We start from the raw sequence: 55296 nt of genomic DNA on the forward strand, positions 1-55296 counted from the left end.
CCCGAAAAGGCGCCCGAGCCGCCGGCCGCACCGGCCCCGGCCGCCGCCGAGGTCGCGCCCCCGCCGGCACCGCCGTCGGCCGAACCGCCGAAGCCGGCGGTCCCGATGCCCCTGCAGCTGGTGCCGCCGCATCCCTTGGCGGGCACGCCCCCGGTGGAAACGACCACCGCGGCGGCGGACCAGCCCACGCCGCCTGCGCCGGCGACTTCAGGCGTGGGGGCCCCTACGCCCCCGGACGCGGCGGTGGCCACGCCTGCGGCCGTCCCGCCGACGCCGCGGGCGGACGCCCGGACCAGCCGGATCCAGACGGCGCTGGCCCGGCGGGGCTTTTACGCCGGGGCGCCCAGCGGCCGCATGGACAGCCGGACCAAGGACGCCATCCGCGCCTTCCAGACCACGCTCGGCGACCGGCCGACCGGCGTCCTGACGCAGATCGAAATCGCCAAACTCCTGAATATCGGGCAGTAATTCGATGACGCTTCGCCTCAAATTCAATCTGGTGATGCTGGCGGCGTTCCTCGCCGGCCTGGGGCTGGCGGCGATCTTCGTCAACGTCGTCAGCGAGCGCGAGGCGCGGCGGGCGGTCCTGGCCGAGGCGGCGGCCATCATGGGCGCCGCCAACGCCACCATCCACTACACCGACACCCAGGTGTCGCCGCTGCTGAACGGCCAGGTGAAGACCCAATTCCTGCCGCAGAGCATCCCGTTCTTCGCGGCCCAGCAGACCTTCGACCAGATGGCCAAGGACTTCCCGGACTACGCCTTCCGCCAGCCGACCACCAACCCCACCAACCCGGCCGACCGGCCGGTGTCGTGGGAGGCCGACATCATCAAGGCGCTGGCGGCCCAGCCGGAGCTGGACCATCTGGTGACGGAGCGGAAGACCGACACCGGGACCGTGCTGTCCTATTCACAGCCGATCCGGGTGACCAGCGAGAGCTGCCTTGCCTGCCATTCGACGCCCGAGGCCGCGCCGGCCTCGATGGTCGACATCTACGGCCGCGACAACGGCTTCGGCTGGAAGATCGGCAACACGGTCGGGGCCCAGGTGGTGTCGGTTCCCGAGCGAGTCCCCCTGTCACAGGCGCGGTCCAGCCTCTATGTGATCATGGGTGGGTTGACGATCGTGTTCGCCGTGATGCTGGCCATGCTCAACCTGATGCTGCATTTCTTCATCATCGTGCCGGTCCGACGCATCTCCAAACTCGCCGACGAGGTCAGCCTGGGCAACATGGACGTTCCGGAATTCCAGGTCTCCTCCGCCGACGAGATCGGCTCCCTCGCGGTATCGTTCAACCGTATGCGCCGCAGCCTGGTCACGGCGATGGGAATGCTGGGTGACTGACGAGGCCTCCGGGCCGGCCCTTCCCGAGGCCATCGGACGATTCCACATCGAAGGCCTGCTCGGCCGCGGCGCGATGGGCGTGGTCTACAAGGCGCATGACCCGCACATCGATCGCCCGGTCGCGATCAAGCTGGTGCGGGCCGACCTGCTGGAGGGCGAGGACCGCGAGGAGTACCTGCGGCGGTTCCGCAACGAGGCCAAGATCGCGGGCCGCTGCATCCACGCGAACATCGTCGGCATCTACGATTTCGCGGTGCATGAGGGCAACCCGTTCCTGGTCATGGAGTATGTCGAGGGGGTCAGCCTCAACCAGGCGTTCCGCCGCGGCACCAAGGCCGGCATCGCCGAGGTCGTGCGCATCTCGCTGCAGGTGCTCGACGCCCTGGCCTATGCCCATGGCTTCGGCATCATCCACCGCGACATCAAGCCGGCGAACATCCTGCTCACCGCCAACGCCCGGCTGAAGGTCACGGATTTCGGCATCTCGCGGCTCACCAGCACCGATTCCACGCTCGGCGCCATGATGGTCGGCACCCCGAGCTACATGTCGCCCGAGCAGTGCCGCGGCGGCGACATCGACCAGCGCTGCGACCTGTTCTCCCTGGGCTGCGTGATGTACGAGCTGCTGGCCGGTGAGCGCGCCTTCAGCAGCGTCAACTACACCGACGTCATCTACAAGCTGATCAACGCGCCGCATCCGCCGCTGCAGGACAAGCGCCCCGACCTGCCCGCGGAGCTGGTGCGGATCGTGGACCGCGCTTTGGCCAAGCGGCCCGAGGATCGCTTCCCCGGCGCGGAGGAGATGGCGGCGGCGCTGCGCGCGCTGTCCGACGCCGGCACCGGCGCCAGCCCGGCATCCCGCCCCCCGGACGCGACGGCGGACGACCACGCCACCATCGTCGTGCCGTCCGCCGGGGCGCCGCGGCCGCGGGCGTCCGACTCCCCGCCCTCGACGATCGGCGATTTCGACGGCCTGGACGAAGCGTCCCTGTCGACGATCGAGCGCAGCCTGGCGCGCCACATCGGCCCGATGGCGCGCTTCCATCTGCGCCGGGCCATGCAGGACGCCCACTCTCCGGATGAACTCCTCCGCCTGCTCGGCGACCTGGTCCCGCAGCCGGAGCTTCGCGAGCGCTTCGTCGAGGAGGCGCTCCAGGTGATCGCGGCGCGGCCCGACCGGAGCCTGCGCGCGCCGGTGCCGGAGATCGCGGAGCCGGGATCCCTGGCGACGACGGGATCTTTGGCCACCGGGTCCCTGGCCATGGGCTCCCTGGTCCCGGGCCAGCCGCGGCCCGGGGTGGCGGCGGTGGAGGCCGTGACCCGCGCCCTGGCCCATTCCATGGGGCCGGTCGCCCGCCACCTGGTGAAGCGCGCGCTGGCGCGCGCCGCGACGCTCGACGAACTGCGGGAGCGGTGCCTGGAGCTGATCGACAACGCCGATGAGCGTGCCCGCTTCCAGAAGCTTCTCGCGGACATGCCCCATCCCGGAACCCTCGCGGTCTCCGTCCGCGACCTGTCGCGCGATTAAACCGGTTTCATCCGTAACATTTCCCCGCCGTCCTGAAATCAAGCGGTAGGCGGGGTCGGCCATCTTCCGGTTCGCATGGGAATCCGAGGGGCGCCGAATGTCATCGAGTGGTCGGAACGAGCCGTTGTTGCTGCTCACGTCGCCCCTGGGCGACGACACGCTGCCGGTCCAGCAGGGGACTCTGCACGCCATTGCCCTGGAGGCGGTGGAAGAGCTCAGCTGCCCGTTCGAACTGACCCTGACCGTCGTCTCCAGCGAGCGCAGCATCGACCCGCAGGAGCTGCTCTACCAGCCGGTGGGACTGACCATCCGCAGGCCGCCCCGGGGGGAGCAGTCGTCAGGCGGCGGCACGGAAAGCGCGGCGACGCAGCGGAACGAGGACCGGTTCTTCAACGGCCTGGTCCGCAGGATGGAATCCATCGGGCTGCCGCGGCGGGACCGCTGGACCTACCGGCTCGAGGTCGTGCCACGGCTGTGGTTCCTCAGCCAGGTCGAGGACAGCCGCATCTTCCAGAACATGAACGCGCAGGAGATCCTGGAGAAGATCTTCAACGAGCACGGCGTCCAGCCGGTCGATTTCCGCATCTACCGCAACAAGCCGGTGCGCGAATACACCACGCAGTACAACGAGACCGATCTGGCCTTCGCGCAGCGGCTGCTGCAGGAGACCGGCTGGTTCTATTTCTTCGAGCACACCAAGACCACGCACACTCTGGTGATCACCGACGGCAACGAGGCGTTCCAGCCGGTGTCGGTGCCGCCGCACTGGGTGATCCACGCCGGCAACAATGTCGACGTGTTCGACCAGTGGGAGGAATCGCATGCGACCGCCCATGGCGAGGTCTGGCTGCAGGACTATGATCCGACCAAGCCGACCACCCCGGTGGAGGGGCGGGAGGACACCACCCTGCCGACCGCAGGCGCCGCCCAGCGCGAGGTCTACAACTGGCCGGCGCTAACCACGGAGAACCAGATCGCGGCCGACCGGGCGAAGTTCCGCATCCAGCATGCCGAGGTCCGGTCGGCCCTGTGCCACGGCCATGGCAGCGACTACGAATTCTCCCCGGGGCGCCGCTTCACCCTGGCACGGGACCCGTTCACCCAGGCCGAGGGCATCGAATACGCCGTGCAGGCCGTCCGCCACCAGGCCGCCGACGACACCTGGATCGCCGGCGCCGAGAAGGGGCGCTACGAGAACAGCTTCACCTGCTTCCTGCAGAAGACGCCGTGGCGCGAGGACGCCCGCAACACCCGGCCGGTGATGGCCGGCATCTTTCCCGCCATCGTCCTGGGCGAAGGCGGTGAGGAGATCCACGCCGACCCGCTGGGGCGGGTCAAGGTCCGCCTGATGTTCGACCACCGCAAGGACACGGTGGCCGGCATGGCGGTGTGGGTCCGGGTGATCCAGCCCTGGGCGGGCAACACCTGGGGCTGGCAGCACCTGCCGCGCGTGGGGACCGAGGCGGCGGTCGCGTTCATGAGCGGCGATCCGGACAATCCGGTGATCGTGGGCGGGGTCTACAACGAGGTGATGCAGCCGGTGTTCCCGGTCCCGTCCGAACAGACCAAGAGCGGCATGCGCAGCCGCTCGACCCTGCAGGGCGGCACCCAGGACTATTCCGAATTCTCGATCGACGACAAGAAGGGCCAGGAGTTGGTCCTGCTGCACGCCCAGAAGGATCACAAGATCGAGGTCGAGCACAACCAGGACGCCACGATCGGAAACGATCGCACGGTGACCACCCACCGCAACGACAGCCTGACCAGCGAGACCGGCGCCATCACCATCACCGCCGCCGAGTCGATCACCCTCCGCGTCGGGACCAGCATCATCGAGATGACGCCGGAGTCGATCCTGATCACCGCCACGGAGGTCTCGGTCATCAGCAAGGCCGCCATGACCATCAACGCCGGGGCGGCCATGGAGATCGGTGCAGGGGCGGCCATCGAGGTTGCGGCCGGCGCGGCGATGAACTTCTCGGTCGGTGCGGCGTTCATCGTCGAGGCGGCCGTCAACGTCACCCTGCTGACGCCGATATTCTTTGCCATGCCTCCGATCCCGCCGGTGGCCTGACGCCAAGCACGCCGAGGAAAGGGAACGGATGCAAACACCAGGGGCGGGACGATGCATCGGCACCGGTCCCGCCCTTGATGCTTCGTATGGCCAACCGCCCCGCGCCAACCCCACCTTGCGGATCGCAGGGTGGGGCCGCGGGGTCAGAGAGTTAGAGAACGAAGTCGCTGGCGGTCAGGGTGTGGTCGGACAGGACGGTGATGGCGAAGTCGGCGACCTTGTCGCCATTGGTGTCGCCGAAGACGCCCTGATAGCCGTTCGGCAACTGGAGGATCCGGAGCTCGCCGGCCGTGCCGGTGAAAGCGCCGGTGCCGAGGGTGAAGGCGCCGTCGCCGGCCCCCGCGCCATTGGCATCGATCGGCGACAGGTCGATCTTGTCGCCGGTGGAGAAGTCCTCGATCACGTCGCGGCCGGATCCCGCCACGGTGCTGTCGCTGACGGCGTTGTAGACGAAGGTGTCGTTGCCGGCGCCGCCCTGGAAGGTGTCGGCCCCGCCGCTGCCGGTGAGGACGTCGTCCCCGCCCCGGCCCCACAGCCGGTTCGCACTGTCGTCCCCGGTCAGGACGTCGTTGAAGGCCGAGCCGCTGACCTGTTCGATGCCGGCCAGGGTGTCGCCGGCGGCATCGCCGCCGGACACGGCGCCGGTCGCCAGGTTGACGTTGACCGCCGCGGAGCTGCTGGAATAGGCCGCGACATCGATGCCGTCGCCGCCGTCGAGATGGTCGGCGCCGACGCCGCCGGTCAGGACGTCGTTGAAGTTGTTGCCGTTCAGGGTGTCGTCGCCGGCGCCGCCATAGACGACGTCGTTGCCGTCGCCGCCGTTGACCGTGTCGTTGTCGTCGCCGCCGTCGATGGAGTCGTTGCCGGTGCCGCCGGTGATGGTGTCGGTGCCGGCGGCACCGACGAGACGGTCGTCGCCGTCGCCGCCGTCGATGATGTCGTTGCCGGCCTCACCATTCAGGGCATCGTTGCCGCCATTCCCGTTGAGCGTGTCGTCGCCGAGTTCGCCGCCCAGGACGTTGGCGTTGTTGTCGCCGGTCAGGACGTCGTTGTGGCTCGACCCGTACAGGTTCTCGATGTTGGCCAGCGTGTCGCCGGCGGCGTCGCCGCCGGTGTTGACGTTGGTCAGCAGGTCGACATTCACGCCGGCCGCCGAGCCCTGGTAGTTGGCGACGTCCGATCCGGCGCCGCCATCGATGGCATCGGCCCCGGCCCCGCCGCGAAGCGTGTCGTTGCCGTCGAGGCCGAGGATGATGTTGTCCGATGCGTCCCCGAACAGGTGGTCGACGAACGCCGTGCCGGTCAGATTCTCGATGCCGGTCAGCGTGTCGCCCTGGGCGTCGCCGCCGGTGCCGGTGCCGGCGATCAGGTCGACGGTCACGCCGGCGCCCGAGCCGGAATAGTCGGCCGTATCGACGCCGCCATTGCCGGTGATGACGTCGGCCCCAGCGCCGCCGATGAGGGTGTCGTTGCCGGCCGAGCCGATGAGGGTGTCGTCGCCGGCCGACCCGATCACGCGCTCGATGCCGGTCAGGGTGTCGCCCTGGGCGTCGCCGCCGCTGCCGGTGCCTGTGGTCAGGTTGACGGTGACCGGCGCGGCGGAGCCGGAATAATCCGCGGTGTCGTTGGTGCCGGCGCCGCCCTGCAGCGAATCGGCCCCGCCGCCGCCGATCAGGGTGTCGTCCCCGGCGCCGCCGAGGAGGATGTCATTGCCGCCCTGGCCATTCAGCGTGTCGTCGCCGCCCTGGCCGTTCATGGTGTTGGCGGCCGCGCTGCCGGTGAGGCTGTCGCCACCGGTGTTGGAGCCGATCAGGTTCACGATGCCGACCAGCCAGTCGCCCTGGGCGTCGCCGCCGAAGCCCTGGGAGGCGCCGGTCAACTGGATGTTGAGGCCGAGGATCGGGAGGGTGAGGCTGAGCAGCACCGAAAGGTCGATGGTCACGCCGTCGACGGAGGTGGTGTAGTCCGCCGCGTCGATGCCCGACAGGGTGATGATGCCGGCGGCGTTCAGCAGGCCGCCGATGATGACGTCCGCCCCAGCGCCGCCCCGGATCACGTCATCGCCGGACCAGCCGATCGCGATGTCGTCGCCGCCCAGCGCATCGATGAAGTCGTTGCCGATGCCCTGGATGGGGCCGATGATAAGATCCGGAAGGATTTCCGCACCATTGGTGCCGGTAAACGTGGCCACGATCGAAACCTCATTAAATGTGAGACGAGCTGAATGCACTTATGGTGCATTACAATTGAAATAGATCAACCAAAAATTACCCGGATGGGGGTCTTTACAAACCTTCCATTTTGGGTATGGCCGGCTCTGGTCGCCCCGCCAAGGCGTCGGCGCCCCATACTCGCTCGGCAAATGATGTAAGGCAGGAATGCCGCGAAGCGCCGGCAAAGGAACGGATGCAAACGAAAAGGGCCGGAAGATGCGTCGGCACCGTCCAGCCCTCGAAGCCTTGTCTCGCAAGGGAGAACCGCAGCGCTCCGCGGTTCGAATCTTGGTAGCTGGGGAGGGATTTGAACCCCCGACCAAGGGATTATGATTCCCCTGCTCTACCACTGAGCTACCCAGCCATCGGGGCCGAGCGTATACGCGGCCGGCGCCGCTGCTGTCAAGCCGTGGGGCGCCTCCGTCGGCCTCCTTTCTTGCACCCTCGACGGACGGTCACGCTGCCGCCACAGTGTCGCGCTTCCTGGAGGCCCGGCCTGCTTGCGGTGCCGGCGCCGCTTCCGCTACCAAGGCTGCATGACCGCGATGCGCTTCTCCCTCGCCCGATCCGCTGCGGCCTTGGCCTCGGCGCTGGCCGTTTCCGCAGCCCTGGCCGCCGCCCCGGCCTTCGCCCAGACCTCCGCCTCGCCGCTGCAGGCCGCGCCCGCGCCGCTGCCGGCCGATTTCCGGATCGCGCCCAAGGCCGAGAGCTTCACCCTGGACAACGGGCTGCAGGTCATCGTCATCCCGTCCGGCTCCGCCCCGGTGGTGACGCAGATGGTGTGGTACCGCGTCGGCGCGGCGGACGAGGCGCCGGGCCAGTCCGGCATCGCCCATTTCCTCGAACACCTGATGTTCCACGGCACCACGTCCAAACCCCGCGGCTATTCGCAGGAGCTGGCGGCGCTGGGCGGGGTCGAGAACGCCTTCACCACCGCCGACTACACCGCCTACTTCCAGTCGGTGGCCAAGCAGAACCTGCCCTGGGTGATGCGCTACGAGGCCGACCGGATGCAGAACCTCGTGCTTGAGGAGAAGCGGGTCAATGCCGAGCGCGACGTGGTGCTGGAAGAGCGGCGGATGCGGATCGAGAACGAGCCGTCGTCCCGGCTGGCCGAGGCGATGAACGCCATCCTCTACCTCAACCACCCCTACCGGGCGCCGGTGATCGGCTGGCCGGAGGAGATCCAGGCGCTGCGGCGCGAGACTGCGATCGCCTTCTACGACCGCTTCTACACCCCGAACAACGCCACTGTGGTGATCGCCGGCGACGTCCAGCCGGCGGCGGTGCGCAAGCTGGCCGAGGAGATCTACGGCCCCGTCCGCCGCCGGGCCGACCCGCCGCCGCGGCTGCGCCCGCAGGAGCCGCAGCCGCCGGCGCCGCGCCGGATCGAGCTGGCCGACGCCCGTGCCGGACAGCCCTATCTGCGCCGCGACTACCTGGCCCCCTCCGGCGTCTCCGGCAAGCCCGGGGAGGCCGCGGCGCTGCAGGTGCTGTCGGCGGTGCTGTCGGGCGAGACCGGGCGGCTGTACCGCGCCCTGGTGACCGACCACAGCATGGCGGCGATGGCCGGCGCCTCCTACGACCCCGACATGCTCGACTACAGCGCCTTCGCCGTCTACGCGGTGCCGCGCGCCGGGGTGACGATGACGGATCTGGAAACCGCGATGGATGCGGTGCTGGCCGACATCCGCGACGGCACGGTGCCGGAGGAGGAGCTGGCCCGCGCCAAGCGCCGCCTGCTGGCCGGCGCGGTCTACGGCCAGGACGACCCGGGGACCCTGGCGCGGGCCTTCGGCGAGGCCGCGGCGCTGGGCCGCCCGATCTCCGAGGTGCAGGACTGGCCCGGGCGGATCGCCGCGGTCCAGGCCGCCGACGTGCAGAAGGTCGCGCGCACCTACCTGCAGCCGCCGCGCTCCGTCACCGGCATCCTGACCACCGCCCCGGCCCCGGCCGCGGGCGAGGCGAAGCAGCCCTGAAGCGCCAGCGAGGACGATACCGATGAAGCCGATCTTCGCCCACCCGCTGCGCGCCGCCCTGGCCGCATTCGGGTTCCTGCTCGCCGCCGCTTCCCCCGCCGCCGCGACCACCATCGACAAGGTGGTCAGCCCCGGCGGGATCGAGGCCTGGCTGGTGGAGGACCACACCGTCCCGGTCATCACCCTGTCTTTCGCCATGGCCGGCGGGTCCGCCCAGGACCCCGACGACAAGCTCGGCCTGGCCTCGCTGCTCAGCGACATGCTGACGGAAGGGGCAGGGCCCTATGACGCCGCCGGGCTGAAGGCGGTGCTGGCCGACCGCTCGATCCAGCTCGGCTTCGGCAGCTCGCAGGATTATTTCACCGGCCGGCTGAAGACGCTCAGCACCGAACGCGACGCGGCCTTCGAGCTGCTGCGCCTGACCCTGGCCGAGCCGCGGCTCGACTCCGCCGACCTCGACCGGATCAAGGCCGGGCGGCTGGCCGACCTGAACTTCCAGGAGAACGACCCCGGCACCATCGCCGACGACCGCTGGTCGGCCGCTGCCTTCCCCGGCCATCCCTATGGCCGCCCGACCATCGGCACCAAGGCGACGGTCGCCCCGATCGGGCCGGACGACCTGCGCGGCGCCCAGCGTCGGCTGATCGCCCGCGACGGGCTGCGGCTGGCGGTGGTCGGCGACATCGACGCCGCGACGCTGGGGCCGGCGCTCGACCGCATCTTCGGCGACCTGCCGGCGACCAGCACCCTCCGCGACGTGCCGGAGATCCAGGCCGTCGCCGCCGGTCAGACGGCGGCGGCGATGCCGGTGTCGCAGGCGGTGATCCAGCTCGGCTACGCCGCGCCCCGCCGCGACGATCCCGCCTATTTCCCGTCGATCGTGATGAACCACATCCTCGGCGGGTCGACCTTCACCTCGCGGCTGTACACCGCGGTGCGCGAGCAACGGGGCCTGGCCTATTCGGTCGACAGCAACCTGATCCAGCTGCGGCGCAGCGGCGTCCTGGTCATCACCGCCGGCACCCAGGCGGCGCGGGCGGGGGAGAGCCTGAAGGTGATCCGCGACGAGATCGCCCGGCTGGCGAAGGACGGCCCGACCGCGCAGGAGGTGGCCGAGGCCAAGAGCTACCTGATCGGCAGCTACCCGCTCGGCTTCGCCTCCTTCGACGCCCTCGCCAGCTACGTGCTGCAGCTGCAGCTGGCCGGGCGTGGCCGCGACTTCATCGAACGCTATCCCGGGCTGATCGAGGCGGTGACGGCGGACCAGGTCAAGGCCGCCGCCGCGAAGATCCTCGAGGTCAAGGACCCGACCGCGATCGTGGTCGGCGGCCCGGCGGGCTGACATCGCCGCCACAGAGGGGGACCATCACATGGCTCATGACCGGCGCATCGTCCTGACCGAGGGCGGGCCGACGCTGTCGCGGCTGGTGTTCGGCGCCTGGCGGCTGCTGGACGGCCCGACCCGGCCCGACGCCGATGCGGTGGCGCGGCTGATCGCCGGCGCAGTCGATCTCGGCCTGACCAGCTTCGACCATGCCGACATCTATGGCGGCTATGCGGTCGAGGAAGCCTTCGGCGAAGGGCTGGCCCGCTGGGGCGGCCGGCGCGAGGCGATCGAGCTGGTCAGCAAATGCGACATCATGCTGGCCACCGCCAACCGCCCGGCGAACCGGCTGAAGCATTACGACACCAGCGCCGGCCACATCCGCGCCTCGGTCGACCGGTCGCTCGCCAACCTGCGCACCGACTATCTCGACCTGCTGCTGCTGCACCGGCCGGACCCGCTGATGGATGGGGACGAGACCGCGGCGGCGCTGGACGGGCTGGTCAAGGCCGGCAAGGTCCGGGCGGTCGGGGTGTCGAACTTCACCCCATCGCAGATCGACCTGCTGGCCTCGCGGCTGTCGGCCCCGCTGGCGACCAACCAGATCGAGATGTCGGTGCTGCGCACCGCGCCGCTGGTCGATGGCAGCCTCGACCACGCCCAGCGGCTGCGCTACGCGCCGATGATCTGGTCGCCGCTCGGCGGCGGCAGCCTGTTCACCGGCACCGGCGCGCGGGAGCAGGCGGTGCGCGCGGCGCTGGAAGCGGTGGCCGGCGGGCGGGACCTGTCGGCCGTCGCCCTGGCCTGGCTGCTGCGCCACCCGGCCCGGCTGGTGCCGGTGCTGGGCAGCCTGAAGCCGGAGCGGCTGGCGGCGATGGTGGGCGCCCTGGACATCACCCTCGACCGCCAGCAGTGGTTCGCCATCCTCGAGGCCAGCGAGGGGCGGGAGGTCGCTTGAGGCCTCAGGCCGGCTGGGCCTTGGCCGTCTTGCGCCCCGGCAGGGTCATGGCGGCGACGCCGAGGACCACCAGCACCAGCCCGATCATCGCGGTCGAGGCCGGGGTCTCGCCCAGGAAGACCACGCCGATCGCCACCCCGACCGGCACCCGCAGATAGGCCTGCGCCATGGTGCCGACCGAGCCGAGCGACGCCAGCAGCCGGAAGTAGATGACGAAGGCCAGCGCGGTCGAGACCAGCGCCAGGCCCAGCAGCGCGCCGACCGAGCTGGCGGAGGGCGCCAGCGCCCAGGGCCGGTCCAGCACCAGGCTCAGGGGGATCAGCATGGCGGCGCCGGACAGCATTGACCCCGCGGCCGGGACCATCGGGTCCAGCCCCTTGAAGTTGCGGCCGAAGATGGCGGCGACGGCGTAGCACACGGTGGCGGCCACGATCGCGAGCTGCGGCAGCAGCTGCCGGCCGGCACCACCCAGCGCGTCCAGCCCGATCACCAGGGTGATGCCGGCGACCCCGGCGACGACGCCGAACAGCTTGCGCCCGGTCACCGGCTCGTGCCGGGTCACCGCCCAGGTGATCAGGAAGGTGAAGATCGGCGAGGTCGAGTTCAGGATCGCCGCCAGGCCTGCGTCCAGGCTGGTCTCGGCCCAGGCGATCATGGTGAAGGGGATGACGCTGTTCATCACCGCCTGGAAGCCGAACAGCCGCCAGGTCCGGCCGTCGGCCGGCATGCGGATGCCGCGCAGCCGCAGCACCAGCAGCAGGACGCCGCCGGCGATGACGGTGCGCGCCGCGATCAGCGTCACCGGCGGGATCGTCGCGACGCCCAGCTTGATGAAGCTGTATGCGCTTAGACAATCACGGGAGCTGGAAGAACCCGGGGGTCGCGACGTGCTGGGCGCACGCAGGAGTCGTCTCGTGCATGTGACGCTCTCTGCTCTGTGTCGCGCACGGAAGATCCGTCCTCAGTCACCTGAGCGCGCTCCACGACTATGCAGGCGTTTGCTGCTGTAGCATCTGCGCAAGCACATCATCGAACTGAACCGGCTGCGCCTGGCTGATCGCCTCGGCTAGTTGGTAAAAGAACACCGTCCGCTATATTGGGACGGGCTGAACTCGCCGCCGATGAGCGAGTGGCGGCTGTGCAGGGCCGAGCCATCCAGAACAATTGTCGTCATCTGCGCGGCGCCGGTTGCGAGCGGCTCGATAAACGTAATTGCCTGGTTGCTTCGGTAGACAAATAGCTCCTGAACACCGGCGTTGCCCGTCATGAAGGCTTTGTTGGTGAGCGTGTCGTAGCTGACATCGAAGCGGAAGTCGTCAGCTTCCATACCCTTTGGTGACCAGCGCTGATTGAAGACGCAGTGAAAGGAAATGGCGCCAGCGACCGCGGCGGTGGGGGCAGCGAATATCATCGCCACAATGAATGCAATACGAAGCATGAGTAATTCGGTCATTGAAACGATGGGAGGCTACACCGTTTCGCGCTTGCCGGCATCGATTGTCGACCTGCAGTGTCACCGCCAGCGGCCGGGACGTTTCCGAGGGCGTTGATCTGATGATCTCCGGCGAAGCCGTTCCTTCTCTTTCTGTGCCGCATGCATGCCGTCGAGAATGCCCAGCGCCGCATCGGGGCCGAACTCGCGGACTAGCAGGTCGAGGTGTCGCCGGGCTCTCTGCGTTAGGCCTCGGCTCACTCGCCATGGCCGTCGCTCCACCACGTCATTGTGATAGGACTCGGTCAGCGTGGCGATCTTGGTGATGTATTTCACCCAGCCTGAGGCACCGCCGGCTTCCGTGGTAATCTCGACCACCTTCACACGGTTCTCTCGATCGAGCTTCCAGGTCACTGCCCTGGACTTCTGCCCCGATGGAGTTCGTGCCTGGGCGGCTACCCGATTTCCGGTGATCCGCTTGGCAACGTGTTTCCCCAGACAGCGCCGGAACGACTCTCGATCGATGTCGACGCGCAGTGCTGCGTGGAGATCAAACCCACGTTCACCGCTGTGCGCGTAGCTCTCGGTAGCTTCGACGTCGACCAGGGGTCCCTCAAAGGACCAGAACCCCTTCTCGTAGAATATGCCTCGCTGTTCGAGAACGGCGATATTCTCGCCGGCCTCAATGCCTAGCTCCCGGCACGTGGCATGGACGCAGTTCTCGAACGTCTTGATAGCCCAGGCGGCGAGATCCTTCCCTGCAGCCTTGGCGATCTCCTCATGCTCCTGGTCAAGGTTGATGGTGATGGCGAGGTTCAAGCCGGCGGTCTCAGCGGCCTGTCCGAGAAGCGCGACTAGGTGATGAAAGCCTAGTCCCTCCCATTGATGGGGTTTTGGCCTTCCACTGCGAGATGCTGGTAGCCGTAGAAGGCCTGGCTTGAATGCGTCTTGGAATGACGTGGAGGGGCTCTCAGGGGACGTATGAGGATCAGCGTGAGGAAGAGAATGGGGGGCAATAACTACAGGGTCGATTTCCGAGTCACCCTCCACAGCTCGATAAGGCATTGAACCATTGGCCAGATCGGCAGATTCCGACTCTGCCTCGGTCTTCGCATTCTCAGAAGAATTCTGCGCAGGAGCGGATGGATATTCTCCGGCGGAGCAATTCTGAAGATCCACGTCGCTATCTGATTCGGTGATACCGGCCGCGTTTAACATCCGCGTCAAATCGGCCAAAATGTCATGGATGGAGCCGCGCTGACGGCTAGTATGCTGGCCGTCGGTGACTTGAAGAATCGCCATGAACTCTCTTCCCCGCAGGAGGGGTATTGATCTGCTCTAGCCGTTTCTCCACAGCCGGAGACCAATAACTCTGTTGATATCGATGGTCGCCGCTCGAATCGCAGCGGCCACTTCATTAGCTAGGGATGCCGTCTGGATTGCTCGCCTTAGCGAGCTCATACAGCTCTTCGTCATAATCGGGCCGCTCTATTTCTTCATCGATCCAGCCCTTTTCTATCATCAGGGCGTGGTGCTGCTTCACAGTCGGCAGTAGCCGCCGGAGTTCTTCCTTCAACTCGTCTACATTCGCCCTGAGCGCCGCCAGATCAGCGAGTTCTGCGGGATCGTGAGCGTCGGGGCCGGGAGATAGGGCCACCTCGCACGCCAGCTTCACGAATCCGCCGACCGTCATGCCTCGCTCCTTTGCGGCAATCCGGACACGCTCCGGCAGATCGATCGGGATACCTCTTATGTTCCAGTGAGTGGTTTCCATTGAATCCTCGCGCGATGTCTCCGCCGAATATGCGCGTGCACTGATTGTGAGTCAATCGTGCATTTCCTCTTGCGTTAACCGAAGAGTGTACGTATGGTTCACGTATCGCTTCAATGCGATGCGCCGGCGCGATTCCCGCCCGGCGGTAAACTGGAGAATGGGAATGAAGGTTCGCATTGCGATCGAAGCGATCGACGACCGCTTCGAGGGGGAGGGCTTTACCCTCGACGAGATCAAGGAACTCTATGTCCAGATGTACGAGGAGGGGGCGCTGCGGCTCGATGACGAATACAGCGGTGGCCTCACAATCACCGTGACTCCGGTCGAAGACAACGGGTCTCTGACCGCCTAACTACCTGCAATTGCAGATGCAACGGCCGGGGATTGCCCCGGCCTTTCTTTGAGGATGACCCATTGAACAGCATCAGTGATATTCATTCCCGTGAGGATCGCGCCCGCCATCGGGCCAAGCAACTCGGCTTTAAACTCTTCAAGAGCCGGCGGTCTGACAGGATATGGGATGGCCGGGTCTATGATATGGCCGAGGCCTTGGATCCCAATCAGCTGAAGTACCACCGGAACACGCTCGAGGAGATCGAGATCATACTCAAGCATTTGAGCAAGGAACCTGGGGATCTCCTGGAGCGCGCATTCAAGGCCTACCGCGACGGAGGTATGTCCCTCGAGCCGGCCACCAGATCCTGTTACGTCATTCCGGCCAGCGATGCGGCGGGTCGCCGTCCAACTGCCGTCCTGGTAAACCACTGCAGGGAACTCGCGCGGTACGAGTGGACAGGTCGTCGCCTCGTTCGGGTGCCGATTGATCCCGCCCTCGCCGCCTGATCCGCGGGTATGAAGATTGGCATGGCCGGCGCTGGGCGCCCGGCCCAATCATGTGAGGACCAATGAGCATCGCAAAGCGCATTAACATCACCCGCGACACCAAGGATATGAGCCTTGACGGCTATGACCCCGCCTTCCTTGCCGGGGAGGAGTTCGCCAAGCTCACCATCTATCTGCCGGTGTCGGTTGTCCGCGCTGTCGACAAGGCCGCAGAAATGAACGGCGTCAGCACCTCGCGCTTCATGATGGAGGTGCTCGCGAAGGGGGCGAGATCGGCCCTGGCGCCGACGGCTGCCTCGGCGCCGACGGTGACCACGACGCATTGAAATAAGCGCCCTAGCTCGACACAACTCGGCTCGCCTCGGCTCAACTCTCTTCACCGCCTCTCATCTCCCCTCGACTCGCAATAGAAGGGCCGCGCATGCGCGGCCCTTCTGTTTTCTAGCTACATCGTCCGGATTGGCGCTAGGCAGTCCACTGCCGGCGTGTTCACCGGCTTGAGTGCGCTCCAACGTTTCGACGGAAACCGCAGCGTCGGGGCGCGACTTGCGCCCACGCGCGGAGCATGGTCGGGCCACTCACAGAGGAGGCCCCCATGCCCGCCAACGACCGCACCACGCCGCCCGTCATCGACTATCTGCTTTTGGCGCTACTCGCTACCCTATGGGGCGCTTCCTACAGCTTCATAAAAGTTGGCGTCGCGACGATCCCGCCGGTGACGCTGATCGCGGCGCGCACCGTGATCGCCGGCGGCGTGCTGCTGCTGGTGCTGCGGCTACGCGGCATCCGCATGCCGACCGACGGACGCACCTGGCGGCTGTTCGGGTTCCAGGCGGTGATGAACAGCGTCATCCCCTTCACCATGATCGCCTGGGCCGAGACCAGCCTGGATGCCGGGCTGGCGGCGATCCTGAACTCGACCTCGCCGATCTTCACCTTCCTGATCACCTGGGCGGTGACCCGGCACGAGCCGGTGAGCGGGCGCAAGCTGTTCGGCGTGGTCGCCGGGGTCGCCGGCATCACCCTGGTGATCGGGCTAGACGCGCTGGGCGACGCCGGCCGGCAGGTGCTGCCGCAGCTGGCGATCGTGGCCGCCACGGTGTGCTACGCCGTCGCCGCCATCTTCGGCCGCAACTTCAAGGGGCTGGACCCGATGGTCCCGGCCGCCGGGTCGATGCTGTCGGGCGCCGCCATGCTGATCCCGCTGAGCCTGATCCTGGACCGGCCCTGGGCGCTGGCGCCGTCCGCCGGTTCCATCGGCGCTCTGCTCGGCCTGGCCCTGGTCTCGACCGCGCTGGCCTTCGTCATCTACTTCAAGCTGCTGGCGTCGCTCGGCTCGGTCGGCACCATGGCGCAGGCCTATCTCCGGGTGCCGGTCGGGGTGGCGATCGGCGTGGTCTTCCTGGGCGAGACCCCGGCCTCGACCGCGATGATCGGGCTGGTGCTGGTGGTGCTGGGCGTCGCCGCCATGACCCTGCCGGGCCGGGGCCAAGCGAGGCCTCGGCCGGCCTAGCAGGTGTTCGGGCGAATGCATGCTGCCGCTCTATCGAGGATCACCCCTAGCCCGGCATGAAGGAGATCTGATCCCCTCAACTCTTCGGCAGCGACCTAAGACCTTCGGCCAACACGGGCCGATGATACGCTCTAGGATCGCCGCAAGCGCCGCATCCAGGCCTGACCCGATTCGCTCATTGGCAAGAACAGCCTTTTGGTCCTAAGTTGTGCGATTGATTTGCATGAAGTTCGGATTTTAAGAGGGGGGCGCGCAGAAGTGAGCAATGAAGCGTTCGCGCGCGTCAAAATCGACCAACTTCTAAAAGACACTGACTGGAAGCTTACGGACGGCCACAGCGTGCGATTCGAATATCCGCTCGATGATGGTGGCAAGGCGGATTATGCGCTTTTCGATCGTCAGGGCCGTGGCGTTGCCGTGCTTGAGGCTAAGAGCACGAGCGTCAGTCTGAGCGCAGGCGAACTCCAGGGCCAGCGTTATGCCGATCAACTCGGCGTGCCGTTCATCTTCCTCTCCAACGGTGAGGAAATCTGGTTTCGGGACAAGGAGCAGGACGCTCACTTCCGTAAGGTCGAGACCATTTTCAGCCAGGATGATCTGGCTCGCCGGAAAGCCGCTGGGGACATACGACGGAGCCCGCTCGAAATCCCGATCGACAGCCGGATCGCCGGTGGCGGTGGCCGTCTGCATCAAACCGCCTGCATCGAGGCGATCTGCCGGGAGATCGTCAACGGGCGGCGCAAGATGCTCGTTGAAATGGCGACCGGCACGGGGAAGACCCGCACAGCGGCGGCATTGCTCAAGCGTCTGTTCGAAGCCAACTGGGCAACGCGAGCGCTGTTCGTGGTCGACCGCAATACGCTCGCTATCCAGGCAGAAGATGCGTTTGCGGAACATCTGCCGCATTTACCCTGCTACCGGGTGCCTCGTACCGGCCGCCGCTTCCAGGACGAGAAGCGTGTCACCATCGTTACTCTGCAAACTCTGGTTAATGAGTACGAGAAATACTCTTCTGGCTATTTCGATTTGGTCGTCATCGACGAGTGCCATCGCAGCATTTACGGCCAGTGGCGGCGCGCGCTTGATCATTTTGACGGCATCAAGATCGGTCTGACCGCCACGCCCTGTGTCATGCAGGATGCGCCGGACGTGGATGAGGAGGATCGCGTGGCGATCCGCGATACAATGCGGTTCTTCGAGGTCGATCGGCCGACCTACCGCTACACGATGTCCGAGGCCATCGCGGACGGGCACCTGGTTCCGTACGAGATTTATCGCGCCATGACGGCTCGCACGGCCGCGACCGAGGGCTTCTCCGTTACCCGAAGCGAAATCGATTGGGAGGCCCTGGACGACGCGACCCGCGCCGAGCTAGAAGCCCTATTCGCTGGGCGCGATCCACTGATCGTTGATCCAACTGCACTCGAACGGAAATTTACCATCCCGCAGCGCAACCGTGCCATGGTCCGCGAATATCGTGACGTTCTGGAGAACGGATATACCGGTCCGAACGGCGTCCGCCGAGCGCCCGACTGGGGCAAGACCATCGTATTCGCCGTTACCAAACGGCACGCGGAGACGCTGGCGCGAATGTTCGATGCCGTGTTTGCAGACAAGAAACCCAGCCCCACGACGCGCTATGCCGATTTCGTCGTTTCCGGCATGGGGCCGGACGACAGCGTGGACGGTCCGGCCAAGATCAAGCGCTTTAAAAAAGAGGAATTCCCGCAGATCCTAGTCAGCGTGAACATGCTCGATACGGGCTTCGACTGCCCGGAGGTGCGCAATCTGGTGATGGCGCGCTTCACCCATAGCTCGATTCTCTATCAGCAGATGCGTGGACGCGGCACCCGCCTGTCACCGGGCAAGGACCGCTTCACCATGTGGGACTTTACCGGCGTCACCCTGCGCCATGGCGATGACGAAACACCTGGAGAAGGTGGTGTTATCGTCGTGCGGCCCATGGATAAACCACAAGGCCAGCCGCGCCGAATGCTCACGCTTGACGTACATGACGAGATCGACCCGACCACGCGCGAATGGGTCACGGTGGACGAAACCGGCCACGCTTTCATGGATGTCGACGATGCCCACGCAGAGGCGTTAGGGGCCGCGTTCGAGACGTGGCTAGACGGCCAGGAATTCAACTCCGATCAGCTCCGCGTGCTGCACCTGATTAAGGAGCAGATCAAAGCAAACGCGGCGGAACTCACGCTGTTCGAAAGCTGGCGCTTCGATGCCCCGCCGCTCTCCATGAACGGCGGCTTTGAGCGCGCCCGTGCCGTCTTCAACGGCGAGGTGGAACTTGAGCGCGTTTTGATCAGCTTGAACCAAGGCGTGTTCGGCATCGCGTCGCGGTCTGCCCCCGGCGACGATCCCTCCCGGTCCGACAAACCTCTGAACTAAGGCCCAAATGTCCTTCACACCTGACATGCGCCGCAAGGTCGATCAGATACGCGATTATCTCTACGGCGGCGGATACCCCGACCCCCTGTCCAACGCAGAGCAGCTCAGCTTTCTATTCTTCTTCTACATGATCGAAGGCATCGACGGGGCCAATGTGCGGCAAGCCAAGGCCACTGGCCGAGACTATGCCTCCCTATTCGCGGGCGAGTGGACACTGCGCAATCCGCTGAACGCGTCAACGAAGGGCCTGGAGGCGGTGCCGCGCGAGCGGATGCGCTGGTCGTCCTGGGCCAACGCCATGTCGGGCGAACAACTCGTCACCTTCGTGCGCGACGAAGTGTTTCCCTTCTTCGCCACCATTGGCGACGCCTTCGGCATGAGCTTCATGGCGCAGGCCCGGCTCGCGATTGATGAGCCTACCGTGCTCACCCAAATCGTGACCCTGGTAAACGAGTTGCGGCTGGAACAGGCCGACCCCGACACAAAGGGCGATCTGTTCGAGCATGTGCTGCGCCAGATCAAGCAGGCTGGCGAACTCGGCCAGTTTCGCACGCCGCGCCACATCATCCGCGCCATCGTCGATTTGGTCGATCCGAAGATCGGCGAGACCGTCTATGACCCTGCCGCCGGCACTGCCGGCTTCTTGGTGGCCGCCTATGAGCATATCCGCCTCGCCAATTCCTCGGCGAACGGCCGGGAGGTCGCGGAACTAGAGGGCAAAGAATTCGAGCGTGGGCATGGCGACCGGCTGAAAGACGCGCAATGGCGCAAGCTTCAGACCGCGACCTTCTTCGGCAACGATGTTGATCCCAAGATGGTCAGCCTCGCCAGCATGAACCTGGCGCTGCGTGGCCTGCCGGACGTGCGCATCCTGAAGCGCAACGTGCTGACCACCAGCTTCGACCGGCAGGCCAAGGCCGAAAAGGGGCTGCCGCTCGACGGCTATGACGTGATCCTGGCCAATCCGCCCTTCTCGGGTCGCCTCGACCGCGACCGCATCGTTGATGACGTGAAGATCGGGACGAGCACGGCGACCGAGCTACTGTTTGTCAAATACATGATCGACAACCTAAAGCCCGACGGGCGCTGCGGCGTGGTCGTGCCCGAGGGCGTGCTGTTCGGCTCCACCGGCGCGCACAAGGAGCTGCGCCGCATCCTCCTCCAGAACAACCGCGTCGAGGCGGTGCTGTCGCTACCCGGCGGCGTGTTTCAGCCCTATTCGGGTGTGAAGACCTCAGTGCTGGTCTTCGCCAAGGGCGGGCGCACCGAGCGGGTAATGTTCCTGCACGCTAGCAATGACGGCTTCAAGCTGGACGCCAACCACGACCAGCCGATCGAGGCCGACGACCTGCCCGGCCTGATCGCTGCGTTCAATAGCCGTGACGAGTTGTGGACTGATTGGCAGGCGCGCGATCCTGCCCAACCCTGGACAGAGAACTGGTGGTTCGCCGACGCCGGCGGCATCGAGCGGGAGGACTGGAACCTTTCGGCCCCTCGCTACCGACCCGAAAGCCGTGAGGCCGCCGAGCATCGCAACCCGCGCGAATTGCTAGAGGAATTGTATGAGGAGGTGGAGACCATCCTCGGTAACATTCAGACGCTCGCGGCGGAGATGCGGGGGCAACCGGCGTGAGTGTCGCCACCGTTGAACTCAGTCGTGTTTGCCGTTTGGATCGGCGCACGATCGTGGCTTCCGAGGCGCTGGGCAACGGGCTCGAATTCGTCGGCATGGAGCATGTCGATCCAGAAACGGGGCAGATCGCGGTCGGTCAAGGCTCTCGAACTGGGGAAGGCAAAGGGCAAGCCTTCCTGTTCGATGACCGTCATGTCCTATTCGGCAAGCTCCGACCGTACCTGCGGAAAATTGCGCTTCCCCGACAGCCGGGATGCGCCTCGACTGAGTTGGTTCCACTATTGCCGGACGCGAGCCGTCTCGACCGAGGCTATCTTTTTCACTGGGTTCGCCGGCAGCCCGTCATCGACACGTTGATGGCGAAGAATACTGGCGCTCGAATGCCACGCGCCGATATGTCGGTCTTGCTCGATATGCCCATCCCCGTCCCGCCACTCGACGAGCAGCGGCGGATTGTGGGGCTGTTGGACCTGGCGGCGGAGATCAGGCGCCGCGCCGACGCCGCCCGCGCCAAGGCCCGCGCCATCATCCCCGCCCTTTTCCTCGACACTTTCGGCGATCCCGCGATCAATCCCAAGGGATGGGATATCAGCGAGCTTGCTCGCGTGGCGGACATTGGCTCTGGCCTGACCAAGGGCCGCAAAATGAACGGCCAGAAGACTGAGGCGGCGCCATATCTGCGCGTTGCCAATGTTCAGGATGGCTACCTCAACTTGTCGGAAATTAAGATGATTGAGGCAACCGTAGCAGATATCGACAAATGTGTGCTTCGGAACGGCGATCTTCTAATGACCGAAGGGGGCGACCCTGACAAGCTTGGGCGCTGCGCCATCTGGCGCGATGAAGTCCAAGGCTGCTTACACCAGAATCATATCTTCAGAGTCCGAGTCGGGCCTCAATTATTGTCTGAGTATGCGGCGGCTTATATGCAAAGCGCTGCAGGAAAGTCATATTTCCTACGTGTCGCAAAGCGCACGACCGGAATAGCTTCGGTCAACAAGACGCAGCTAGGAGCATTGCCGGTACTGATGCCACCGCTTCCCTTGCAGGCTGAATTCGTTGCACACGTTCACCGTCTAAAAGCGCTCGCCCACCATCTCGACTCCGCCACTGCCAAAGCTGAGACCATGGCCGCCGGGCTGTCCGCCGAGGTGTTCGGATGACCTTCGACCGCGTTCAAGCGGCGTGGCATTACATAAACCGCGAAGTCTGGCGGCCACTATTCAATCGATTTCGCGACGCTCATCCCGATCTCCCGATAGAGGTCGTCCGTACGATGCTGGTGCGGACCCGTGGAATGCCGCAGATCTTCGTGGAGCCTGGGCTGGCGCCAGCCTTGGACAGGCTGCGGGGTGACGTAGCGACGTGTCTCGATCTGCCTGATGATGCCCGGTCGGCGCTCGCGCGGGTAAAGCCGCAGTTCTTTACCGGAGGCCGGGCAATCGCCGTGCTACTCTCTGACATCGCTATCGCCCTAAAGGCGTATGAGAACAACGAGCTGGATCAGTTTTATCTGGATCGCCTCGGCCGCTTCCTTCAACGCCATACACTGCACTATCGCCTAGACATCGCGCCATTGAAGTTGACGCCGCTTCTGCATGGCGAAATGGACGCCCTCTATGGTGGACTTCGCACAAGAGCCGCTGCCGATGTGCGTTTGCGGGAAGCGCTGACGGCGTTCGAAAACGCCTGGGAGCGCCAAGCGACGGATTGGAACCAGCTCAACGCGAAGGAGGCCATTCGGACCGCCTCCCTGCTAGCTGAGAACATGCTGGTATCGGCCTCGAACGGTCGCGAAAATGAGTTCAACCGAGCCTTGGTCCGGATGCGAAACGGCAATCGCTTCCCCAGCAATGATTTCGCAAACATCTTTGATCGGGCGTACACCTTCGCCAACAACTATCCAAACATCCGGCATCCGGGCGACGCAAGTTGCGTGAAGCGGGACCTCCGCAGGGAGGATGCAGTCCTCTCTGCCCTTGTCTTTGTAGGCCTCTCCGCGTGCGCCCACAATCTCTGCACTGACGACGGCTGAGCGCGATGCCGATCCGCAGGCGGGGCAACAAGCTCGAACGCTGGGAGATTGCGCTCATCAAGGCCATGGTTGTCGACGGGCGATGGCCGAACGATCAGGATATTCTCGCCTATTTCACCCGTCCGACGCGCTCGATCAATCACCGCGCAATCGGCGAGATTAGGACTGAGGCGAAGCATGCTGCCACCAAGCCGGCAACGGCTGAAGAATTGGACAGCTTCCTCGTCTACTGGCCGGAGGTAGACGCAGAAACGGGTTTGTCGATCCGCGGTGACGAACTGTTGATCAAGGCACGTGAGGCCATGATCGCGGCGGTTCATACCTTCAACAGCGCCGGTCTGACATTTCGCGCAGAATTGTTCATCGTCACCGCCGTTATTGCTTGGACCTATTTGCTCCATGCCTGGTTCAAGCGCGAAGACATCGACTATCGGCATGCAAAAATCCAGAACGGGGAAAAGGTGGTTCTCAAGACCCCGAGTGGCGCGGAAAAATATTGGGAGCTGTCCCAATGCTTGAAGCATGCTCGCTGCCCAATCGAGCCCGGAGCGAAGGACAATCTGGCTTTCCTCCTAGAACTCCGGCATGAGATCGAGCACCGCTCGACCAACCGCATCGATGAAGCGGTGAGCGCCAAGCTGCAAGCCTGCTGCATCAATTTCAACGACGCCATAAAGAGCCTCTTCGGAGCGCAATACGCCCTCGAGCGCCGCCTGCCGATCGCCCTGCAATTCGTGACCTTCAACCCCGACCAGCGCGCCCTGCTGAAGAAGGCGGGCACGCTGCCGCGTCATGTCGAAACGATGATGGACGAATTCGAGCGACATTTGACACCCGAACAGCAGGCCGATCCCCGCTTCGCCTTCCGCGTTTTCATGGTCCATAGGACCGCTAATCGCGCGCGAAGCGCCGACCTCGCGGTTGAGCTCGTCCCGCCCGGATCAGACATCGCGGATAAATTCAATCTGGCTCTGAAGGAGGTAGAGAAGCGGAAGTACCTGCCCAGCGAGATAGTTCGCACCATGAGGGCGGAAGGCTGGGACCGCTTCACGATGGATAGCCACACGAAGCTGTGGAAGCGACTGGCGGCGAAGGATCCGGCAAAAGCCTACGGCGCGGTCGCCGTGGGCAAGCAATGGTGTTGGTATGAGACCTGGCTCAATCGCGCCCGCGAGGAATGCCAACAACACCCCGACCAATTCCGGACGATGCCGCCAGCGGCCAAATGACACTGATGGCGATGACCAATATAGTGTCAGATAACGGCCTGCGTGACAGGCTTGGGTGTGGATAAACCGCCGAGCATCGCCATCAGTCGGGTCCGGAGGCGATCTTGTCTCTGATTGTAGAAGGCTTCGAAACCTTGGAGATCGGCAGAGAGTTCTCCGAGTTCGTGCTTTGTCAGATAGTGCTGTTGAGTCAAAGAATCTGGATGAATTCCTGCCAGCCAATCGTGCGGCATGGCTGCCCGCTTCTCATTGTTGGTGGCGCCTTCAAGCAATTGAAGATTCGGCAAGGTGTTGGCGTGACGCGCAAGCGCCTCGATACTTGCCGCATTGAATCCTTGCATGTGTAGTCGCGCCGGAGTGAATCGGGAGATTGGGTAGACGTGGTCAACGTGAAAATGATTGCGCAGGTCGACGAACGGAAAGAGCAGTGACAGAAGTGGAAATGTTCGCTTGTCGCCATACTCAATATATAGAAGATCTTCGATCTCGGCTGACTCGAACGCCAATGACTTGCCGCGCTGACTCATCACCTGGCGCAGTTGTTCCACCGGGAAGGCCGAAGGGTCAGCTGACTGGATCACCTCACGAAGCGCTGTGAGCAGTGTGTCGAGGCCGCTTCCCCATATGCCCGATGCCTTGATGATTGATCTCACAAGCCAGCCCCGAATCGCTTCCCGGTCGTCAGCGAACTGGCTATGGGTCACGTAGTTATTGGGGGCGTTCCGCTTGTAGAGGTAGTAGGCGATTGGCAGGAGTGCGCTGTCGGCTCTCAATGTCTGTCCGTTCAGGCCGAAGCTTGAGGCGAGTTCAACGGTCCGAACCAACGCCGCCCTAATCACCGGCCAGTTCGATTCCAGGGCTAGCATGTTGGCCGTCGTGAAGTTCTCGACCTTGAATCCTACGGAGGCGATATCCGCCAACATGAGCCCGGCCTTGAGCACAAAGTCCTGGCTGAGCGCGAAGCCTGTGCCGATGCGATTTAGTTCGTCAACAAGCTTGTGGATTTCGGCACGGGCGTCGACCTGCTTCCACTGTGCAACGGCAATGCTGAGCAACAGATCCGAATAGGAGAGGATCGTGCCTCCCGAGTTGAGGCGAATGAAGATGTTGAGCACGCGTTCAAGATCCTGCGCCTCTTCCTCGTAGTAGTTGATCAGGTTGTGGGAGTGAACAACGCGATGGAGGCGATCGAGGATGGCGTAGGCACCTTTAAGGGCGTCACCCTGGAGACCGCGCTCCATGAGGGCCGAGAGCATCGTAGGCCCGTCCTCCATCCCAAGGACGTCGGGCACCTTGAACCATTGCGCGCCTTCTTCCCTTGCTGCCTGCTGGTCATCCAGGAACTTGAAACGATAGCGAACGCCGTCCTCATCGGGAGCAGGCGGTGCGAGCAAGTCCAGCCGCAGCGTGCGCATAGGGAATGCGTCGGGGTTCGTCCACCATTTGTTCGGCTGCTTGATGGCCATCGATCCGCGTAGGCCTATGTTCAGCGCTGTTAGCCGCTGCTGACCGTCGAGCACGGCAGTGACGCTTTGTTGTTGAAGCTTGCCCAGCTCAGGGCAGTGTGCCGCGTCTCGCTGATGGTAGTTCAGGACGAAGTCGTAGAACTTGAACTTGCCACTGGTTGCCGCATCAACCCTCCAAAATAAAAAGGTGCCGAACGGATAGCCTTGCATCAAGCTATCGAAAAGACGCTCGATTTGCTCCGGCTTCCAAACAAATTCACGCTGAATTGCAGGCAGGACATAACTCTTGTTCTGAATGCGATTGAGCGCCTCTGCTATTGTTCCCCCCGGCTTGTACAAATTGGTTCTCCTTTGCTTTATTCTCAAAACGATTAAATCGGATCAGCCCGACCAATATGGAATGGAACATAGCGCGGAGCCGGAACGGTCGACAATGCCTATGAGCTAGAATCTCTCCATTTGCTCTTCTCGTCTGCGGCCAAAAGAAAGCCGTCGCGGCGCACCAGTCTCGACAACTCGCCGGGTCCAAAATGAAGAGCAGTGGGAAGCAGGGCACCGTCGAGAGCGAGGCGAGGAGAGCCTGGCGCCGTAAATCGAGCTGATGCCGAGCGTGCAGCGCTCTTCTGAACAATTTGCGAGGTGTGCGGGACCTATCATTGACTCGCGCTAAGAACATCCCACATTTCGGGTACTGCAGCGATATCTGCAGGGTGTCTGGAATATAAGAAGGAAATTAGTATGTCGGACGAATCGCGACGAGAAGCTGGTGAAAGGGCTGTAAAGAAGTGGGCTAAAAGAGGGCATCGTGGATATGTCTTAGGTATTGTCCGGGCGATAAAGGCAGGCAAGAAGTCGAATAACAAAGACGATAAGGTGTTTGGAAAGATTGGCAAAAATGGACAGTATTTGTGGAGTCATCCCCTTTCCACTGGCGTCGCATTTGATAGCGACTTCTGGAATGGAAAGGCGAAGGTCAACATCCGGCGACTCATCAGATCCGGTAAGGTGATATTCGTCGACCTATAGTTATCGATCGCACTATATCTACCTGATTGGAATTGATTTGTCGTTTCCTCTAATGAGTTCCCGGCCCGCGAGACTCTTCTCGCGGGCCTTGTTCTTCGCCTTTGTCTACTTTAGCATTTAATCTCCATACGCCTTCCTGATTGTGAGATCTTCTCCTTTGTGAAGCGCGTCAGCTTGTCGGCCCGATCGAGGATAACCGGCGAGGCCAACAGGCATGCGCATACGAGCAGACCAAACCGAACGCGGCGTGCGTAGTTGTCAGGTTTTTGCCCCACCCGCAGAGAGAATGTATAGGTATGCCTCGCGCTAGGGGGCGGTTCTTTTTTCCACACCGCAGGCAGGCCGGGGCTTCCCGCCGTCAGGAGAGCAGAGAGGCCATGTCGGCGGTGCCGCGGCCGACAACTGGTGACCGCCATCGACAACCCCGCGACAACCCCATCGAGCAGACATGAAAAAAGCGCTCGGGCCGAAGCCGGAGCGCCTGGTCGGGCGTGGAGGGTGGAGCGGCCCGCTAAGACGGAGCGAGCCGCCGGAGCATTCGCTGCGTCTGCGTCGTGGTCCATGAACCGCCACGCGGTGCCGGGACGCTTCGCTCGTTCAAGGCCCAGGCGATGCCGGTCGCGCTGGTGACGCCCCGGGCGCGTATGTCGCTGATGATGTGCTCGACGTCGTGCGCGCGAGCCTGGGCCGCCAGAGAGCGCGCAGCAGCGCTGCGAGACCTACCCACAGCATGATTGCTCAGATTGCTCGGAGTGCCGAGCTGAACGCCCCGTGCCTTCGCCGCGGCCAACGCCGCTTTCGTCCGGGCGCTGATCCGCTCGCCCTCGTCCTCGGCGATCAGCGCGAGAATGCCGACGGTCAGCCTGTTGGCGTTCGGTTGGTCGACGGCAACGAACTCGATACCGGCATCCCGGAGGTTCAGCAGGAACGCCGCGTTGCGTGCGAGCCGATCGAGCCGAGCGATCACGAGCGTTGCGCCGGTCGCCCTGCACGTCGCCAGAGCGTGTTTAAGCTCAGGCCGATCGTTGCGCTTGCCGGACTCGACCTCGACGTGCTCGGCGAGTTGCTGTCGTTCGCCGAGGTATTGGTGAATGGCTGCACGCTGCGCCTCGAGGCCGAGGCCGCTGTCGCCTTGCCGCTTGGTGCTGACCCGGAGATAGGAGACGAACCGCTGCATGGAATTGTCCAGTCACATTTAGTCAAACGAGCGTCTGAGCAAATGTAACAGCTCGCGAGTCGACGGGTGATCATCTAAGTATCTGAAATTACCTTTGATATCTCCGCTTGGAGCGCGGAGCGAGACCGCAGAAGTCGCGGAGCAGGTTCCGAGTCGCGCCTGCGAGAATCCTCGTGTTGAACATCTCCAGCCGAGGAAATTGACATGCCGACCAAGACCGCGCTCAAGGGTTCCGTCACTGTCGCCGCCACCGAGAAGAAGCCTGAGGTGCAGGCCATCTCATTGCATCAGGTTGACCCGGCCGCTGTGACGCTCTCGCAGGACCGCACCAAGAAGCTGCCGTTGCCGAAGGTCTTCTTCATGGAGGCCGACCCGGCGAAGATCGCGAAGGCGAAGGGCCATCAGGTCGACCCGTCACGGCCGGCGAGTTGGTCGCCGGTGATGCCGAACCTCGACCTGCTGGCGAAGAGCGGCAACCCATTCCCGTCGGACGCCAAAGACGAGACCGTCGTCACCCAGGACCGCTACCGGCCGCTGGTCGCTGTCTGCCGGGCCCTCTGGGAGGCTCTGCAGAAGAACAGCGCCGGAGGGCAGTGGATGATGCCGGGCAATCCGAAGGTCATCGCCGAGATCACGAAGGCCGCCAAGATCGATAATCCCGACGCTAAGGGCTGCATCCGGGACACGTTGCGCGACTTGGCCCTGTACGGCCTGGTCGAGAAGGGCGCGATCGGCCCGATGAGGGCATATCGGCTGCGCGCCTGATCACTGCAAGCACGTCCAGAGCCACAGAACGGGGCTGCGCTTGTCGCGGCCCCGTTCGTTTGTCTGCATGATCGGATCAGCTCCTGGGGCGCCGGAGACGCTGAGGATCACCCTTGATAGCGTGAACGATCGCGTCGACGAGATACTTGTCCGTGTCCTGTAGGGCCGGCCGGAGACCGACGTGCTCGGCTATCTCCCTGAGATGGCGCCGGCCGTGACTGCTGGTGCGCGCCTCAAGCCAGGCACGCAGCTCGCCACGAGTTGGCAGCAGCACCGCTGCATCGATCGGAGATAGGAGAGATGGCGTTGTGGAACATGGCAACGGTTCGTCAGGACCGGCCTTCGGCTCGCCATCAGGAAGGTCTTCCACATCATCTTCTTCCCCGAAGGTCCCAAAGAAGGCTTGGCTCCCCGCCTCCCTGACCGCCCGTTCTTCGTCCGGCGTCATTGTCAGGAGCTGAAGTTGGGAATGGTCGGCAGCTGCATCCGGGCGGTACAGCAGCGCGGCGGTGAGTTGGAAAGCCGATCCGAGCGCTCGCATGTAACCCGAGAGGGCGGTGGGACCGTGATTCCCGGCGTTGCGTTCCAGCCCTTTGTAGGCTTCCTGGATCACCAAGAGGGACGCCTTCAGGGTGCCTCTGGCCGCTGCCGTGAGATACTGGTCCCGAATGCCGTCGGGCAGCCAGTCCTCACCGTCGCTTTCCACCTGGGCGGACGCTGACGTTGTTGGTGTGAGAGGCTGGGGAGCCGAAGTCTCGGCCGCTGTTGCCTTGGAGGGCTGTTGCATTGCGAGCTGGGCCGCTTCGCTCAGATCAGGTGGCACTTTGACCTTGGTCCATCCCCTGCTCAGGAACGCTTGGCGGACGGCCTGGCGGGAGACGCCCAGTTCATCCGCAATGTCTTGATAGGACAGGTTGCCGTCCGCCCAGGCCCGATGATGTCGGTCGGAGAGGTCCTTTAGCCTCCCCACCCGAGCCGATCCCAGCCCGCGATCCTCGCCCGATCCCGATCCTTGTGCGACAGTTCCCGGACCCCGACCGCGAGCCGATCCCAGCCCTCGACCCCCGAGCCGATCCCGGCCCTGCGCCTGGGCCGATCCCGGCCCTTCCAGATCGTCGTGCCAGGTCGGTGCCGGCCGATCACCAGCGGACGTTCCCAACCCCTTTACTCCTTTGCGCCGGCGGCCAGGGCAGCTTGGATCCGTTCCGTGCCACGGCGCCGATCAACCTCGGCCCGGGCCTGAAGCGCAGCGACGTCATCGAGAATCCGCTGGCGTTCGGCGGCGCGAGCGGCTGCGCGCTCCCGTTCGCCATTTAGTTTCAGCAGCTCACGGATTTCATCGGAGGTCACATTGTCCGAGTCCGCTAGCACGAGGCGGTAGAGCTGATTGAAACGATCGTCGCTCATGCCGCAGTCCTCCGGCGAACAGCGATGAGCCGGGACAGGGCATCGAATTCTCCCTGAACCTCGACCAGCGCTTCGCCAAGCATGGCCAACGCTTCAACAGGATCGCGCTTGAAGGCTGCGGCGATGCCGTCCACATCCAGATCATCGAGCACCGCCAGTCCCTCGCCGACAGGCATGTCGTTCTCGTCGAGCAGGCCGATCATGTCGATGAACGCAAGTCGGATCGAACTGCGCAGAGCTCCGACAAGTTCCCACGACCTCGTCGCCGGAAGCCAGCGCACCCATGCCGACGCCAGTTCAGGCAGCGCTTCGACAAGACCAACTCGGGGAAAATCCTTCGCGATGGACCAGCCGGTCGACCGAGACATGTTCATCGCCTGGGCGATGACTTCGACAGGCGTTGTCGGCATGGCGGCCACCGTCACCGCGAAGGAGAGGCGCCGAGGATAGCTTACTTCGGTCCAGCGCTTGCGAGGGGTGACGGTCATCGCGCGGCCCCCACAATCTCGACGATCTGCGTCAATCGAACCTGCACGGCCTGAAGATCCTTCTGGGCCTGGGCGAGATCGTCTGCCAAGCGGGTGACGATCGCGCGGGCGCGAATCTCCTGCCCCTCTTCTGCGAGCCGCCTCAACGTCTGTGGACTCGTGGCCTCGGCGGCAAGGCGATCAATCTCAATTCGAAGCGCCCGGAGTCCATCGCGATGCTGCTCGAATACCTCCTCCAACTTGTTGAGGTCTATCACGGCTGCATCAATGGGCGCGCGATCGAACAGAAAATCGGTCCTCGGATCATCGAGCGCCTTAACTAGCCGGAGGACTTGGCTAAAGGTGCGCTTCTGGCTCAAGCGGATGGCATCGTCGACATCTGCGCCAAGGCCGCGCAAGGAATCGGCGTCACCGCGGTCAGTCGCGGCGCGTCCATCTTTCTTCACGATGGCGGTCAACCGCTTCAGCTCTGCCTGGGCCTTCCGGGTCACTTCCGACTGATCATCGATCGCACGACGGACCACATTCAAGAAATGGTCACGAGCGATCTCCGGATCGATCAGCGTTGCTGAAATCGTCATTCGAAAGCGATCGCCAACGATCGTTGGCACACCGGAAACACTAACGCCGTCGATTACGTGCGTTCCTGCCGCTTGATTATACCCATCACCGATTGCGGCGAGGGTTTTGCTCATAACGTGTTGCTTCATAAGAACCATCTGCGTGACTTGTACTTTAAATAACTTACCCTCTAGTGGATTCGCGGTCAAATTGGGCTCAGATGGTGGATTGCAGAGGCGTCGCGATCGTGCTCTGTACGAACTCGATGCGTCGCGACACGGGGGGAACGGGTGGAAAAGATTGCAGCGATCTACTGCCGGGTTAGCACCCTGACGCAGGCTGGCGACGATCGGATCAGCTTGCATGAACAGAAGGCAGAGTGCCTGCGCCAGGCCAAGGCCGAAGGCTACGCAGTGCCGGCTGAGCTTGTTTTTGAGGATGCGGGTGTTTCCGGCACGAAGGACGAGGACGAGCGCCCTGCGTTCGGAGCGATGCTTACGGCCGCGCGGAAAGGGCGATTCAGCCGGGTGTACATCCTGCGCCTTGATCGGCTTGGACGAGATCAAGCGATCACTGCCGGAGCGCTGAAGGAGCTAGCTCGCTTCAAGGTTGAATGTCGCAGCATCTCGGAGCCCGACCTCTCCCACCCGCTGTTGCGATCGGTGCTCACTGGCGTTGCCGAATATGAGCACGGGCTGATCCTCACGCGCACTCGCAGAGCGAAGGAGGCGAAGCGCGCCGAGGGGAAGTTCATCTCGGGTCAGCTTCCCTATGGGCATCGTCGGGGGAAGGGCCAGACGTTGGAACTCGATCCCGAAGAGGTGGTCGTGCTGCGTCGGATCTATGCCGAGGCGATCCATGGGCATGGGCGGATTTTTATCGCCCGGATGCTCAACGCCGAGAACATCATCCCGCCGTTGGTTTCGATCAGGGTTCCGGGGAAGGAGCGCATTCTTCGGCTGCGGTCGAACGAGATCGGCGGATGGCACGGCCTTGATGAGTTTCTTCGCGAGCATGGCGCGGCTGTCGTGCGGGCGCCGAAGTGGTCAGAAGGGACCGTGACGAAGCTGCTGTCAAAGACAGTCAACTTCGGGGAGGTCAACGGCCGGCCAGTGGTTGTCAATCCGTCGCCCGCGATCTCTCGCCAGACATGGGAGAGGGCGATAGCAGCCTCAAAGGGGCGCGTTTCGAGGAAGGACGACAAGCCGGGGCTCAAGCCCAGGAAGCCGGCACTTCTGATCGGGCTGCTTCGGTGCGACTGCTGCAGACATACCTATACGCAGCACATCGGCGGGCGGAGCAGGTCGGTTCGATCCTACGTCTGTCTCGGCAAGCGGCGGGGCAAGGGCGAGTGCGACAATCCAAACCTCTCGCTCGAGGCTGCAAACGCGTACGTGATTGCGTGCGTTGTGCCGTACTTGACCAGACGGCTCGCCAGGGACTCGTTTAGAGCATTCCTAATGGCCGCGGGCGGCCGAAAGATCGACGACATGCAGAGTGCGCTAGCGGCCGCCCAGCGCGCTCTAAGCGAGCTGGAGAGCGAACGCAAAGCGCTGTCGGGGACGATCGTCGACATGAGGCGTCTCGGGCTGGGCGAAGATGACCTTGAGGACTTCGCTGTCCGGATCATGGAGATTACGCCGCAGATCAGCAGCCGGCGACGGGAGGTTGAGGGCCTGATGGATGATCTGTCGCGCTCTCGCGCTGATCTGGCGGCCGATGGGGATGAGGCAGACGATGCCGCCGAGCATGCTGTCGACGCCCTGTGGCTCGTTGAGGGCGAAGATGGCGACCTTACCAACCCGGTGCCGCCCCGCGAGATCCTGCGCGCGGTCGTCAAGGAGGTGCTGGTGCTCAAGGACAAGACCTTGAAGATCGAGCTGGACGAGAGCGACGACGCCCTGATGCGAGTCGTCCGGTTGCTGTCGGCTGCTTCCCTGGATGCGGTCCGTAAGATCGATGCGGCGGCAGCACTGCGCAAGCCGGTGAACATTGAGGGGCTGGAGGACGAGTTGGCCCCGATGCTTAGGTGAGTTGTCATAGCGCATAGAGCTTCATGAAGGTGTAGGAGGCGCCCCACAGGGTGGCCAGCAGCGCCAGCAGCAGGTAGTCGCTCAGCGGCGGGCTGGCGCGGTCGGTGGCGGACATGAGGGCCTCCTTCGGTCTTGGTGGCCCGACCATGCCCTGCGCGCGGGCGACTGTCGCGCGCGGACGCTGCGGCTTCCATCGAAGTGTCGCGGGCGGGGCGGCTACGGTCGTAACCCATCAGCCGGGCGCCGACATCATCGTGCAATCGCGAGCGCCCAGCTTTCCACCGTCGCAATGCCTCCTTTGAGGATGATGAGATGGCGGATCAGGATATCTGGGCGGCCTTGGCCGCCGGGACCGGCGCGTCCGGGCTTCACGGCCTCATGGCCGCGAAGGCGGCGGAGACGCCGGACGCCTTTGCCTTCCGGTTCGGCGACGACGTCTGGACGCGGGGTCGCTTCGCGGCCGAGGTCGAGCGCGTCGCCCGGCGCCTGCTGGGGCTGGGCCTGCGCCCTGGCGACCGGCTGGCCTTCCATCTGAAGAACGGGCCGGAGCTGGCGATCGGCTATTTCGCCTGCTTCGCCACCGGCATCATCGCGGTGCCGCTGAAGCCGGAATGGAAGACAGCGGAGCTGGCGGCCCTGCTGCGCCGGCTGACGCCGGCCTTCTACATCGGCCACCGAGATCTCCATGAGAGGATCGCCCGCCTCGACGAGTCGATCCTGCGGGTCGAGCGGCGGCTGGTGGTCGATTCTCCCGGGGATTTCCAGGCCTGGTCGCGCGACGGCGCCGGCGGCCCGGCCTTGCCGGCCACGGTGGATCTCGACGCGCCGGCGGTCCTGCTCGGCACCTCCGGCACCACGGCGGAGCCGAAATTCGTCACCCATTCCCAGGCCACGCTGGCCCACGCCATGCAGATGACGGCGGCCATCGTCCCGGACGGCGAGGTGACGCTGGCGATCGCCAATCCGATGACGCACATGTCCGGCTTCTTCACCACGGTCCGCTGCCTCACCCTCGGCGCGGGCTTCGTGCTGATCGAGCGCTACGACCCCGAGCTGATCCTCGATGTGGTCGAGCGCCATCGCTGCACCTTCGTGCTCGGCATGGCCTACATGTTCGGCGAGCTGATCGAGGCGCAGAAGCGGCGGCCGCGCGACGTCAGCTCGGCCAAGGTGTTCATCTCGACCGGCGATGTCGTGTCGATCGAGCTGCAGCAGCGCTTCAGGGCCGCCTTCGGCATCCGCCTGCTGTCGGTGTGGGGCGCGACGGAGGTGGTGGGGGCGGTGACGGCGGGCCCGGTCGACGGCCCGGTCAGCACCCCGCTGCCCGGCCTCGAGTTCCGCCTGGCCGACGATGACGGCGAGCCGGTGGTGCCGGGACAGGTCGGCGAGCTGCTGCTGCGCGGCCCGAACATCGCCATCGGCTACTGGACCGGGCCGGGGCAGGTCGAGAGCGGCCGGCGGAACGGCTGGTTCCATACCGGCGACCTGATGCGCCGGGACGCGGACGGCAACCTGTGGTTCGTCTCGCGCAAGAAGGAGATGATCATCCGTGGCGGGGTGAACGTCTCGCCGGTGGAGGTCGAGCTGGTGCTGATGTCGCATCCGGCGGTGCGCGACGCCGCGGTGATCGGCATCCCCGATGCCGTGCTGGGCCAGCGCGTCCGGGCGCTGGTGCAGCTGGCGGACGGCCATGGCAACGACAATTTCCCCGGCATCATCGACCATGTCAGCGAGCGGCTGGCCGACTACAAGGTCCCCGAGACGCTGCAGGCGGTGGAGTCGATCCCGCGCAACACGCTGGGGAAGGTCGATCGCCGCGCGGCCTCGGCGCTGGGCCGGGCCTGATCGCCCGGCCCGGCCGGACCCTCAATCGTCCAGCAGCGCCGCCAGCTTCATGCCGACGGTCAGGGACCCGTTGGCTTTGATCTTGCCGGTCATGTAGGCCATGGTCGGGCTCAGACTGCCGTCGACCATGCGCCGCAGCGTCTCCGACTTCATGGTCAGGGTGACGTCGGCCGGGGCGTCGCCGATGGTCACGGCCGGGGCCGGGCCGGTGCCGTCCAGCACGATGAACCCGTCGGCGCCGAGGTCGAACTTGACGCGGGCGTCGAGCGCGGGGCCACCGGCGGCGCGGCCGCGCACGGCTTCGGCGAGGGCGTCGAGCGACATGGGCAAAGGTCCTTTCTGTCCCCAGGGAATGCAGGTCAGGCGGCGGCGCGCTCGGCCCGGGCGATGAAGCCGCCGCCGAGCATCCGGTCGCCGTCATAAAGCACGGCGGCCTGGCCCGGCGCCACCCCGTGCTGCGGCGCATGCAGCTCCAGCACCGCGGTGTCCGGGCCGGTCAGCATGACCGTCGCCGGCACCGCCGCCTGGGCCGACCGCAGCTTGGCCTCGACCAGCCGGCCTTCGGGCCCCGGCGGCGCGTCCAGCCAGTTCAGCTCCTGCAGCGCCACGCTGTGGCGGGCCAGCGCCGCGCGCGGGCCGACGATGACGCGCTTGGCCTCGGGGTCGAGCCGGACGACGTAGAGCGGCTCGTCGTCGCTGCGGCGGCCGCCGATGCCCAGGCCCTTCCGCTGGCCGATGGTGTAGTGGACGATGCCGGGGTGGCGGCCCAGCACGGTGCCGTCGAGATGCACGATCTCGCCGGGGCCGACTGCGCCGGGGCGCAGCCGCGCCACCACCTCGCCGTAGCGGCCCTCGGGCACGAAGCAGATGTCCTGGCTGTCCGGCTTGTCGGCCACCACCAGCCCCAGCCGCGCCGCCTCGGCCCGGGTCGCGGCCTTGGGGTTGCCGCCCAGCGGGAAGCGCAGGAAGCCCAGCTGCTCCGCCGTGGTCGCGAACAGGAAATAGCTCTGGTCCTTGGCCGCGTCGACGGCGCGGTGCAGCTCCGGCCCGGCCGGCCCTTCGACCCGGCGGACATAGTGGCCGGTGGCCAGGCAGTCGGCGCCAAGGTCGCGGGCGGTGTCCATCAGGTCGCGAAACTTCACCCGCTGGTTGCAGCGGATGCAGGGGATCGGGGTCTCGCCGCGCAGGTAGCTGTCGGCGAAATCGTCCATCACCGCCTGGCCGAAGCGGCTCTCGTAGTCCAGCACGTAATGCGGGAAGCCGATGCGCTCGGCCACGGTGCGCGCGTCGTAGATGTCGGCCCCGGCGCAGCAGGCGCCCTTGCGCTGGATGGCGATGCCGTGGTCGTAGAGCTGCAGCGTGATGCCCACGACGTCGTAACCCTGCTCGGCGAGCTGGGCCGCGACGACGGAGCTGTCCACGCCGCCGGACATGGCGACCACGACGCGGGTCGCGGCCGGGGGCTTATCGAAACCGAGTGAGTTCATGGCGGGGTGAATATAGGGATCGCCGCCGGTTTCGGAAACCTGCCCGTTCGGGGGCCGGGTATTCGGGGGAGGGGGCGGGGAGGGGGAGGGACGAGATTGAACGAGAGTCCTCCCCCTCCCCCTGCGGGAGGGGGCAGGGGGAGGGGGTTCTCCCGGCCAGAACCGGCCGGAGCCCGCCGCCGATTGCCGGGTGCCAAAGCGCCATCGGCGCGCGGACGCGCGCAGACCCCTCCCCCTACCCCCTCCCGCAAGGGGAGGGGGGTGAGGAAGGTGCTGCCGGTCGAGCGGATGGACGGCGAATGGACGAAATGAGCGCAACCATCCTGTCGGCTCAACTGCTGTCCGGCTGCGGCGGTTTCCGGCCGGGCGGAGCGGGCTTGCCGGGTTCGGGCGCTTCGGGGGCCGGGTCGGGCGGTTGCTCCGCGCCGCGATCGTCCTGCTTCAGCAGCCGGTAGGACTCCCAGTCGGCGCCGGAATACCCCGGGTCCAGCCAGGCCGGGTCGGGGTGGATGCCCATGTCGCGGCACAGGTGGAAGACGATCTCCTCCAGCGGGTGCTCGGCCAGGGCCAGGCAGGTATCGATCTCGGGGTCGTCGACCAGCCGTTCCCACAGCCCGGCCACCGAGGCCTTGGCCTGCTCGGTGTCCGGCCCGCGGTCGTCGGCGAGCGAGCAGACGACGGCGCGGGCCACCTGGTGGCGGCGCTTGGTCTTGTCCTCGGCCCGGGCGCGGCCGGCGGCGGCGGCCTTGTCGGCGGCCTCGCGGCGCTGGCGGGCGAGCTGGGCCTGCAGCGCCACCGCGCGGCGCACGCCGCGGGCGGCGCGGTCGAAGGCGAGCCCGAATTCCTTGGCCTTGGCGGCGTCGTCGGCCCTGGCGGCGGCCAGCAGGGCCTGGTGCATGATCTCGGCCTGCTCCATCGCCATCTCGGCCAGCCGGTCGAGTTTTTGGGCACCCCGCTCCGCCCGATCCCGGTCGGGATCGGCTGGGGCGGCGTCGGCGCCTGTGGTGACGGAGTTCGGCTCGTCCATGGAACATATCATGAACAAGACGATTCGTTATCGCAATGAACAAATTGTTTATGCGCTGGCGCTCAACCCCCAATCGTCATTGCGAGCGCAGCGAAGCAATCCATCGAGCAGCCCAAGCGGCGCCATGGATTGCTTCGTCGGCTTCGCCTCCTCGCAATGACGAAGAGGGGCGCGGGCCGCCCCTACCGCCCTCCGGTCACGGGCACTGCATCAGATAGGCCTCGCCCGTCACCCGCAGCATCGGGTGCGGCACGATGGTGCAGGAATCGACGATGCGGAAGCCGTGGCGTTCGTAGAAGCGCCGGGCGCCGGTGTTCGAGGCGTAGTCGATCAGGCTGAGGCCGGCGAGGCCGAGATCCGCGGCGCGCTGCCGGGCCGCGTCCAAGAGCCGGGTGCCCAGCCCCTGGTTCCGCCAGCCCTCGTACAGCGCCAGGCTGGAGATGTAGAGCGTGCCCGGGATCTCCAGCCTTGCATAGGGCGCCAGCACCGGGTCGGTGGGCGGGGAGGGGTCGGGGTCCGCCACCATGGGATAGCTGTGCAGCATGCCGGCGACCTGCCCGTCCGCCGTCGCCATCACGCAGTTCTGGTAGGAGAAGTCGGTGTTCTCCCTGGAATAGCGGCCGGTGCCGACCTCCAGCAGGTCCTGGCCGGGCGCCGCCAGCTTGCTCCAGATGTAATCCGCCGCCCCCTCCGAGGAGATCCGGAACAGGGCGGCGATATCCCTGGCATCCGCGCGCGTGGCGGGGCGCAGTTCGAACGGCATGGTCGACTCCGATACGCTTGTGTCACCGGCCGCCCCCACACCCCTTTCGTCATTGCGAGCGCAGCGAAGCAATCCATCGGGCAGCCCGAACCGGCGCCATGGATTGCTTCGTCGGCTGCGCCTCCTCGCAATGACGGAGAGGGGGGCGGGCCTCCCGGCGGAAGCCGGCCTCAGGCGAGCTTGATGGCGAAATGCTTCTGCACGGCCTCTTCGATCCGCCACACGCCGGTGAAGCCGGGCTCGACCGCGAAGGCGTCGCCGGGGCCGACCTGCACCGGGGTGCCGCCATCGGGGGTGATGGTGATGCGGCCGCGGATGATGTGGACGAACTCGTAGCGGGCGTAGGTGGCGTGCCAGCTGCCCGGCGTCGCCTCCCAGGTGCCGGAGATCATCGACCCGTCGGCCGATTTGTGCTGCACCCAGGTCTTCATCGTCGGCTTGCCCTCGACCACGCGCCAGCCTTCGAGGTCGGTGGTGATGGGCTCGCCGCCGGGGGCCCCCAGCTTCACGATCGTCTCGGTCGCCATGACTGTCTCCGCATCTGGGTCGGCCGGCGCCGGATGCGCCGCTCATGCCCGGCCGCGACTGTGCCGAGGACCGTGAGGAAAGGCCACCCCCGGCGCGACCATGACTGGCGCGGGATCGTCATTGCTCTGTTGTCGGGGAGAGCCGCCGTCAGCCCTTGGGCGCCGGCATCACCGGCACCAGCCCGTGGCGCAGCATGACCTCCTTCATCCGTGCCGGGTCCGGCGCGCCGCTGTCGATCAGGGCGGCCATCTCGCGGAAATAGCCGGGGYCGAGCACGCCGGGGGTGAGCACCGAGAGGCAGGTGGCCCGCGCCGGGCTGTCGTTGCGGAAGGCATGGACGATGCCGCGCGGGATGAACAGCGATTGCCCGGGCCCGACCGCGACGTCGCGGCCGTCGACCTGGAAGGTCAGCGTGCCCTCCAGCCCGTAGACGGCCTCGTCCCAGCTCTCATGGTAATGCGGCACCGGCATGCGGGCGTTCGGCTGCACAATCATCCGGAACATGTCCAGGCTGCCGCCGGTGTCGTCCTTGCTGTGCAGGAACTCCAGCACCAGCCCGCCCATCCCGATCGTCTCGGCCATCTCGGTCACCTCCCCTGGGCCGCGGTTGCCTCCGCGTGTCCGGCCAGGGTGCGCGCTCCCGCCGGCGCCGGCAATGGGTGGGGCAGAGCTGTTGCCGGCCTATCGCGTGGCCTCTTCCGCAAGCGAGAGCTTTTCAGAATAGACCGAGCCCGCTTTTTTCTTGTCCCCCCTCCCCTTGCGGGAGGGGGCTAGGGGGAGGGGTCTGCGCGCGCCCGCGCGCGAATGCGTAAAGGACAGGCTTCGCCGTCGGAGCCAAATTGCCAGAGTTCGGGCCGGTTCTGGGCATCGAGAACCCCCTCCCCCTACCCCCTCCCGCAAGGGGAGGGGGACTCTTTTTTTGACTGCGGCCGATATCGTTGCGAGCCTCCAACAAGCCGCCGGCTTGGCCGTCGCCCCGCCGCGGCGGTATCATGGGCCCCAGGCAGCCGGAGGACATTGTGATGGCCGAGGCGACGGAGGCGGGCGCGCCCAAGGCCTGCGCCATCGGGTTCAACCACATCGCGCTCGAGGTCGGCGACATCGACGCGGCGCTGGAATTCTACGGCCGGCTGTTCGACTTCACCCTGCGCGGCCGGTCGAAGACCGCCGCCTTCATCGATCTCGGCGACCAGTTCCTGGCGCTGCAGCAGGGCCGCCGCCAGGGGCCGGACGACGGCCGGCATTTCGGGCTGGTGGTCGACGACAAGGCGGCGGTGCGCGCGGCGCTGGAGGCGGCTGGGGTGGCGGTGCTGCCCGGCCGGTTCCTGGATTTCCTCGACCCCTGGGGCAACCGCATCGAGATCGTCGGCTACGACGCCATCCAGTTCACCAAGGCGCCCGACGTGCTGCGCGGCATGGGGCTGTTGCACCTGGAAAAGACCGACCAGGCGATCAGGGAATTGACGGAGAAGGGGATGGGGCCAGGGTGAGTATTGCCCGTGATGGCAATGTGCCGTTAGCGCTCCATTTCTGTAAAACCAAAACAATAAGAGATGAGAATGAACGAAGATTCCGAAAGATTCAATAAAGGAATCGTTGATACCATCGCGAGAAGAGCGGGAAATATATGCTCGAATCCGGATTGCGGTGCCCTGACAAGTGGACCAGCTGAAGATGAAAAGCGCGCTATCAATGTCGGTGAGGCTGCCCATATTTATGGTGCTCGTCAAGGGTCTGCCCGATTTAATTCATTGATGTCTGATTCTGAGCGTTCCGATATCACAAACGCGATTTGGCTATGCCGTAATTGCCATAAGATCGTTGACGCCGATTCTCAACAATTTCCAGTTTCCTTGCTATTCGAATGGCGGCGAGCGCACGAATATTCTGTCATGGAGAATCTAGGAAAATCAGGGGCTTTATTGAGATTGAAAGTGTTGGAAAGAAAGTTGGAGGAATTTCCAAATCTAAGTTCTCTTGGTCGTCAAATTATCATCGATAAACCAGATATTTGGGAATACAAGTTGTCAGCCGAACTAATGAGATCAATGTTGGAGCCCATAGTGGCCCGCTGGGGGTTTCTGCAAAGAGGAGCATATTTTATTTCGGGACGGATTTTTGTCAGAGAGGATTATATGAGATGGCATGTTGCTCATATCTATGAGTTAGGTGCACAGATTGGCGCTATCTCTCAAATAATAAACGGAGAAATTCAGACATCTTGGGGGACAACTGGTAAATCTGGTTCTGAAGTTGCGATATATCGCGCTTGCTCTCTTCTAAAAGATGTCTGTCAGCGGCTTTTGGAGTGGGAAGAGGCAATCAGGTTTTGCAGTGTTCCCGAGGAATTTAAGGAGGTGCGGGATTTACTAATAGGTGTCGGAGGGAAAGTGATAAATAAAATTTATGAAATCCCTTTATGGCTAAAAGAAATTATTTCGGATGAAAAATCCTCTAGTATGCACCACTTCGTGTTAGATATCGATTTTCCAGAGCAATTAAATGAAGAAATGCAGGGTGCTCTTGATAGGATGGTAGAGAAATTTCAGTAAATTGAGTATCTAAATTTAAATATTGCTATTGCGAATAAATATAAGGAACTATTGATCTATATTTAGTGTGGCTTTCCGGATCGGGTGAGAGATGTTTGATTTGGCTGCGGACCTAGTTTCACGGAAGTTAGTGAGACTGTCGGCTTTTTCATTCTACCCCCACCCACCGCCTCTCCGCCGCCGACTTGCCGATCGCCTCGCTCACCCGCTCCAGCGCCGCGGCCGCCGCGAAATCCGGGTAGGCGGCCGGGCCGCCGGCGATCGCGTCCAAGAGCTGCGCCACCTCGATCACCTTGAGGTCGTTGAAGCCCAGGCCGTGGCCGGCCGCCGGGCTGAAGGCGCCGTAATGCGGGTGGGCCGGGCCGGTCAGCACCGTGCGGAAGCCGTTGCGGTCGCCCGGGGCCAGCGCGCGGTCGTAGAGCTGCAGCTCGTTCATCCGCTCCTGGTCGAACAGGATGGCGCCCTCGGTGCCGAACACCTCGAAGGCCAGGTGGTTCTTGCGGCCCCAGGCGACGCGGCTGGTCGCCACCGTGCCCATGGTGCCGTCGGCGAAGCGCAGCAGCGCGTGGGTTTGGTCCTCGTTCTCCACCATCGCCGTGCCCGCCGTGACCGCGGCAGCGCCGTCGCGGCGCTCGCGGCCTTCGCCGGCGGCGGGCAGCGGGCGTTCGGCGATCACCGTCTTCTGGTCGGCCGAGACCTCGGCCACCGGGCCGACCAGGTGCAGCGCCACGCTGAGGATGTGCGAGCCGATGTCGCCCAGCGCGCCGCTGCCCGCCTGGTCGCGCCGGCAGCGCCAGGACATCGGCACGGCGGGGTCGGCCATGTAGTCCTCGTCGCTGACCCCACGGAAATAGGTGACGCGGCCGATGGCGCCGTCGCGGATCAGCTGCGCCGCGAAGGCCACGGCCGGGCTGCGCAGGTAGTTGTAGCCGACCATCGTGACGGGCTTCGCCCGCACGGAGGTATGGACGCCCGCCTGGGCGGCGGCCGCGGCCATCTCGGCGGCGTCGGCGGCGTTCAGGGCCAGCGGCTTCTCGCAATAGACATGCTTGCCGGCCTTCAGCGCCGCCAGCGCCATCGGCTTGTGCAGCAGGTTGGGCGAGGTGATGGCGATCAGGTCGACCCTGGGGTCGGCGAGCAGGTCCTGCCAGTCGCCGGTGGCGCGGGCGAAGCCGAAGCGGTCGGCGGCGCGCCGGGCGGCGCCGGCGTCGATGTCGGCCACCGCCTCCAGCCGCGCGCCCAGCCGGGTGCGGAACACGGCGGGCGCGGCGCGGAAGGCCAGCGCGTGGCATTCGCCCATGAAGCCGGTGCCGATCAGCCCGACGCCGATGCTGGTGGTCATGTCTCGAACCTCAGGCCGACGATGAAATCATAGTCCCCCCTCCCCCTGCGGGAGGGGGTAGGGGGAGGGGGTTGTCGATGCGGGGAGCAGGGGCGGCATCCCTCTGGCGGCGCCGCCCCCTCCCCCTAGCCCCCTCCCGCGAGGGGGAGGGGGGACTCAGGAATTGAGGGTCGGGGGACTCAACAGGGCTAAGCCGCCGCGTCGCTGCGGTCGAATTCGGCCAGTTCGGCGGTCAGGCTCGCCAGCTCCTGGCCGCCGGCCATCATCTCCAGCACCTGCTCGCGGGTGACCTCGCTCTTGGGGAAGGTGCCCAGCGACTTGCCGCGGTTCAGCAGGGTGAAGGTGTCGGCCACGGGGTAGGCGTGGTGGACGTTGTGGGTGATGAAGATCACCCCCAGGCCCCGCGCCCGCGCCTGCACGATGTAGCGCAGCACGCCCGAGGCCTGCTTGACGCCGAGCGCCGAGGTCGGCTCGTCCAGGATCAGCACCTTGGCGCCGAAATGCACCGCGCGGGCGATGGCGACGCATTGCCGCTCACCGCCCGACAGGGTGCCCACGGCCTGGCCGGGGTCGCGCACGTCGATGCCGATCTGCTTCATGGCGTCCAGCGCCACCGCATTGGCCTTGTGCATGTCCATGCGCCGGGCCGGGCCCCAGCCCACCGTCGGCTCGCGGCCCATGAAGAAGTTCCGGGTCACGCTCATCAGCGGCACCATCGCGAGGTCCTGGTAGACCGTGGCGATGCCGTGGTCGAGCGCGTCGCGCGGCGAGCGGAACTTGACCTCGCGGCCCTCGACCAGCACCTGGCCCGAACTGGGCTGGTGCACCCCGGCCAGGGTCTTGATCAGGGTCGATTTGCCGGCGCCGTTGTCGCCCAGCAGGGCCAGCACCTCGCCGGCGCGGACCGACATGGCGATGTCCTTCAGCGCCACCACCGAGCCGAAGAATTTGGAGACGGAGCGCAGTTCGATCAGAGGGGTGCTTGCGCGGTCGATCACGAGCGGCCTCCCGTCGCCTTGCGGCGGATGTAGTTGTTGACGATCACGGCCAGGAGAAGCATGGCGCCGAGGAACACCTTGAACCAGTCGGTGTTCACGCCGGAATAGAAGATGCCCATCTGCACCACGCCGAAGATCAGCGCGCCGAAGGCGGCGCCGATCACCGAGCCGTAGCCGCCGGTCAGCAGGGTGCCGCCGATCACCGCGGCGATGATGGCCTCGAACTCCTTCAGCAGGCCGCGGTCGGCGGCGGCGGAGCCGAACTCCATCACCTGGCAGGCGGCGAAGACGGTGGCGCAGAAGGCGGTGCCCATGAACAGCAGGATCTTCACCCGGGCGACCGGCACGCCCATGTTGCGGGCGGCCACCGGGTCGCCGCCGACCGCGAAGATCCAGTTGCCGAAGCGGGTGCGCAGCAGGATCCAGGCGCCGAACAGGGTCAGCACCGCCCACCACACCACCAGGACGGGCAGGCCGGGGACCAGAGGGCTGCCGTCCGGGAAGGTCTCGATCAGCCCCTGGCTGCCCATCCAGCGGAACAGCCCGTCCAGCACGGTGCCGCTGAACAGGGGCGCCAGCCAGTCGGCCGCCGCCGGCTCCTTGACGCCGCCGACGATGGTGCGGTTGGTGAACAGGATCGACAGCGCGATGGTCATGCCGCGCAGGATGAACAGGAAGGCCAGGCTGACGATGAAGCTGGGCAGGCCGGTGCGCACCACCAGCCAGCCGTTGAAGGCGCCGATCGCCAGGGCGCCGGCGAAGGCGAAGACCAGCGACAGCCAGACCGGCCAGCCGAAGAACACGGTCGGGATGGCGATCATCATGCCGGCGAAGCCGATCATCGAGCCGATCGACAGGTCGAACTCGCCGGCGATCATCAGCAGGCTGGCGCCGACCGCGAGGATGCCGAGCTGGGCCGAGACCACCAGCCAGTTCGAGATGCCGTCGGCGCTGAACATGCCGGAGCTGCCGGCGGTGATGCCGAAGAACACGAACACCAGCACGGTGCCGGCCATGGCGCCGAGCTCGGGGCGGGACAGCAGGCGCGACAGCAGCGACACCGAGCGCACCCGCTCGTCGCCGGCGGGGACGGGGGCCCGGCCTTGCGGCATCCTGGCGTCAGTCTGGATCGAGGTCATGGCGTCTTCCGGGCTGTGGAAGAGGAGAGGGGTGGGGGCAGGGCCGCCTCAGATCAGTCCCCCCTCCCCGGGGGGTAGGGGGAGGGGGTTGTCGATGCGGGGTACCGCTCCCGCCGAGATTGCTCGACCGGCGCGACCCCCTCCCCCTGCCCCCTCCCGCGAGGGGAGGGGGAGGTCTTTAGAAAACGCCGGTTCGCTTACCGGTATTCGCCGGCCAGCTTCTCGACCAGGGCCAGGTTGTCCTTGGTGATGAAGCCGGGGCCGGAGTTGATGTTGTTGCTGGGGATCACGCCGTAGCGGACGTAGTTGGTCAGCAGCACCACCGGCAGGTAGCCCTGCAGGTAGGGCTGCTGGTCGATGGCGAAGGTCACCGTGCCGTCCTTGATGCCGGCGGCGATCGCCGGGCTCAGGTCGAAGGTGGCGAAGAACATCTTGCCGGCCTGCTTGTTGGCCTGCAGCACGGCGATGGTCGGCTCGGCCGAATTCGGCCCGAGGGTCAGGATGCCGTTGGTGTCGGGGTGGGCGCGCAGGAAGGCCGAGACCTTGGTCTGGACCTCGCTCGGGTCCATGCCCGAATCGACCATCTGGTCGCCCAGCTTGACGCCCAGCGCGTCGGCGAAGCCCTGGCAGCGCTCCACCGAGGCCGGGTTGGTGATGTAGTGGTTGACGCACAGGAACTTGGTCACCCCGGCGGCCTTGGCCTTCTCGCCGGCGCCCTTGCCGGCGTCGTATTCCGGCTGGCCGATATGCATCAGGGCGCCCAATGCCTTGCTCTGCTCCGCCGTGCCGGAATTGATGGTGATGACCGGGATGCCCTTCTTCACCGCATCGGTGATCGGGCCCTTCAGCACGTCGAAATCGGCGATGGTGATGATGATGCCGTCGGGCTTCGACGCGGTGGCCTGCTGCACGATGCGGGCCATGTCGGCGAGGTCGCCGGTCGACGGGTTCTGATAGTCGACGGTGGTGCCGGTCTGCTTGCCGGCGTCGCGGATCGCCGTCTTGATGGTGTTCCACCAGCTGTCGGAATCGGGCGCGTGGCTGATCAGCACGAAGCGCTCATTGGCCGCCTGCGCCGCGGGTGCGGCAAGGCCCAGCACCATGGCGGCGCCCATTGCGGCACCGCAGAGCAATTTATGAAGCACGTTCTTGTCCTCCCTAGGATGCGTCGCCCGATTCTCGAGGCCGGGATGCGGCATGCGCCGGGCCTGGCACCGGTGTCGGTTGATCGCCGGAATTGAACAGGATTTTTAGAACGAAGGCAATTCAGAATTTCTGTTCTATTTTCGATCCGGCCGTTTCAACCCGCCGGAACGCCAGATCATGCCGCCATCGCCGCACGCGCCGCAACAAAGCACCCCGCTGCTGTGCTAGACCGGAGGCCTTCGGAAGCTCAACGCAGGCCGCGCCGATGCTCTCGCTGATCCTCGCCACTGTGTTCTGGGTGGTTCTGCATCTCGGGGCCGCCGGCCCGCTGCGCCCGGCGCTGGTGGCGCGGCTGGGCGACCGCGGCTATCGCGGCTTGTTCGCCGGGCTCAGCGCTGTCGGCCTGATCTGGCTGGTCCTGGCCTATCGCGGCGCGCCCTATGTCGCGCTGTGGCCGCCGGCACCCTTCGCCGTGGCGGCGGTGCTGGTCTTTCTCGGCTTCCTGCTGCTGGCCTACAGTCTCGGGCCCACCAACCCGACCCAGGTCGCGTCCGAGCGGCTGGGGCAGGGCGGGCTGCAGGTCGCGGGCATCACCCGCGTCACCCGCCACCCGATGCTGTGGGCCTTCACCCTGTGGGCGCTGGCGCATCTGCTGGTCAACGGCCATCTGGCGGGGCTGCTGCTGTTCGGCGCGATCCTGGTGACCGCGCTGAACGGCATGGTCTCGATCGACCGCAAGCGGGCGGCCAGCCTGGGCGCCGCCTGGGACGACTTTGCCCGCCGCACCTCGCGCCTACCCTTCGCCGCCATCCTGGCTGGGCGCGGCGAGCTGCATCCGGGCGAGCTGGCGTCCTGGCGCCTCGGCCTGGGCGTCGCGCTGTTCGTCGCCGCGCTGTGGCTACACGGCTTCCTTTAGGAGAGTCGCGTTGGTTCAGCCGATCACGTCCCGCAGCGCCTCGACCACCCGCTCGACGTCGCCGTCCTGCATGCCGGGGAACAGCGGCAGCGACAGGCAGCGGTCGTAGAAGCCGGTGGCGCCGGGCAGGGCCTGGCGGCCGTACTGGTCCTCGTAGTAGGGCTGGCGCTGCACCGGGATGTAATGCACCTGGGTGCCGATGCCCTTGGCGGCCAGTGCCTTGACCACCTGGCCGCGGGTCTGGCCGATCTGAGCGAAATCGACCAGCACCTCGTAGAGATGCAGCACCGGGTTGCAGCCCGGTGCCTTGGCGATCGGCCGCACCACGGGGGCCAGCGGCGCCAGCACCTCGTCGTAGCGGGCGGCCAGCGCCCGGCGCCGCGCCTTGAACCAGTCCAGCTTGCGCAGCTGGCTGATGCCCAGCGCCGCCTGGATGTCGGTCAGCCGGTAGTTGAAGCCCAGCGCCTGCATCTCGTAGTACCAGGGGTTCACCCCGGCCTGGGCCTGGTCGACCGCCATCTCGGTGTTGACGAAGGCGTCGGGGTCGCGGGTCAGGCCGTGCGAGCGCAGCTGGGCCAGCTTCTTCTGCAGCTCCGGCTTGGACGAGGTGACCATGCCGCCTTCGCCCAGCGCGATGGTCTTGACCGGATGGAAGGAGAAGCAGGCGAGGTCGGAGTCGCGGCAGGTGCCGACCTGGGTCCAGCCTTCCGGCGTCTGGTATTCGGTGCCCAGCGCGTGGCAGGCATCCTCGATGACATAGGCGTCGTGGCTGCGGGCGATCTCGGCGATCGGCGCCAGCGGCACGGTCTGGCCGGCGAGGTGGACCGGCAGCACGGCGCGCAGCCGCCCCTCCGGAAACCGCTCCGGGATCCGGGCGATCGCCGCTTCCAGGTCCTGCGGCCGCATCAGCCCGGTCTCGGGGTCGACATCGGAGAACACGACGTCGGCGCCGACGAAGCGGGCGCAGTTGGCGGTGGCCACGAAGGTCACCGCCGGCACGACGCAGACGTCGCCGGGCCCGAGGTCGAGCGCCAGCGCCGCCAGGTGCAGCGCCGCGGTGCCGTTGGAGCAGGCGGCCGCGAAGGTCGAACCGGTCGCGGCGCAGAAGGCGCGCTCGAACTCGCCGACCGTCGGGCCGGTGGTCAGGTAATCCGCCTGCAACGCCTGGACGACGGCATCGATGTCGTCCTGGTCGATGAATTGGCGGCCATAGGGCAGGAACGTCACGGCCATCGCCTCCGAACCGCGCAAACTCTCAAGACGGGTTGAAACACCGGGGGAACGGCCGGGGCCGTCCGGTCAGCTGGCGTGCTTGTCCAGGATCTCGAGCAGCTCCGGCGCATCCAGCCATTCGGTGTTGTTGTCGCTGCCGTAGCTGAAGCGGTCGACCACCAGCTTGCCGCCGCCGTCCTCGGTGAAGGACTTGCGGACATACTCGCCGAACTGCGGCTCGATCACGTAGCGGTCCGCCAGCTCGACCGTGGCATAGGCGTCGTCGACCGCGATCATCGCCTCGTGCAGCTTCTCGCCCGGGCGGATGCCGACGGTCCGGTGCGGCAGGCCGGGGGCCAGCGCCTGCGCCAGGTCGGTGATCTTCATGCTCGGGATCTTCGGCACGAAGATCTCGCCGCCGCGCATCAGCGAGAAGTTCGACAGGGTGAAGTTCACGCCCTGCTGCAGGGTGATCCAGAACCGGGTCATGCGGTCGTCGGTGATCGGCAGGAACTCGGCCTTCTCCGCCAGCAGCTGGCGGAAGAACGGCACCACGCTGCCGCGCGAGCCGACGACGTTGCCGTAGCGCACCACGGCGAAGCGGGTGCCGATGTCGCCCGACAGGTTGTTGGCGGCGACGAAGGTCTTGTCCGAGGCCAGCTTGGTCGCGCCGTACAGGTTGACCGGGTTGCAGGCCTTGTCGGTCGACAGGGCGATGACCCGCTTGACCCGGTTCTGCAGCGCCGCCGCGACCACGTTCTCGGCGCCGGTGATGTTGGTGCGGATGCACTCCGACGGGTTGTGCTCCGCCGCCGGAACCTGCTTCAGCGCCGCGGCATGGATGATGTAGTCGACCCCGCGGGTCGCCAGCGTCAGCCGCTCGCGGTCGCGCACGTCGCCGATGAAGTAGCGCATGCAGGCGCGCACTTCGGGCGGGTAGGCCGCGTTGACGGCGTTCTGCATGTCGTACTGCTTCAGCTCGTCACGCGAGAAGATGATCAGCTTCCGCGGCTTGTAGCGCTGCAGGATGGTGGAAACGAACTTGCGACCAAAAGAGCCGGTGCCGCCGGTGACAAAAATGACCTTGTCGTTCAGGTCGATGATGTCGTCGTCAAAAGTGCGATACATGAATCACCAGCGCTGTTGAATAACACGGCCCGAAGTCTTGAAGCCCCCGCAGGCAGAGCCTGCAATCGTCCCGGCCCCCCGGACATACGCTTCAGGCTATAGCCGTCCCGCCGGCGTTTTGCAACGCGGTGCGGCAACGATTCTGGCCGAACGGAAGGACCGGAGGCAGACGGCCGCCGGACCCGAGCCAGCGGATAAAGCACTCGAAAAAGGGCGAGAAAGCGGCACGAAGCGGTCTTTTCGTCGATTGCCGCGTCGCCGGCAGGTCCTTGACAGCACAGCCTATGAAGACGGCAGGGCCGACCATTGGGAGAGGGCACCGGCCGAAACCCGGCATCTGTGACCGGTCCCCGGCCCCGCCCTGGGGCCGGGCCTCCCGGTCCGTCGGTCAGGCCTGGCGGATCCGCGCGCCGAATTCGGCCATGCGGCGCACCATGGCCGCCGGGTCGATCAGCAGCTCGGGCAAATGCAGCCCCGGTGCCGGCGGCGCCCCGCCGGCGAGGCCGAGCATCCGCTCGACGGCCATGGCGATGCCCAGTGCGGTCAGCGGCGCCTGCCCGGCCGGGTGGACGATCTCGTGCCGGGTGCGCCCCGCCGACCCGTCCGGCAGCGTGCCGGCGAGGTCGATGGTGATCTCGGTCGAGAACGGCTCGCCGCGCCGGCGGCTGGCCGACTGGCCCAGCACCAGGTCCAGCCGGACCGAGCGGGCGGCGGTTGCCGCCGCCAGGCTGACCACGTCCATCGGCGAATAGGGCTGCGCCGCCATCGCGGTGCCGTCTACGCTGCGGTACCGGCCCGGCGCCGGGTCGCCGGGGATCCAGACCCATTGCCCGTCCTGCAGGATCTGGACGCGGGACGTGGCCTGGACGATGCGGTCGTAATCGGCATAGGCCGCCGGCCCGCCCATGTCCTCCTCGTCCAGCAGGGCGCCGATCGCGATCGTCTCGACGGTGCGGAACGTCTTGGCGAAATGCAGCGCCGGCAGCAGCGCCGCACCGGCCAGCCAGTGGCTGGCCAGCAGCACCGGGGCGGTCGGCCGGTGCAGCGCCTGCGCCACCTCCGGCCCGATCTCGAACACGCCGCTCGATGTGCTGACATGGGGCACGCCGCGCGCCTGGGCGAAGCGCAGCGAATTCAGGCCGGCATCCTTGACGAACGCCACGACGGCGCTGAAGGCCCGGTCCGGCTGGCCCAGGTCGGGTTGCCCAAGGTCGGGTCTGGCCAGGTCGATCGCCGCCGCATCGGCGCCGCCGACCGCACGGGCCACCGCCTCGGCCTTGGCCAGGTCGCGCCCGCCGATGGTGATCGGCAGCTCCGGCTGCAGCCGGCGCAGCGCCTGGGCCGCCTGGGCGCCGACGATGCCGGATCCGCCGATGATGAGGACGGGCTGTTGCACGGGTGCGGGCATGGGGATGGCTCCAGGGCTGGGCGGGCATCGGGCGCAGCGCGCGACGCTGGCCGAAGTGAATTACCATTAGTAAGTTACCAATGGTAATGTCAAGTCCTGGAAGCCGGTTCAGCCCGGGACGGCGTCGTCCGGCGAATCCATGCCGAGGGTGAAGGATTGCTGCGACGAGCCGCTGATCGGCCCCGTCACGATCGGGCCGGCCAGGCCGGGCGGCACCATCAGGGCCTCCTGGTTCGACGCGTTGATCAGCAGCACCGTGCCGTCGCCGTCCGGCTGGATCGCCCATTGCCGGCCGGCGCTGTGCGGCGCCTGCTTCGGGCCCAGCACCACGCTGGTGCCGTAAGGGCCGCTGGGGCCGAGGCCGAGCACCATCCCGGGGGCCCGCGCGTTCACCAGGCAGCCGTCATCGGTGTACATCCACAGCGTGGCGGCCAGGGCTCGGTCGGCCGTGCCCGACCCCAGGGCGACGGTCGCGGCCGCCCGGGGGCCGGCGATCTCGACGACCAGCGGGGCCCCCCCGAAGCGGAGCTGGAGCCATTGATGGGTGGCCGGGATCCGGGGCTGGACCTGCCACAGCATCTCCTCCGGAATCCGGGGCGGCAGCGCCTCCAGCCAGATCTCCTGGCCGCTCCACAGCTGGTTGCGGGGCACCGTGGTGCAGGCCAGGCCGGTGTCCGGATTGACGATGGCGACCAGGGCGGGATTGTCCGGATCGGCCATGACCGTCCAGGCCTGCCCGGGGTCGGCGCCGGCCGGCTGCCGCGGCGCCAGGCCCAGGGTCCAGCGGCAGGAGGTGGCCTGCGGCCCGGCGGTCAGGACCATGGCGGTGTCGACCGCGCTGACGACGAGGCCGTCGGCCGTCAGCTGCCACAGCTGCCGCTTGTCCGGCAGGACGCCCCATTCCTCATAGAGGATCCGGGTGCCGGAGTTGACGTTGCTCAGCGCCCAGGGCGAGGACACGCCGTTGGCAAAGGTGAGCCACTGGGTCATGGAAACCGCCTCGGGTCGAACATGGCATGGGCCATTGACACCCTAGGTCGCTTCGGCGGCATCCCTTAGATCCAGATCAGCCCTTTCGATGGTGCCAGTTGGCTTGCATTCGATGGATGCCCGGCGGTGACGGTCAGGCCGAGGCCGCCGGCCAGCGCAGGGCGATGGTGAAGCAGGCCGCCGCCGCCAGGGCCGCCGCGGTGCGCACATGGTTCCAGGCGGTCCAGCTGGTGAGGTACCGGGCCCAGTACGCCGCGGCATCGGCGCTGGCGGGGTCCAGCGCGGCCAGCGCGTCGTTCCGCGGCACGTTGAACACCATGGTCACCAGGAAGGTGCCGACCACATACAGCACGGCACCGGTCAGCATCAGGGTCGGGTGGGGGCCCGCCCAGCCGAACAGCGCACCGGCCGCCAGCAGGGCGCACAGCACCGCCGCGCCGACGAAGACGCCCAGGAACAGCGGGTTGATCACCACGATGTTGATCGACTGCATCGCGGCGATGCCCTGCGGCGCCGGCAGCCGGCCCAGGGCCCCCATCACGAAGGTGGAGAAGGTGTAGAACACGCCGGCGATCAGGCCGCAGCCCAGCGCGGAACAGACGGTCAGGACGGTCAGCAGGCGATCACCCATCTCGAGGCTCCATGATGAAGGGGGAGGAGGGGGATGAAGGGGAGGGGAGAGGCGAGGGCGGCTCAGCCGGCCCAGATCCCGGTGGCGGCGACGGTCTTGCCGGTGCCGCCGATCACCAGGATCGGTTTCCGCTCTTGCGCGTTGCCATCCGAGGGGGCCATGATCGCCTCCTAATGTGAGGATAGCTCGTGTCTGATAAAGTGATAAATCCTCATATTCGTGAGGTCAAGCGGATTCGGTCGAAAGGAGAGGCCATGCCTGCGCCCGTATCGGACGCATCCGTCCCGGCAGAGGACCGGACGACCGCGCTGCGCCGTGCGCCGAGCCAGCGCCGCAGCCGCGAGCGGGTGGAGCGGATGCTGGCGGTGGCGACCGAGCTGATCGCGGCCAAGGGCAGCGACGCCATGCGGATGGGCGAGGTGGCGGAGAAGGCGGGGGTGTCGATCGGGTCGCTGTACCAGTACTTCCCGGACAAGGCGGCGATCATCCGCACCCTGGCCGAGCGCTACAACGCGCAAGGCCGGGCCTGCATCGCCGACGGGCTGGCGGATGTGCGCGACGCCGCCGGCCTGCGCGACGCCTTCGGCCGGCTGATCGACATCTATTACGGCCAGTTCCTGGCCGAACCCGTGATGCGCGACATCTGGTCGGGCACCCAGGCCGACAAGGGCCTGCGCGACATCGACCTCGAGGACAGCCGGATCAACGGCGCGGTGCTGGCCAAGATCCTGGCCCGGCTGCGGCCCGGTGCCGACCCCGCGGCGCTGGCCGCCAGCGCCTTCCTGGTGATGCAGCTGGGCGAGGCGACGATGCGCCTCGCCATCTCGGTCGACCGCCGCGAGGGCGATGTTCTGGTCGAGGCCTACAAGCGCATGGCGCTGCGCGAGATCGCGCCGGACTAAGCGGCTGTGTGGTGGGCTCGGGCTCGGTGCCGGCGGTTGTCTTGCGCTCCTTGCGCGGGCGGATCACGCAGTCGGCGACGCGGTCCAGCTCGTTCAGCGCGGTGGCGTGGCGCTGGCCCCATTCGCACAGGGCCAGCAACACCGGCTCCAGGCTCACACGGTGCGGGCCGATCTGGCGGAGCTGTTCGGCCTGGCGGCCGATGGCGGCCTGACGGTGGTGCGGGGCGGGCGCTACCCGTTCGCCCAGGCGGCCGCGGCGCATGCGGCGCTGGAAAGCCGGCGGACCACCGGCAAGGTCGTGCTGGTGCCGTGATGCCGAGGTGGCCGCGTCAACCCTTGTTGGGCTTCAGCGTGGGGCCGCCGCGGCCTTCGCGATGGGCGGCGGCGGACGCCTCGAGGTCCTTCGCCGCCTGCAGCGAGACCGCGTACATCTCCTTCTTGCCGCGCTTGGCGTAGCGCTCCGCATCCATGCGGGCCTCTCGCGCCTGGCGGTCGGCCGCCGCTGCCGCATCCTGGGGTTGAACGCGGGGCGGAAGGCGGGCGTCGCCTGCTGACATGTCGATAATCCCTGTCGGTGTGAGCGCGAGCATGGGCGCGCACCATGGCTTTGACCAGTTAAATCGCAGGTTCCGGAAGTGGTGGCCGGTCATCGCCAAATCCCGGATCGCCTGCGAAAAATCAAACTCGGCCCCGCTTCCGAAACGTTCGCGATCCCTTGGAACAGGGAGCCGGCGTCGATTTTTGCAGACGGCGGCAGGGGTTTCGGATTATGCTGGACTTCTCAGATTTTCTTGAGAAAGCGATAAGGCAGCGTTCCGGAATCATGGAAGCGCTAATATAATCATGCCTGTCCCATAGCAGGCAATCGTGGTGGCCAGGCCTCAGCGGGGCTCCTTCGAGAGCCCGGAAATGCAGAGATGTCCAATCGATACGAGATAGGCACGACGGTCTATGTCTGGCGCCGGTCGGTGTCCGGACCATCCGTCGCCGGGGCGTTCACCGTGGTGGCGCACTACCCGAGCGAGACCTCCGGCCGGCTCTACCGGATCCGCAGCGCCACCGGAAACGAGGAGCGGATGGCGCCCGAGCACGAGCTGTCGGTGGTGCCGCGTCCACCGGCCGCCGTCACCGCCCGCACGTCCGGCAAGCGGCAAAGCGCCTAGAGTACGGGATGGACGCGACCGTTGCCTTCGAACCCATCGCGGATTTCGACTGCCAGAGCTGCGGCGCCTGCTGCGCGTATTCCCGCGAATGGCCCCGGTTCTGGACCGACGACGACGACGCCATCGACCGCATCCCGGCCCGCCATGTCGACCCGTCGCGGGCGCGGATGCGGTGCGACGGCGAGCGCTGTTCGGCGCTGACCGGCGACATCGGCGTCGCCACCGGCTGTTCGGTCTATGCGGTCAGGCCCCAGGTCTGCCGCGACTGCATGCCGGGCGACGACGCCTGCCTGATGGCGCGGGCCGCCCACGGGCTGCCGTCCTAGACCAGGCGCCGGCGCGACGCTTTCCGCCCTCACGTTGTGGAGTGTTCATGACCGACGATCTGAAGGGGCTCAAACGCGCGGCCGAGGCGGGCAACGCCGCGGCGCAGTTCAACCTCGCCATCCTCTGCGACAGCCGCGAGGACGACAACGGCTATGCCGTTCCGGGCGACCGCGCCGAAGCGCTGCGCTGGCTGCTCGAGGCGGCTAGGGGCGGCCTGCCGCGGGCCCAGCTCAAGCTGGCGGAATTCTATGCCGAGGGCCGCAAGGTCTCCGGCGACCTGGTGCGGGCCTGCGTCTGGTTCCTGGTGGCGATGGCGAAGCTGAACGGCGCCGAGCGCGCCCGGGCCGAGATCGGCTATCGCGCGCTGGCCGGCCGCCTGACCGCAGGCCAGATGGTCAAGGCGCGCCGCCTGGCGGAAACCTGGCTGAAGCCGGCCGCCGCATCGCGGAAATCCCGCTCTGCGGATGCCGGGGCCGCCTTGATTCCGCCGAATCCGATATCGCCCCGCCCGCAAAGCGCGTAGAGTCGTTCGCAGCGCTGCACAACGGCGCGACGATCCGCGCGGCGGAACCGGACCGGGGCC

At 66.0% G+C, this 55296-nt stretch carries 57 protein-coding genes and 1 tRNA gene; 29 read left to right on the forward strand and 29 right to left on the reverse strand.

Going from position 1 to position 55296, the window contains the following annotated elements; genetic code table 11:
• Positions 1-188, reverse strand: a 188-nt coding sequence (locus AB4112_RS32650) for a hypothetical protein (protein WP_441726039.1), incomplete at its 3' end; no start/stop codon positions are given.
• Between the two features lie 55 nt (positions 189-243).
• Between AB4112_RS32650 and AB4112_RS32655 the strand changes: the two genes are divergently transcribed.
• From AB4112_RS32655 to AB4112_RS32670, 4 genes are all read left to right on the forward strand, one after another.
• Positions 244-468, forward strand: a complete 225-nt coding sequence (locus tag AB4112_RS32655; protein ID WP_441726042.1) for a peptidoglycan-binding domain-containing protein — start codon at positions 244-246, stop codon at positions 466-468.
• Between the two features lie 4 nt (positions 469-472).
• On the forward strand, positions 473-1345 hold the full coding sequence (locus AB4112_RS32660; protein ID WP_441726045.1) for a c-type heme family protein: 873 nt from the start codon (positions 473-475) through the stop codon (positions 1343-1345).
• Positions 1338-2873, forward strand: coding sequence for a serine/threonine-protein kinase (locus AB4112_RS32665; RefSeq protein WP_441726048.1), 1536 nt, complete (start codon positions 1338-1340; stop codon positions 2871-2873). Before AB4112_RS32660 ends, AB4112_RS32665 begins: the two co-directional genes overlap by 8 nt.
• Before the next feature lie 124 nt (positions 2874-2997).
• Positions 2998-4947, forward strand: a complete 1950-nt coding sequence (locus AB4112_RS32670) for a type VI secretion system Vgr family protein (protein WP_309797046.1) — start codon at positions 2998-3000, stop codon at positions 4945-4947.
• A gap of 151 nt (positions 4948-5098) precedes the next feature.
• Here AB4112_RS32670 and AB4112_RS32675 read toward each other — a convergent pair whose 3' ends face one another.
• Complete coding sequence (locus AB4112_RS32675; protein ID WP_309797048.1) at positions 5099-7138, reverse strand: beta strand repeat-containing protein; 2040 nt, start codon at positions 7136-7138, stop codon at positions 5099-5101.
• A 311-nt stretch (positions 7139-7449) separates the two neighbouring features.
• A tRNA-Met gene (locus AB4112_RS32680) sits at positions 7450-7524 on the reverse strand.
• Between the two features lie 172 nt (positions 7525-7696).
• On the opposite strand from AB4112_RS32680, the gene AB4112_RS32685 reads away from it, so the two are divergent.
• From AB4112_RS32685 to AB4112_RS32695, 3 genes are read left to right on the forward strand one after another with little or no spacing between them, the layout of a single operon-like run.
• Positions 7697-9139, forward strand: coding sequence for a M16 family metallopeptidase (locus AB4112_RS32685; RefSeq protein ID WP_309797051.1), 1443 nt, complete (start codon positions 7697-7699; stop codon positions 9137-9139).
• A 22-nt stretch (positions 9140-9161) separates the two neighbouring features.
• The gene (locus AB4112_RS32690) at positions 9162-10481 is read left to right on the forward strand and encodes a M16 family metallopeptidase (protein WP_309797053.1); all 1320 of its coding nucleotides are present in this window, start codon (positions 9162-9164) and stop codon (positions 10479-10481) included.
• Between the two features lie 28 nt (positions 10482-10509).
• Positions 10510-11421: an aldo/keto reductase gene (locus AB4112_RS32695; protein WP_309797055.1), complete on the forward strand. Its 912-nt coding sequence runs from the start codon at positions 10510-10512 to the stop codon at positions 11419-11421.
• A 4-nt stretch (positions 11422-11425) separates the two neighbouring features.
• On the opposite strand, the gene AB4112_RS32700 is transcribed toward AB4112_RS32695, so the two are convergent.
• The 4 genes from AB4112_RS32700 to AB4112_RS32715 all read right to left on the reverse strand — a co-directional run bounded on the left by AB4112_RS32700 (position 11426) and on the right by AB4112_RS32715 (position 14627).
• The gene (locus AB4112_RS32700) at positions 11426-12376 is read right to left on the reverse strand and encodes a DMT family transporter (RefSeq protein WP_441726205.1); all 951 of its coding nucleotides are present in this window, start codon (positions 12374-12376) and stop codon (positions 11426-11428) included.
• A 111-nt stretch (positions 12377-12487) separates the two neighbouring features.
• Positions 12488-12874 carry a hypothetical protein gene (locus tag AB4112_RS32705; RefSeq protein WP_441726054.1) on the reverse strand — a complete coding sequence of 129 codons (387 nt, stop codon included), beginning with the start codon at positions 12872-12874 and terminating at the stop codon, positions 12488-12490.
• 60 nt (positions 12875-12934) lie between these two features.
• Positions 12935-13672 (reverse strand): hypothetical protein, encoded by a 738-nt coding sequence (locus AB4112_RS32710; RefSeq protein WP_441726056.1) that lies wholly within the window; start codon positions 13670-13672, stop codon positions 12935-12937.
• A 598-nt stretch (positions 13673-14270) separates the two neighbouring features.
• Positions 14271-14627, reverse strand: coding sequence for a hypothetical protein (locus AB4112_RS32715; RefSeq protein WP_441726059.1), 357 nt, complete (start codon positions 14625-14627; stop codon positions 14271-14273).
• A 163-nt stretch (positions 14628-14790) separates the two neighbouring features.
• Here AB4112_RS32715 and AB4112_RS32720 point away from each other — a divergent pair, with 163 nt between their 5' ends.
• The 9 genes from AB4112_RS32720 to AB4112_RS32760 all read left to right on the forward strand — a co-directional run bounded on the left by AB4112_RS32720 (position 14791) and on the right by AB4112_RS32760 (position 24286).
• Complete coding sequence (locus AB4112_RS32720) at positions 14791-14979, forward strand: hypothetical protein (protein ID WP_441726062.1); 189 nt, start codon at positions 14791-14793, stop codon at positions 14977-14979.
• A 62-nt stretch (positions 14980-15041) separates the two neighbouring features.
• Entirely contained in the window at positions 15042-15470 is a 429-nt protein-coding gene (locus tag AB4112_RS32725) for a hypothetical protein (protein WP_441726065.1), read from the forward strand.
• A 62-nt stretch (positions 15471-15532) separates the two neighbouring features.
• Positions 15533-15796 carry a hypothetical protein gene (locus tag AB4112_RS32730; protein WP_441726068.1) on the forward strand — a complete coding sequence of 88 codons (264 nt, stop codon included), beginning with the start codon at positions 15533-15535 and terminating at the stop codon, positions 15794-15796.
• Between the two features lie 269 nt (positions 15797-16065).
• Positions 16066-16983 carry a DMT family transporter gene (locus AB4112_RS32735; RefSeq protein ID WP_441726071.1) on the forward strand — a complete coding sequence of 306 codons (918 nt, stop codon included), beginning with the start codon at positions 16066-16068 and terminating at the stop codon, positions 16981-16983.
• A 258-nt stretch (positions 16984-17241) separates the two neighbouring features.
• The gene (locus AB4112_RS32740) at positions 17242-19389 is read left to right on the forward strand and encodes a DEAD/DEAH box helicase family protein (RefSeq protein WP_441726074.1); all 2148 of its coding nucleotides are present in this window, start codon (positions 17242-17244) and stop codon (positions 19387-19389) included.
• A 7-nt stretch (positions 19390-19396) separates the two neighbouring features.
• Positions 19397-21022 carry an HsdM family class I SAM-dependent methyltransferase gene (locus tag AB4112_RS32745; protein ID WP_441726077.1) on the forward strand — a complete coding sequence of 542 codons (1626 nt, stop codon included), beginning with the start codon at positions 19397-19399 and terminating at the stop codon, positions 21020-21022.
• Positions 21019-22185 (forward strand): restriction endonuclease subunit S, encoded by a 1167-nt coding sequence (locus AB4112_RS32750; RefSeq protein WP_441726080.1) that lies wholly within the window; start codon positions 21019-21021, stop codon positions 22183-22185. Before AB4112_RS32745 ends, AB4112_RS32750 begins: the two co-directional genes overlap by 4 nt.
• On the forward strand, positions 22182-23057 hold the full coding sequence (locus AB4112_RS32755; protein ID WP_441726083.1) for a hypothetical protein: 876 nt from the start codon (positions 22182-22184) through the stop codon (positions 23055-23057). The genes AB4112_RS32750 and AB4112_RS32755 overlap by 4 nt, the downstream gene beginning before the upstream one ends.
• A gap of 5 nt (positions 23058-23062) precedes the next feature.
• The gene (locus AB4112_RS32760) at positions 23063-24286 is read left to right on the forward strand and encodes a DUF3644 domain-containing protein (protein ID WP_441726086.1); all 1224 of its coding nucleotides are present in this window, start codon (positions 23063-23065) and stop codon (positions 24284-24286) included.
• 26 nt (positions 24287-24312) lie between these two features.
• Here AB4112_RS32760 and AB4112_RS32765 read toward each other — a convergent pair whose 3' ends face one another.
• Positions 24313-26091, reverse strand: coding sequence for a DUF262 domain-containing protein (locus AB4112_RS32765; RefSeq protein ID WP_441726089.1), 1779 nt, complete (start codon positions 26089-26091; stop codon positions 24313-24315).
• A gap of 399 nt (positions 26092-26490) precedes the next feature.
• Here AB4112_RS32765 and AB4112_RS32770 point away from each other — a divergent pair, with 399 nt between their 5' ends.
• Positions 26491-26778: a hypothetical protein gene (locus tag AB4112_RS32770; RefSeq protein WP_441726091.1), complete on the forward strand. Its 288-nt coding sequence runs from the start codon at positions 26491-26493 to the stop codon at positions 26776-26778.
• A gap of 511 nt (positions 26779-27289) precedes the next feature.
• On the opposite strand, the gene AB4112_RS32775 is transcribed toward AB4112_RS32770, so the two are convergent.
• The gene (locus tag AB4112_RS32775) at positions 27290-27955 is read right to left on the reverse strand and encodes a recombinase family protein (RefSeq protein WP_441726094.1); all 666 of its coding nucleotides are present in this window, start codon (positions 27953-27955) and stop codon (positions 27290-27292) included.
• A gap of 204 nt (positions 27956-28159) precedes the next feature.
• Between AB4112_RS32775 and AB4112_RS32780 the strand changes: the two genes are divergently transcribed.
• Positions 28160-28720: a hypothetical protein gene (locus AB4112_RS32780; RefSeq protein WP_441726097.1), complete on the forward strand. Its 561-nt coding sequence runs from the start codon at positions 28160-28162 to the stop codon at positions 28718-28720.
• Between the two features lie 76 nt (positions 28721-28796).
• Here the strand turns inward: AB4112_RS32780 and AB4112_RS32785 are convergent, their stop codons facing one another.
• From AB4112_RS32785 to AB4112_RS32800, 4 genes are all read right to left on the reverse strand, one after another.
• A complete protein-coding gene (locus AB4112_RS32785) occupies positions 28797-29690 on the reverse strand; it encodes a hypothetical protein (protein WP_441726100.1) in 894 nt (297 codons plus the stop codon).
• Positions 29691-29884: 194 nt separating this feature from the next.
• The gene (locus AB4112_RS32790) at positions 29885-30127 is read right to left on the reverse strand and encodes a hypothetical protein (protein ID WP_441726103.1); all 243 of its coding nucleotides are present in this window, start codon (positions 30125-30127) and stop codon (positions 29885-29887) included.
• Positions 30124-30615 (reverse strand): hypothetical protein, encoded by a 492-nt coding sequence (locus tag AB4112_RS32795; RefSeq protein WP_441726106.1) that lies wholly within the window; start codon positions 30613-30615, stop codon positions 30124-30126. Before AB4112_RS32795 ends, AB4112_RS32790 begins: the two co-directional genes overlap by 4 nt.
• Positions 30612-31310, reverse strand: coding sequence for a hypothetical protein (locus AB4112_RS32800; RefSeq protein WP_441726109.1), 699 nt, complete (start codon positions 31308-31310; stop codon positions 30612-30614). The genes AB4112_RS32795 and AB4112_RS32800 overlap by 4 nt, the downstream gene beginning before the upstream one ends.
• A gap of 156 nt (positions 31311-31466) precedes the next feature.
• Here AB4112_RS32800 and AB4112_RS32805 point away from each other — a divergent pair, with 156 nt between their 5' ends.
• A complete protein-coding gene (locus AB4112_RS32805) occupies positions 31467-33209 on the forward strand; it encodes a recombinase family protein (protein ID WP_441726112.1) in 1743 nt (580 codons plus the stop codon).
• Between the two features lie 312 nt (positions 33210-33521).
• Positions 33522-35054, forward strand: coding sequence for a class I adenylate-forming enzyme family protein (locus tag AB4112_RS32810; protein WP_309797058.1), 1533 nt, complete (start codon positions 33522-33524; stop codon positions 35052-35054).
• A gap of 21 nt (positions 35055-35075) precedes the next feature.
• Here the strand turns inward: AB4112_RS32810 and AB4112_RS32815 are convergent, their stop codons facing one another.
• The 3 genes from AB4112_RS32815 to AB4112_RS32825 all read right to left on the reverse strand — a co-directional run bounded on the left by AB4112_RS32815 (position 35076) and on the right by AB4112_RS32825 (position 37568).
• A complete protein-coding gene (locus AB4112_RS32815; protein WP_309797060.1) occupies positions 35076-35378 on the reverse strand; it encodes an SCP2 sterol-binding domain-containing protein in 303 nt (100 codons plus the stop codon).
• Between the two features lie 35 nt (positions 35379-35413).
• Complete coding sequence (gene mnmA, locus AB4112_RS32820; protein ID WP_441726115.1) at positions 35414-36541, reverse strand: tRNA 2-thiouridine(34) synthase MnmA; 1128 nt, start codon at positions 36539-36541, stop codon at positions 35414-35416.
• Between the two features lie 331 nt (positions 36542-36872).
• On the reverse strand, positions 36873-37568 hold the full coding sequence (locus tag AB4112_RS32825; RefSeq protein WP_441726118.1) for a hypothetical protein: 696 nt from the start codon (positions 37566-37568) through the stop codon (positions 36873-36875).
• Positions 37569-37578: 10 nt separating this feature from the next.
• Between AB4112_RS32825 and AB4112_RS32830 the strand changes: the two genes are divergently transcribed.
• Positions 37579-37728 carry a hypothetical protein gene (locus AB4112_RS32830; protein ID WP_441726121.1) on the forward strand — a complete coding sequence of 50 codons (150 nt, stop codon included), beginning with the start codon at positions 37579-37581 and terminating at the stop codon, positions 37726-37728.
• A 36-nt stretch (positions 37729-37764) separates the two neighbouring features.
• Here the strand turns inward: AB4112_RS32830 and AB4112_RS32835 are convergent, their stop codons facing one another.
• The 3 genes from AB4112_RS32835 to AB4112_RS32845 all read right to left on the reverse strand — a co-directional run bounded on the left by AB4112_RS32835 (position 37765) and on the right by AB4112_RS32845 (position 39441).
• A complete protein-coding gene (locus AB4112_RS32835; RefSeq protein WP_441726124.1) occupies positions 37765-38331 on the reverse strand; it encodes a GNAT family N-acetyltransferase in 567 nt (188 codons plus the stop codon).
• Between the two features lie 170 nt (positions 38332-38501).
• Positions 38502-38858 (reverse strand): cupin domain-containing protein, encoded by a 357-nt coding sequence (locus AB4112_RS32840; protein WP_309797068.1) that lies wholly within the window; start codon positions 38856-38858, stop codon positions 38502-38504.
• A gap of 148 nt (positions 38859-39006) precedes the next feature.
• Positions 39007-39441 carry a cupin domain-containing protein gene (locus tag AB4112_RS32845; protein WP_441726128.1) on the reverse strand — a complete coding sequence of 145 codons (435 nt, stop codon included), beginning with the start codon at positions 39439-39441 and terminating at the stop codon, positions 39007-39009.
• A 440-nt stretch (positions 39442-39881) separates the two neighbouring features.
• On the opposite strand from AB4112_RS32845, the gene AB4112_RS32850 reads away from it, so the two are divergent.
• Entirely contained in the window at positions 39882-40349 is a 468-nt protein-coding gene (locus AB4112_RS32850) for a VOC family protein (RefSeq protein WP_441726131.1), read from the forward strand.
• Between the two features lie 69 nt (positions 40350-40418).
• On the forward strand, positions 40419-41411 hold the full coding sequence (locus tag AB4112_RS32855; protein ID WP_441726134.1) for a hypothetical protein: 993 nt from the start codon (positions 40419-40421) through the stop codon (positions 41409-41411).
• Between the two features lie 148 nt (positions 41412-41559).
• On the opposite strand, the gene AB4112_RS32860 is transcribed toward AB4112_RS32855, so the two are convergent.
• The 4 genes from AB4112_RS32860 to AB4112_RS32875 all read right to left on the reverse strand — a co-directional run bounded on the left by AB4112_RS32860 (position 41560) and on the right by AB4112_RS32875 (position 46035).
• Complete coding sequence (locus AB4112_RS32860) at positions 41560-42753, reverse strand: Gfo/Idh/MocA family protein (RefSeq protein ID WP_441726137.1); 1194 nt, start codon at positions 42751-42753, stop codon at positions 41560-41562.
• Between the two features lie 188 nt (positions 42754-42941).
• Positions 42942-43751: an ATP-binding cassette domain-containing protein gene (locus AB4112_RS32865; RefSeq protein ID WP_441726140.1), complete on the reverse strand. Its 810-nt coding sequence runs from the start codon at positions 43749-43751 to the stop codon at positions 42942-42944.
• Complete coding sequence (locus AB4112_RS32870) at positions 43748-44890, reverse strand: ABC transporter permease (protein ID WP_441726143.1); 1143 nt, start codon at positions 44888-44890, stop codon at positions 43748-43750. The genes AB4112_RS32865 and AB4112_RS32870 overlap by 4 nt, the downstream gene beginning before the upstream one ends.
• A 197-nt stretch (positions 44891-45087) precedes the next feature.
• Complete coding sequence (locus AB4112_RS32875; protein WP_441726146.1) at positions 45088-46035, reverse strand: sugar ABC transporter substrate-binding protein; 948 nt, start codon at positions 46033-46035, stop codon at positions 45088-45090.
• A gap of 266 nt (positions 46036-46301) precedes the next feature.
• Here AB4112_RS32875 and AB4112_RS32880 point away from each other — a divergent pair, with 266 nt between their 5' ends.
• On the forward strand, positions 46302-46952 hold the full coding sequence (locus AB4112_RS32880; protein ID WP_441726149.1) for an NnrU family protein: 651 nt from the start codon (positions 46302-46304) through the stop codon (positions 46950-46952).
• A 15-nt stretch (positions 46953-46967) separates the two neighbouring features.
• On the opposite strand, the gene pseC is transcribed toward AB4112_RS32880, so the two are convergent.
• The 5 genes from pseC to AB4112_RS32905 form a co-directional block, all read right to left on the reverse strand.
• Positions 46968-48185 carry a UDP-4-amino-4,6-dideoxy-N-acetyl-beta-L-altrosamine transaminase gene (gene pseC / locus AB4112_RS32885; RefSeq protein WP_441726151.1) on the reverse strand — a complete coding sequence of 406 codons (1218 nt, stop codon included), beginning with the start codon at positions 48183-48185 and terminating at the stop codon, positions 46968-46970.
• Positions 48186-48251: 66 nt separating this feature from the next.
• The gene (gene pseB / locus AB4112_RS32890) at positions 48252-49292 is read right to left on the reverse strand and encodes a UDP-N-acetylglucosamine 4,6-dehydratase (inverting) (RefSeq protein WP_309797086.1); all 1041 of its coding nucleotides are present in this window, start codon (positions 49290-49292) and stop codon (positions 48252-48254) included.
• 388 nt (positions 49293-49680) lie between these two features.
• Complete coding sequence (locus AB4112_RS32895) at positions 49681-50700, reverse strand: hypothetical protein (RefSeq protein WP_441726155.1); 1020 nt, start codon at positions 50698-50700, stop codon at positions 49681-49683.
• A gap of 108 nt (positions 50701-50808) precedes the next feature.
• Positions 50809-51690, reverse strand: a complete 882-nt coding sequence (locus AB4112_RS32900) for a hypothetical protein (protein ID WP_441726157.1) — start codon at positions 51688-51690, stop codon at positions 50809-50811.
• A 133-nt stretch (positions 51691-51823) separates the two neighbouring features.
• Positions 51824-52321 carry an anthrone oxygenase family protein gene (locus tag AB4112_RS32905; RefSeq protein ID WP_441726159.1) on the reverse strand — a complete coding sequence of 166 codons (498 nt, stop codon included), beginning with the start codon at positions 52319-52321 and terminating at the stop codon, positions 51824-51826.
• 254 nt (positions 52322-52575) lie between these two features.
• Between AB4112_RS32905 and AB4112_RS32910 the strand changes: the two genes are divergently transcribed.
• Positions 52576-53223 (forward strand): TetR family transcriptional regulator, encoded by a 648-nt coding sequence (locus AB4112_RS32910; RefSeq protein ID WP_441726162.1) that lies wholly within the window; start codon positions 52576-52578, stop codon positions 53221-53223.
• Positions 53168-53536, forward strand: coding sequence for a zinc-binding dehydrogenase (locus tag AB4112_RS32915; RefSeq protein ID WP_441726165.1), 369 nt, complete (start codon positions 53168-53170; stop codon positions 53534-53536). Before AB4112_RS32910 ends, AB4112_RS32915 begins: the two co-directional genes overlap by 56 nt.
• 16 nt (positions 53537-53552) lie before the next feature.
• On the opposite strand, the gene AB4112_RS32920 is transcribed toward AB4112_RS32915, so the two are convergent.
• Positions 53553-53873: a hypothetical protein gene (locus AB4112_RS32920; protein ID WP_441726168.1), complete on the reverse strand. Its 321-nt coding sequence runs from the start codon at positions 53871-53873 to the stop codon at positions 53553-53555.
• Positions 53874-54140: 267 nt separating this feature from the next.
• Here AB4112_RS32920 and AB4112_RS32925 point away from each other — a divergent pair, with 267 nt between their 5' ends.
• Genes AB4112_RS32925 through AB4112_RS32935 form a run of 3 tightly spaced genes read left to right on the forward strand, consistent with a single transcriptional unit; the run spans position 54141 to position 55236 of the window.
• Positions 54141-54386, forward strand: a complete 246-nt coding sequence (locus AB4112_RS32925; RefSeq protein ID WP_309797098.1) for a hypothetical protein — start codon at positions 54141-54143, stop codon at positions 54384-54386.
• 8 nt (positions 54387-54394) lie between these two features.
• The gene (locus tag AB4112_RS32930) at positions 54395-54712 is read left to right on the forward strand and encodes a YkgJ family cysteine cluster protein (RefSeq protein ID WP_441726171.1); all 318 of its coding nucleotides are present in this window, start codon (positions 54395-54397) and stop codon (positions 54710-54712) included.
• A gap of 47 nt (positions 54713-54759) precedes the next feature.
• The gene (locus tag AB4112_RS32935) at positions 54760-55236 is read left to right on the forward strand and encodes a tetratricopeptide repeat protein (protein WP_441726174.1); all 477 of its coding nucleotides are present in this window, start codon (positions 54760-54762) and stop codon (positions 55234-55236) included.
• Positions 55237-55296 lie beyond the last annotated feature (60 nt).

This window comes from Inquilinus sp. 2KB_23 (assembly GCF_052115705.1).
Lineage (GTDB): Bacteria > Pseudomonadota > Alphaproteobacteria > DSM-16000 > Inquilinaceae > Inquilinus > Inquilinus ginsengisoli_A.

Excerpts from the sequence above, each read along its gene's own strand:
- AB4112_RS32895 (WP_441726155.1), bottom strand. The coding sequence starts at position 50,700 with ATGCCCGCACCCGTGCAACAGCCCGTCCTCATCATCGGCGGATCCGGC.
- AB4112_RS32690 (WP_309797053.1), top strand. The coding sequence starts at position 9,162 with ATGAAGCCGATCTTCGCCCACCCGCTGCGCGCCGCCCTGGCCGCATTC.
- AB4112_RS32720 (WP_441726062.1), top strand. The coding sequence starts at position 14,791 with ATGAAGGTTCGCATTGCGATCGAAGCGATCGACGACCGCTTCGAGGGG.
- AB4112_RS32840 (WP_309797068.1), bottom strand. The coding sequence starts at position 38,858 with ATGGCGACCGAGACGATCGTGAAGCTGGGGGCCCCCGGCGGCGAGCCC.
- AB4112_RS32860 (WP_441726137.1), bottom strand. The coding sequence starts at position 42,753 with ATGACCACCAGCATCGGCGTCGGGCTGATCGGCACCGGCTTCATGGGC.
- AB4112_RS32775 (WP_441726094.1), bottom strand. The coding sequence starts at position 27,955 with ATGCAGCGGTTCGTCTCCTATCTCCGGGTCAGCACCAAGCGGCAAGGC.
- AB4112_RS32850 (WP_441726131.1), top strand. The coding sequence starts at position 39,882 with ATGGCCGAGGCGACGGAGGCGGGCGCGCCCAAGGCCTGCGCCATCGGG.
- AB4112_RS32685 (WP_309797051.1), top strand. The coding sequence starts at position 7,697 with ATGACCGCGATGCGCTTCTCCCTCGCCCGATCCGCTGCGGCCTTGGCC.
- mnmA (WP_441726115.1), bottom strand. The coding sequence starts at position 36,541 with ATGAACTCACTCGGTTTCGATAAGCCCCCGGCCGCGACCCGCGTCGTG.
- AB4112_RS32760 (WP_441726086.1), top strand. The coding sequence starts at position 23,063 with ATGCCGATCCGCAGGCGGGGCAACAAGCTCGAACGCTGGGAGATTGCG.
- pseC (WP_441726151.1), bottom strand. The coding sequence starts at position 48,185 with ATGGCCGTGACGTTCCTGCCCTATGGCCGCCAATTCATCGACCAGGAC.
- AB4112_RS32815 (WP_309797060.1), bottom strand. The coding sequence starts at position 35,378 with ATGTCGCTCGACGCCCTCGCCGAAGCCGTGCGCGGCCGCGCCGCCGGT.
- AB4112_RS32925 (WP_309797098.1), top strand. The coding sequence starts at position 54,141 with ATGTCCAATCGATACGAGATAGGCACGACGGTCTATGTCTGGCGCCGG.
- AB4112_RS32870 (WP_441726143.1), bottom strand. The coding sequence starts at position 44,890 with ATGACCTCGATCCAGACTGACGCCAGGATGCCGCAAGGCCGGGCCCCC.
- AB4112_RS32795 (WP_441726106.1), bottom strand. The coding sequence starts at position 30,615 with ATGACCGTCACCCCTCGCAAGCGCTGGACCGAAGTAAGCTATCCTCGG.
- AB4112_RS32780 (WP_441726097.1), top strand. The coding sequence starts at position 28,160 with ATGCCGACCAAGACCGCGCTCAAGGGTTCCGTCACTGTCGCCGCCACC.
- AB4112_RS32745 (WP_441726077.1), top strand. The coding sequence starts at position 19,397 with ATGTCCTTCACACCTGACATGCGCCGCAAGGTCGATCAGATACGCGAT.
- AB4112_RS32835 (WP_441726124.1), bottom strand. The coding sequence starts at position 38,331 with ATGCCGTTCGAACTGCGCCCCGCCACGCGCGCGGATGCCAGGGATATC.
- AB4112_RS32910 (WP_441726162.1), top strand. The coding sequence starts at position 52,576 with ATGCCTGCGCCCGTATCGGACGCATCCGTCCCGGCAGAGGACCGGACG.
- AB4112_RS32935 (WP_441726174.1), top strand. The coding sequence starts at position 54,760 with ATGACCGACGATCTGAAGGGGCTCAAACGCGCGGCCGAGGCGGGCAAC.
- AB4112_RS32930 (WP_441726171.1), top strand. The coding sequence starts at position 54,395 with ATGGACGCGACCGTTGCCTTCGAACCCATCGCGGATTTCGACTGCCAG.
- AB4112_RS32920 (WP_441726168.1), bottom strand. The coding sequence starts at position 53,873 with ATGACCGGCCACCACTTCCGGAACCTGCGATTTAACTGGTCAAAGCCA.
- AB4112_RS32755 (WP_441726083.1), top strand. The coding sequence starts at position 22,182 with ATGACCTTCGACCGCGTTCAAGCGGCGTGGCATTACATAAACCGCGAA.
- AB4112_RS32880 (WP_441726149.1), top strand. The coding sequence starts at position 46,302 with ATGCTCTCGCTGATCCTCGCCACTGTGTTCTGGGTGGTTCTGCATCTC.
- AB4112_RS32800 (WP_441726109.1), bottom strand. The coding sequence starts at position 31,310 with ATGAGCAAAACCCTCGCCGCAATCGGTGATGGGTATAATCAAGCGGCA.
- AB4112_RS32900 (WP_441726157.1), bottom strand. The coding sequence starts at position 51,690 with ATGACCCAGTGGCTCACCTTTGCCAACGGCGTGTCCTCGCCCTGGGCG.
- AB4112_RS32705 (WP_441726054.1), bottom strand. The coding sequence starts at position 12,874 with ATGACCGAATTACTCATGCTTCGTATTGCATTCATTGTGGCGATGATA.
- pseB (WP_309797086.1), bottom strand. The coding sequence starts at position 49,292 with ATGTATCGCACTTTTGACGACGACATCATCGACCTGAACGACAAGGTC.
- AB4112_RS32810 (WP_309797058.1), top strand. The coding sequence starts at position 33,522 with ATGGCGGATCAGGATATCTGGGCGGCCTTGGCCGCCGGGACCGGCGCG.
- AB4112_RS32905 (WP_441726159.1), bottom strand. The coding sequence starts at position 52,321 with ATGGGTGATCGCCTGCTGACCGTCCTGACCGTCTGTTCCGCGCTGGGC.
- AB4112_RS32715 (WP_441726059.1), bottom strand. The coding sequence starts at position 14,627 with ATGGAAACCACTCACTGGAACATAAGAGGTATCCCGATCGATCTGCCG.
- AB4112_RS32770 (WP_441726091.1), top strand. The coding sequence starts at position 26,491 with ATGTCGGACGAATCGCGACGAGAAGCTGGTGAAAGGGCTGTAAAGAAG.
- AB4112_RS32790 (WP_441726103.1), bottom strand. The coding sequence starts at position 30,127 with ATGAGCGACGATCGTTTCAATCAGCTCTACCGCCTCGTGCTAGCGGAC.
- AB4112_RS32830 (WP_441726121.1), top strand. The coding sequence starts at position 37,579 with ATGAACAAGACGATTCGTTATCGCAATGAACAAATTGTTTATGCGCTG.
- AB4112_RS32735 (WP_441726071.1), top strand. The coding sequence starts at position 16,066 with ATGCCCGCCAACGACCGCACCACGCCGCCCGTCATCGACTATCTGCTT.
- AB4112_RS32660 (WP_441726045.1), top strand. The coding sequence starts at position 473 with ATGACGCTTCGCCTCAAATTCAATCTGGTGATGCTGGCGGCGTTCCTC.
- AB4112_RS32915 (WP_441726165.1), top strand. The coding sequence starts at position 53,168 with ATGTTCTGGTCGAGGCCTACAAGCGCATGGCGCTGCGCGAGATCGCGC.
- AB4112_RS32825 (WP_441726118.1), bottom strand. The coding sequence starts at position 37,568 with ATGGACGAGCCGAACTCCGTCACCACAGGCGCCGACGCCGCCCCAGCC.
- AB4112_RS32730 (WP_441726068.1), top strand. The coding sequence starts at position 15,533 with ATGAGCATCGCAAAGCGCATTAACATCACCCGCGACACCAAGGATATG.
- AB4112_RS32695 (WP_309797055.1), top strand. The coding sequence starts at position 10,510 with ATGGCTCATGACCGGCGCATCGTCCTGACCGAGGGCGGGCCGACGCTG.
- AB4112_RS32855 (WP_441726134.1), top strand. The coding sequence starts at position 40,419 with ATGAACGAAGATTCCGAAAGATTCAATAAAGGAATCGTTGATACCATC.